55 protein-coding genes and 1 tRNA gene (2 of these 56 running past the window's edge) are annotated in these 54,563 nt (G+C 71.5%); 35 read left to right on the top strand and 21 right to left on the bottom strand.

The genetic code is table 11. The features are described 5' to 3' along the window. From ACZ7CD_RS28545 to ACZ7CD_RS28565, 5 genes are all read right to left on the bottom strand, one after another. Positions 1 to 1,134, bottom strand: partial view of a M28 family peptidase gene (locus ACZ7CD_RS28545; RefSeq protein ID WP_470380087.1) — the 5' portion only. 195 nt of this gene lie to the left of the window's left edge; the window shows 1,134 of its 1,329 coding nt (coding positions 1-1,134); its start codon is at positions 1,132 to 1,134; the stop codon falls past the left edge of the window. A gap of 78 nt (positions 1,135 to 1,212) precedes the next feature. After that, positions 1,213 to 2,199 carry a YbaB/EbfC family nucleoid-associated protein gene (locus ACZ7CD_RS28550; protein WP_360387720.1) on the bottom strand — a complete coding sequence of 329 codons (987 nt, stop codon included), beginning with the start codon at positions 2,197 to 2,199 and terminating at the stop codon, positions 1,213 to 1,215. A 164-nt stretch (positions 2,200 to 2,363) separates the two neighbouring features. Beyond that, positions 2,364 to 3,677: a PepSY-associated TM helix domain-containing protein gene (locus ACZ7CD_RS28555; RefSeq protein ID WP_470380088.1), complete on the bottom strand. Its 1,314-nt coding sequence runs from the start codon at positions 3,675 to 3,677 to the stop codon at positions 2,364 to 2,366. A 73-nt stretch (positions 3,678 to 3,750) separates the two neighbouring features. Next, positions 3,751 to 4,275: a hypothetical protein gene (locus ACZ7CD_RS28560; RefSeq protein WP_470380089.1), complete on the bottom strand. Its 525-nt coding sequence runs from the start codon at positions 4,273 to 4,275 to the stop codon at positions 3,751 to 3,753. A gap of 209 nt (positions 4,276 to 4,484) precedes the next feature. Beyond that, positions 4,485 to 7,337: a helix-turn-helix transcriptional regulator gene (locus tag ACZ7CD_RS28565; RefSeq protein ID WP_470380090.1), complete on the bottom strand. Its 2,853-nt coding sequence runs from the start codon at positions 7,335 to 7,337 to the stop codon at positions 4,485 to 4,487. 405 nt (positions 7,338 to 7,742) lie between these two features. Here ACZ7CD_RS28565 and ACZ7CD_RS28570 point away from each other — a divergent pair, with 405 nt between their 5' ends. Continuing rightward, positions 7,743 to 8,138 carry a GNAT family N-acetyltransferase gene (locus ACZ7CD_RS28570; RefSeq protein ID WP_360387731.1) on the top strand — a complete coding sequence of 132 codons (396 nt, stop codon included), beginning with the start codon at positions 7,743 to 7,745 and terminating at the stop codon, positions 8,136 to 8,138. Between the two features lie 12 nt (positions 8,139 to 8,150). Here ACZ7CD_RS28570 and ACZ7CD_RS28575 read toward each other — a convergent pair whose 3' ends face one another. Next, a complete protein-coding gene (locus ACZ7CD_RS28575) occupies positions 8,151 to 8,459 on the bottom strand; it encodes a hypothetical protein (RefSeq protein ID WP_360387734.1) in 309 nt (102 codons plus the stop codon). 68 nt (positions 8,460 to 8,527) lie between these two features. On the opposite strand from ACZ7CD_RS28575, the gene ACZ7CD_RS28580 reads away from it, so the two are divergent. Then, entirely contained in the window at positions 8,528 to 8,914 is a 387-nt protein-coding gene (locus ACZ7CD_RS28580) for a nuclear transport factor 2 family protein (protein WP_360387736.1), read from the top strand. Continuing rightward, positions 8,911 to 9,753: a hypothetical protein gene (locus tag ACZ7CD_RS28585; RefSeq protein ID WP_470380091.1), complete on the top strand. Its 843-nt coding sequence runs from the start codon at positions 8,911 to 8,913 to the stop codon at positions 9,751 to 9,753. The genes ACZ7CD_RS28580 and ACZ7CD_RS28585 overlap by 4 nt, the downstream gene beginning before the upstream one ends. A gap of 382 nt (positions 9,754 to 10,135) precedes the next feature. On the opposite strand, the gene ACZ7CD_RS28590 is transcribed toward ACZ7CD_RS28585, so the two are convergent. After that, positions 10,136 to 10,615 carry a nucleotidyltransferase domain-containing protein gene (locus tag ACZ7CD_RS28590; RefSeq protein WP_470380092.1) on the bottom strand — a complete coding sequence of 160 codons (480 nt, stop codon included), beginning with the start codon at positions 10,613 to 10,615 and terminating at the stop codon, positions 10,136 to 10,138. A gap of 186 nt (positions 10,616 to 10,801) precedes the next feature. On the opposite strand from ACZ7CD_RS28590, the gene add reads away from it, so the two are divergent. The 5 genes from add (at position 10,802) to ACZ7CD_RS28615 (ending at position 15,064) form a co-directional block, all read left to right on the top strand. Next, positions 10,802 to 11,806, top strand: a complete 1,005-nt coding sequence (add, locus tag ACZ7CD_RS28595; protein ID WP_470373421.1) for an adenosine deaminase — start codon at positions 10,802 to 10,804, stop codon at positions 11,804 to 11,806. Between the two features lie 129 nt (positions 11,807 to 11,935). Continuing rightward, positions 11,936 to 12,835 carry a helix-turn-helix transcriptional regulator gene (locus ACZ7CD_RS28600; RefSeq protein ID WP_470380093.1) on the top strand — a complete coding sequence of 300 codons (900 nt, stop codon included), beginning with the start codon at positions 11,936 to 11,938 and terminating at the stop codon, positions 12,833 to 12,835. 87 nt (positions 12,836 to 12,922) lie between these two features. Continuing rightward, positions 12,923 to 13,297, top strand: a complete 375-nt coding sequence (locus ACZ7CD_RS28605) for an STAS domain-containing protein (protein ID WP_360387743.1) — start codon at positions 12,923 to 12,925, stop codon at positions 13,295 to 13,297. 11 nt (positions 13,298 to 13,308) lie between these two features. Then, the gene (locus tag ACZ7CD_RS28610) at positions 13,309 to 14,559 is read left to right on the top strand and encodes a prolyl oligopeptidase family serine peptidase (protein WP_470373423.1); all 1,251 of its coding nucleotides are present in this window, start codon (positions 13,309 to 13,311) and stop codon (positions 14,557 to 14,559) included. A 7-nt stretch (positions 14,560 to 14,566) separates the two neighbouring features. After that, positions 14,567 to 15,064, top strand: coding sequence for an O-acetyl-ADP-ribose deacetylase (locus ACZ7CD_RS28615; RefSeq protein WP_360387747.1), 498 nt, complete (start codon positions 14,567 to 14,569; stop codon positions 15,062 to 15,064). Between the two features lie 21 nt (positions 15,065 to 15,085). Here ACZ7CD_RS28615 and ACZ7CD_RS28620 read toward each other — a convergent pair whose 3' ends face one another. Continuing rightward, positions 15,086 to 16,066: a LacI family DNA-binding transcriptional regulator gene (locus ACZ7CD_RS28620; protein WP_360387750.1), complete on the bottom strand. Its 981-nt coding sequence runs from the start codon at positions 16,064 to 16,066 to the stop codon at positions 15,086 to 15,088. A 128-nt stretch (positions 16,067 to 16,194) separates the two neighbouring features. Here ACZ7CD_RS28620 and ACZ7CD_RS28625 point away from each other — a divergent pair, with 128 nt between their 5' ends. The 6 genes from ACZ7CD_RS28625 to ACZ7CD_RS28650 are packed head-to-tail and all read left to right on the top strand — an operon-like array spanning position 16,195 to position 24,394. Further along, positions 16,195 to 17,241 carry an ABC transporter substrate-binding protein gene (locus ACZ7CD_RS28625; protein WP_360387752.1) on the top strand — a complete coding sequence of 349 codons (1,047 nt, stop codon included), beginning with the start codon at positions 16,195 to 16,197 and terminating at the stop codon, positions 17,239 to 17,241. After that, positions 17,231 to 18,733 carry a sugar ABC transporter ATP-binding protein gene (locus ACZ7CD_RS28630; protein WP_470380094.1) on the top strand — a complete coding sequence of 501 codons (1,503 nt, stop codon included), beginning with the start codon at positions 17,231 to 17,233 and terminating at the stop codon, positions 18,731 to 18,733. The genes ACZ7CD_RS28625 and ACZ7CD_RS28630 overlap by 11 nt, the downstream gene beginning before the upstream one ends. Next, the gene (locus ACZ7CD_RS28635; RefSeq protein WP_360387758.1) at positions 18,714 to 19,646 is read left to right on the top strand and encodes an ABC transporter permease; all 933 of its coding nucleotides are present in this window, start codon (positions 18,714 to 18,716) and stop codon (positions 19,644 to 19,646) included. Before ACZ7CD_RS28630 ends, ACZ7CD_RS28635 begins: the two co-directional genes overlap by 20 nt. Next, entirely contained in the window at positions 19,643 to 20,593 is a 951-nt protein-coding gene (locus ACZ7CD_RS28640; RefSeq protein WP_360387761.1) for an ABC transporter permease, read from the top strand. Before ACZ7CD_RS28635 ends, ACZ7CD_RS28640 begins: the two co-directional genes overlap by 4 nt. Positions 20,594 to 20,600: 7 nt before the next feature. Then, entirely contained in the window at positions 20,601 to 23,312 is a 2,712-nt protein-coding gene (locus ACZ7CD_RS28645) for an AbfB domain-containing protein (RefSeq protein ID WP_470380095.1), read from the top strand. Between the two features lie 8 nt (positions 23,313 to 23,320). Continuing rightward, a complete protein-coding gene (locus tag ACZ7CD_RS28650; RefSeq protein WP_470380096.1) occupies positions 23,321 to 24,394 on the top strand; it encodes a S1 family peptidase in 1,074 nt (357 codons plus the stop codon). A gap of 18 nt (positions 24,395 to 24,412) precedes the next feature. Here the strand turns inward: ACZ7CD_RS28650 and ACZ7CD_RS28655 are convergent, their stop codons facing one another. Further along, positions 24,413 to 25,444 (bottom strand): FAD-dependent oxidoreductase, encoded by a 1,032-nt coding sequence (locus ACZ7CD_RS28655; protein ID WP_470373427.1) that lies wholly within the window; start codon positions 25,442 to 25,444, stop codon positions 24,413 to 24,415. 128 nt (positions 25,445 to 25,572) lie between these two features. Here ACZ7CD_RS28655 and ACZ7CD_RS28660 point away from each other — a divergent pair, with 128 nt between their 5' ends. Next, entirely contained in the window at positions 25,573 to 25,938 is a 366-nt protein-coding gene (locus ACZ7CD_RS28660) for a hypothetical protein (protein ID WP_360387772.1), read from the top strand. An 11-nt stretch (positions 25,939 to 25,949) separates the two neighbouring features. Here the strand turns inward: ACZ7CD_RS28660 and ACZ7CD_RS28665 are convergent, their stop codons facing one another. Then, positions 25,950 to 26,333: a RidA family protein gene (locus ACZ7CD_RS28665; protein ID WP_360387775.1), complete on the bottom strand. Its 384-nt coding sequence runs from the start codon at positions 26,331 to 26,333 to the stop codon at positions 25,950 to 25,952. Positions 26,334 to 26,429: 96 nt separating this feature from the next. Here ACZ7CD_RS28665 and ACZ7CD_RS28670 point away from each other — a divergent pair, with 96 nt between their 5' ends. Together ACZ7CD_RS28670 and ACZ7CD_RS28675 are read left to right on the top strand one after the other, a co-directional pair. Continuing rightward, on the top strand, positions 26,430 to 26,804 hold the full coding sequence (locus ACZ7CD_RS28670) for a winged helix-turn-helix transcriptional regulator (protein ID WP_360387778.1): 375 nt from the start codon (positions 26,430 to 26,432) through the stop codon (positions 26,802 to 26,804). A 201-nt stretch (positions 26,805 to 27,005) separates the two neighbouring features. Beyond that, positions 27,006 to 29,867, top strand: coding sequence for a helix-turn-helix transcriptional regulator (locus ACZ7CD_RS28675; protein WP_470380097.1), 2,862 nt, complete (start codon positions 27,006 to 27,008; stop codon positions 29,865 to 29,867). Positions 29,868 to 29,942: 75 nt separating this feature from the next. On the opposite strand, the gene ACZ7CD_RS28680 is transcribed toward ACZ7CD_RS28675, so the two are convergent. Next, positions 29,943 to 31,778: a S8 family serine peptidase gene (locus ACZ7CD_RS28680; protein ID WP_470380098.1), complete on the bottom strand. Its 1,836-nt coding sequence runs from the start codon at positions 31,776 to 31,778 to the stop codon at positions 29,943 to 29,945. Positions 31,779 to 32,093: 315 nt separating this feature from the next. On the opposite strand from ACZ7CD_RS28680, the gene ACZ7CD_RS28685 reads away from it, so the two are divergent. Further along, positions 32,094 to 32,483, top strand: a complete 390-nt coding sequence (locus ACZ7CD_RS28685) for a VOC family protein (RefSeq protein ID WP_470380099.1) — start codon at positions 32,094 to 32,096, stop codon at positions 32,481 to 32,483. A gap of 10 nt (positions 32,484 to 32,493) precedes the next feature. On the opposite strand, the gene ACZ7CD_RS28690 is transcribed toward ACZ7CD_RS28685, so the two are convergent. Continuing rightward, the gene (locus tag ACZ7CD_RS28690) at positions 32,494 to 33,045 is read right to left on the bottom strand and encodes a TetR/AcrR family transcriptional regulator (RefSeq protein ID WP_470380100.1); all 552 of its coding nucleotides are present in this window, start codon (positions 33,043 to 33,045) and stop codon (positions 32,494 to 32,496) included. 45 nt (positions 33,046 to 33,090) lie between these two features. Here ACZ7CD_RS28690 and ACZ7CD_RS28695 point away from each other — a divergent pair, with 45 nt between their 5' ends. Together ACZ7CD_RS28695 and ACZ7CD_RS28700 are read left to right on the top strand one after the other, a co-directional pair. Beyond that, a complete protein-coding gene (locus tag ACZ7CD_RS28695; protein WP_458433153.1) occupies positions 33,091 to 34,233 on the top strand; it encodes an MFS transporter in 1,143 nt (380 codons plus the stop codon). Between the two features lie 6 nt (positions 34,234 to 34,239). Next, positions 34,240 to 34,866 (top strand): DUF2238 domain-containing protein, encoded by a 627-nt coding sequence (locus tag ACZ7CD_RS28700; protein ID WP_360387793.1) that lies wholly within the window; start codon positions 34,240 to 34,242, stop codon positions 34,864 to 34,866. Here ACZ7CD_RS28700 and ACZ7CD_RS28705 read toward each other — a convergent pair. Next, positions 34,863 to 35,150 carry a muconolactone Delta-isomerase gene (locus ACZ7CD_RS28705; RefSeq protein WP_360387795.1) on the bottom strand — a complete coding sequence of 96 codons (288 nt, stop codon included), beginning with the start codon at positions 35,148 to 35,150 and terminating at the stop codon, positions 34,863 to 34,865. The genes ACZ7CD_RS28700 and ACZ7CD_RS28705 overlap by 4 nt on opposite strands. A gap of 157 nt (positions 35,151 to 35,307) precedes the next feature. Here ACZ7CD_RS28705 and ACZ7CD_RS28710 point away from each other — a divergent pair, with 157 nt between their 5' ends. Continuing rightward, a complete protein-coding gene (locus ACZ7CD_RS28710; protein ID WP_470368463.1) occupies positions 35,308 to 35,736 on the top strand; it encodes a hypothetical protein in 429 nt (142 codons plus the stop codon). Positions 35,737 to 35,909: 173 nt separating this feature from the next. On the opposite strand, the gene ACZ7CD_RS28715 is transcribed toward ACZ7CD_RS28710, so the two are convergent. Further along, positions 35,910 to 36,413: a DinB family protein gene (locus ACZ7CD_RS28715; protein WP_360387800.1), complete on the bottom strand. Its 504-nt coding sequence runs from the start codon at positions 36,411 to 36,413 to the stop codon at positions 35,910 to 35,912. Positions 36,414 to 36,499: 86 nt separating this feature from the next. Between ACZ7CD_RS28715 and ACZ7CD_RS28720 the strand changes: the two genes are divergently transcribed. Both ACZ7CD_RS28720 and ACZ7CD_RS28725 read left to right on the top strand, forming a co-directional pair. After that, entirely contained in the window at positions 36,500 to 37,363 is an 864-nt protein-coding gene (locus ACZ7CD_RS28720; RefSeq protein ID WP_470380101.1) for an RNA polymerase sigma-70 factor, read from the top strand. Positions 37,364 to 37,454: 91 nt separating this feature from the next. Next, a complete protein-coding gene (locus ACZ7CD_RS28725) occupies positions 37,455 to 38,201 on the top strand; it encodes an SDR family oxidoreductase (RefSeq protein WP_360387805.1) in 747 nt (248 codons plus the stop codon). 61 nt (positions 38,202 to 38,262) lie between these two features. On the opposite strand, the gene ACZ7CD_RS28730 is transcribed toward ACZ7CD_RS28725, so the two are convergent. Continuing rightward, positions 38,263 to 38,778: an SGNH/GDSL hydrolase family protein gene (locus ACZ7CD_RS28730; RefSeq protein WP_360387807.1), complete on the bottom strand. Its 516-nt coding sequence runs from the start codon at positions 38,776 to 38,778 to the stop codon at positions 38,263 to 38,265. A 249-nt stretch (positions 38,779 to 39,027) separates the two neighbouring features. On the opposite strand from ACZ7CD_RS28730, the gene ACZ7CD_RS28735 reads away from it, so the two are divergent. Then, the gene (locus ACZ7CD_RS28735) at positions 39,028 to 39,792 is read left to right on the top strand and encodes an AfsR/SARP family transcriptional regulator (RefSeq protein ID WP_360387810.1); all 765 of its coding nucleotides are present in this window, start codon (positions 39,028 to 39,030) and stop codon (positions 39,790 to 39,792) included. A 4-nt stretch (positions 39,793 to 39,796) separates the two neighbouring features. On the opposite strand, the gene ACZ7CD_RS28740 is transcribed toward ACZ7CD_RS28735, so the two are convergent. Continuing rightward, on the bottom strand, positions 39,797 to 40,795 hold the full coding sequence (locus ACZ7CD_RS28740) for a bifunctional lysylphosphatidylglycerol flippase/synthetase MprF (RefSeq protein WP_470380102.1): 999 nt from the start codon (positions 40,793 to 40,795) through the stop codon (positions 39,797 to 39,799). A 152-nt stretch (positions 40,796 to 40,947) separates the two neighbouring features. Here ACZ7CD_RS28740 and ACZ7CD_RS28745 point away from each other — a divergent pair, with 152 nt between their 5' ends. The 11 genes from ACZ7CD_RS28745 to ACZ7CD_RS28795 are packed head-to-tail and all read left to right on the top strand — an operon-like array spanning position 40,948 to position 50,832. Continuing rightward, complete coding sequence (locus ACZ7CD_RS28745; RefSeq protein ID WP_360387816.1) at positions 40,948 to 42,561, top strand: aldehyde dehydrogenase family protein; 1,614 nt, start codon at positions 40,948 to 40,950, stop codon at positions 42,559 to 42,561. An 11-nt stretch (positions 42,562 to 42,572) separates the two neighbouring features. After that, a complete protein-coding gene (locus tag ACZ7CD_RS28750) occupies positions 42,573 to 43,715 on the top strand; it encodes an acyl-CoA dehydrogenase family protein (RefSeq protein WP_360387818.1) in 1,143 nt (380 codons plus the stop codon). After that, a complete protein-coding gene (locus ACZ7CD_RS28755; protein ID WP_360387820.1) occupies positions 43,712 to 44,992 on the top strand; it encodes an aspartate aminotransferase family protein in 1,281 nt (426 codons plus the stop codon). The genes ACZ7CD_RS28750 and ACZ7CD_RS28755 overlap by 4 nt, the downstream gene beginning before the upstream one ends. After that, positions 44,985 to 45,464: a type II toxin-antitoxin system RatA family toxin gene (locus ACZ7CD_RS28760; RefSeq protein WP_470368458.1), complete on the top strand. Its 480-nt coding sequence runs from the start codon at positions 44,985 to 44,987 to the stop codon at positions 45,462 to 45,464. The genes ACZ7CD_RS28755 and ACZ7CD_RS28760 overlap by 8 nt, the downstream gene beginning before the upstream one ends. Then, the gene (locus ACZ7CD_RS28765; RefSeq protein ID WP_360387826.1) at positions 45,464 to 45,940 is read left to right on the top strand and encodes a hypothetical protein; all 477 of its coding nucleotides are present in this window, start codon (positions 45,464 to 45,466) and stop codon (positions 45,938 to 45,940) included. Before ACZ7CD_RS28760 ends, ACZ7CD_RS28765 begins: the two co-directional genes overlap by 1 nt. A gap of 11 nt (positions 45,941 to 45,951) precedes the next feature. Beyond that, positions 45,952 to 46,395 carry a flavin reductase family protein gene (locus ACZ7CD_RS28770; RefSeq protein ID WP_360387828.1) on the top strand — a complete coding sequence of 148 codons (444 nt, stop codon included), beginning with the start codon at positions 45,952 to 45,954 and terminating at the stop codon, positions 46,393 to 46,395. 2 nt (positions 46,396 to 46,397) lie between these two features. After that, a complete protein-coding gene (locus ACZ7CD_RS28775; RefSeq protein WP_360387831.1) occupies positions 46,398 to 47,363 on the top strand; it encodes a VlmB-like protein in 966 nt (321 codons plus the stop codon). After that, positions 47,360 to 48,391, top strand: a complete 1,032-nt coding sequence (locus tag ACZ7CD_RS28780; RefSeq protein WP_470368457.1) for a fatty acid desaturase family protein — start codon at positions 47,360 to 47,362, stop codon at positions 48,389 to 48,391. Before ACZ7CD_RS28775 ends, ACZ7CD_RS28780 begins: the two co-directional genes overlap by 4 nt. Beyond that, complete coding sequence (locus ACZ7CD_RS28785) at positions 48,388 to 49,347, top strand: beta-ketoacyl-ACP synthase III (protein ID WP_360387837.1); 960 nt, start codon at positions 48,388 to 48,390, stop codon at positions 49,345 to 49,347. Before ACZ7CD_RS28780 ends, ACZ7CD_RS28785 begins: the two co-directional genes overlap by 4 nt. 16 nt (positions 49,348 to 49,363) lie before the next feature. Further along, positions 49,364 to 49,603 (top strand): acyl carrier protein, encoded by a 240-nt coding sequence (locus ACZ7CD_RS28790; RefSeq protein WP_360387840.1) that lies wholly within the window; start codon positions 49,364 to 49,366, stop codon positions 49,601 to 49,603. Beyond that, positions 49,600 to 50,832: a beta-ketoacyl-[acyl-carrier-protein] synthase family protein gene (locus ACZ7CD_RS28795; RefSeq protein ID WP_360387842.1), complete on the top strand. Its 1,233-nt coding sequence runs from the start codon at positions 49,600 to 49,602 to the stop codon at positions 50,830 to 50,832. Before ACZ7CD_RS28790 ends, ACZ7CD_RS28795 begins: the two co-directional genes overlap by 4 nt. Before the next feature lie 58 nt (positions 50,833 to 50,890). On the opposite strand, the gene ACZ7CD_RS28800 is transcribed toward ACZ7CD_RS28795, so the two are convergent. The 5 genes from ACZ7CD_RS28800 to ACZ7CD_RS28820 form a co-directional block, all read right to left on the bottom strand. After that, entirely contained in the window at positions 50,891 to 51,949 is a 1,059-nt protein-coding gene (locus tag ACZ7CD_RS28800; RefSeq protein WP_458433147.1) for a Zn-dependent alcohol dehydrogenase, read from the bottom strand. Next, the gene (locus ACZ7CD_RS28805; protein WP_360387847.1) at positions 51,949 to 53,019 is read right to left on the bottom strand and encodes a ferritin-like domain-containing protein; all 1,071 of its coding nucleotides are present in this window, start codon (positions 53,017 to 53,019) and stop codon (positions 51,949 to 51,951) included. Before ACZ7CD_RS28805 ends, ACZ7CD_RS28800 begins: the two co-directional genes overlap by 1 nt. Then, positions 53,019 to 53,909 (bottom strand): diacylglycerol/lipid kinase family protein, encoded by an 891-nt coding sequence (locus ACZ7CD_RS28810; RefSeq protein ID WP_360387850.1) that lies wholly within the window; start codon positions 53,907 to 53,909, stop codon positions 53,019 to 53,021. The genes ACZ7CD_RS28805 and ACZ7CD_RS28810 overlap by 1 nt, the downstream gene beginning before the upstream one ends. Before the next feature lie 22 nt (positions 53,910 to 53,931). Continuing rightward, positions 53,932 to 54,020: transfer RNA gene (locus ACZ7CD_RS28815), tRNA-OTHER, on the bottom strand. Between the two features lie 46 nt (positions 54,021 to 54,066). Beyond that, on the bottom strand, positions 54,067 to 54,563 hold the end of the coding sequence (locus ACZ7CD_RS28820; RefSeq protein ID WP_360387852.1) for an MFS transporter. The gene runs 892 nt beyond the window's last position; 497 of the gene's 1,389 nt are visible here — the last part of the coding sequence; its start codon lies beyond the right edge, outside the window; it ends in the stop codon at positions 54,067 to 54,069.

Here is a 54,563-nt window from a genome sequence, read left to right on the forward strand (position 1 = left end):
GCTGGACCCGCGGGCCACCGGGCCGTGCACGCGCGGGTCGTAGCCGAGTCGCTGGGCGGCGGCGCGGACCTCGCGCGTGGTGTTGTTGTCGGCGCCGTCGACGGACAGCAGCCAGTACGCCGTGGCCGGGTCGTGGCTGGTGGCGACCATGTCGTTCTGGAACACGCCCGAGATGCGGGCGATCTCCTCCGGTGTGAGCTGCGAGACGTAGTGGCGGGAGCCGAGCAGGCCCTGTTCCTCCGAGCCCCACAACGCGAAGCGCAGCGTCCTGCTCGTCGGCAGGTGGCGCAGCACCCGCGCGAGCTCCAGGCACAGCACCGTGCCGCTGCCGTCGTCGTTGGCGCCCGGCGAGCCCGGAACGCTGTCGTAGTGCGCGGTGACCATCACGACCCCGTTGTCGCGCCACGGGAACGTGGCCGGGCGTTCGGCGATCACGTTGTAGGACGTCAGGTTCGCGTGGTGGGTCGTGGTGATCGTCAGCTCGGCCGTGCTGCCGCGCAGGCGTTCGGTGTGCACCTGGGCGAGACCGACCACCGGCACGGCGACGTTCTGGGTGAGGGTGGGGGAGAACGCGCTCAGCTTGCTCGCGGTCGTCGAGACGCGGCCGAGCAGGACGGCGACCGCGCCCTTCTCGATCGCGGCCAGCGTCGGCGCGGAACCGGTGGGGGCGTTGACGAACAGCGCGATCTTGCCGGTCAGGTCGGGCAACGCGCTGCCGTCGCCGACGTCGGCGACCGGTGCCGTGACCGTGACGCCGAGCGCGCCGAACCGGGACGCGCCCGCCTGCCAGCGCGCGCGGTCCACCACGACGTCGGCGAGGTACTTGTCCGGCACGGTGAACGGCTGCGTGGTCACCTCGTACCGCAGCTGCCTGAGCACCTTCACGAGGTAGTCGCGCGCCTGGTGCTCGGAGGCGGTGCCGCCGATGCGCGGGCCGATCCGGTCGCTCAGCACCCGCAGGTGCTCGAGCGCCTTGCGGGCCTTGACCTGTGCCACCACGGGGAAGTCGCCGAGGTGGAGGTCGGGCAGGTGCGAGGCGCCCGGCCGCTGCCGCGTCGCGGCCCACGCGCTCGCCGGGTTGGCCGCCACGACCGCAACACCGGCCGCCGCTGCGAGGAAGTCACGTCTGCGCATGGTGCGTCGCCCCCATCTCCCGTTGTCGACGTGAACGTACGGAGACGCCGGCGTGGAGGACAACCGACTTCCGGTGGGTCACGCGGCGTGGTCGAGCACGAGGTCCTGCACCCGTTTGCGGGCATCCGCGCGTGCCTTGCCGATGCACGCCATCAGCAACGCCGACAACACGTCGGGGTCCTGGTCGCGTGCGGCCGGGTCGAGCGCGATGCCGGTGGTGACACCGTTCGCGTCCACGGTGACGCTGACGGGTCCGGTCGACGCGCGTCCGACGACCGCGCCGAGGTCGCGCAACAGCTCGTGGTACCGCTCGCGTTCCTGCTGCGCGGCCGCCTCGGTCTGCTCCCGCCACCACGCCATCCGCCGCAGCAGCAGGTCCCGCGCGCCCACCGGGTCCGGCACCGGGACCGTCCACGTCCCGGACGCCGTCCGCAGCACGAGCGCGTCGTCCCGCGCGGTGACCTCGTCGATCCGGGCGAACGCCACTCCGGCGTCGACTCCCGCTGCCCGCCAGTCGACCCGGTCGGTGCCGATCACGACCCGCGTCCCGCCACCGGCCAGCACGAGCGGGAACGCCGTCGCACCGAGCTCCACGACCGGTGTCGCGAGCAACGACCGCTTCGCCAGCCGCGCCAGCCACCCGGCCGAGCCCGCCCCGAGCACGCCCGCCGCGCACAGCGCCTTCACCGCGACCGCCGCACCCGGGCTGAGCCGCAACGCGATCCCCGACCCCGGCAGCACGCCGAGCACCACCTGCGCCCCGGTCATCAGCGTGGTCGCGGGCAACCACGAGTGCGGGTCGCTCAACCCGTTGCGCCGCAACCACGACAGCAACGCCCAGGCGCACGCGGCCGCCGCCACCGCCGGGATCGCCGACCACCACGGCATGATCCGCTGCCCGGCCGACGTCATCCCGGCCAGCACGACGCACACGACACCGATCGCGGCGGGCAGCACACCCGCGGAGAACAGCAGCAACGTCCGGGTCCGCCGCCAGCGCCCGGCCAGCGCGCGCACGACCTGCGGGTCGTTGCTCAGGGGGACGGCGTGCGGGATCAGAGTCATCGTGCGCACCCCTCGTCAGCTCTCCGCCGCCACCTGCTGTGACGTGCGGGCCGACCAGGCTTCCCGGCGCACCTGGGGACAAATATGCCGCAAATGTCCAGATCAAGCAAGCCTTGTCCACTGTGGATGGTGTGGTGCCGGTGCGCACCACACCGTCCCGAGGGTCAGCTCGCCGCGGTCTTCTCCTCGCCCCGCAACCCGAGCAGCGCGTCCACCACGAGGAACGCCACGAGGCTGATCCCGAGCAACGGCGCGAACCACCCGACCACGACCGCGCCCACGCCGAGCGCCACGAGCGCCACCGGCGGCGCCTTGCGCCACTGCCCGCGCGGCGTCGGGCGGCCGAACCCGCGGGTCGGCCTGCGCTTCCACCACATCCGGTAGCCCATGACGACCAGCGCGACGAGCCCGCCGCCGAGCAGCAGCAGGAGCAGCTGGTTGGGCCAGCCGAACAGCACGCCCATGTGCGCGTCGATGCCCCACCGCGTCATCTTCGCCATGAACGGGAAGTCGGCGAACCGCACCGAGCTCACGACCGAGCCGTCCCGCACGGCCACCGCGTCGCCGTGGCTCGCGAGGCCCTTCTCGATCTCGGTGACCTTCCACACGCCCTCCGCGGGCAGCCCGATCTCGACCTGGCCCGCGTCGATGCCCCACCCGCGCGCGGTGGCCAGGACGGCGTCGACGTCCGCGGGGTCGGCGGCCAGCGCCTCGGTGTGCTCGCCGTGACCGGAGTGCTCACCACCGCCGGGGACCTGCAGCGCCGGGGTGGACCAGCCGAACGCCTCGCGCAGCGTGCCGATGTTCTCGCCGGCGTAGGCCGACCAGGTGAGACCGGTCGCGGACAGGAACAGCGCGCCCGCCAGCACCCACACGCCGAGCAGGCCGTGCTTGCGGATGCGCTTGCTGCCGCGGGCCCGCGTGAGCCACAGGACGAGACCGCCCAGCGCGATCACCCACAGCCAGGAGGCGGCCAGCTCGCTGTAGAGGCGGCCGGGCTCGCCGAGCGCCAGGTTGCGGTGCAGCTGGTCGAGCGTGGTGCGCAACGGCAGCACGCCGCTGGACCCGTAGACGACGAGGTCGCCGGTCACCTTCCCGGTGCCGGGGTCGACGAAGACGGCGCGGCGCTCGGACTCGCCCAGGCCCTCCTCGGCGAACAGCACGCGGGTCGTGTCACCGGGTTCGGCGGCCGGGCGTACCGCGACGAGGTCACCGGCGGGCGTGGTCGCCATCGCCGCGCTGACCTGTTCGGACAACGGGAGCTGTTGCGCGGACGCGGGAACGCGCAGCTGGTCCGAGTAGACCCACGACTCCAGCTGCGGGGTCAGCGCGTAGAGGACACCGGTCAGCGCGGCGACGAGGATGAACGGGCCGACGAGCACGCCGGCGTAGAAGTGCAGGCGCAGGAACAGTCCGCGCCAGGCGAACGAGGTCCTGGTCGCGGGCGCGGTGGCCGGCGGTGTTTCCGTGGTGGACATGGCAGAGCTCCAAGTGGGCGTGAACAGGCACCGGCCGGCGCACGAGCGCGCCGGCCTCGGGGATGAGGGGGAGTCAGGCCTGTTCAGCCGGGGGACCGCGCCACGACAGCACGTCCAGGACCACCGGGGCGGCCGGGACGTGCCGGTACACGGGCACGGAGAGGGGAGCCGTCGCCACGAACGGCGTCAGCTTGCGGGGCAGCAGCGAGGCGAGCGTGCGCGCCAGCCCGAGGACCGTGCGCTCGGCGACCGCCAGCGCGCCGACGACGACCGCCGTGGCCACGACGTGGGCCGCGGTCATGCGTTCGGCGCTGACGTACCCGGCGCTGACGTGGTCGTGCCGGGACGAGGCGAGCTCCAGCACGAGGTGCATCGCGAGCTGCCCGCCGCCGACGAGCGCCAGCAGCCGCGCCGGTGTGAGCTCGCGCCGTGCCAGCCCGCCCACCGCCCACGTCAGCAACGCGACAAGGGAGAAGACCAGCCCGGCATCGGGCAGGTGGCCATCGGCGCTGGAGTGCGCGAGGACGGCCAAGGCGCCCGTGGTCACGCCGACAGCTCCGCAGCGCGCACGGCGCAGAGGAGCGGAAGGCAGGGCCATGCAGGCAGAATAGTGGCCGGAACGCGGGGGGAGGACCTCCGATCGGCCCCAGGTGAGAACGTGCACACGGTCCGGTCCACAGTGAACCGGACCGCCTGCGCGTCCGTATCCCCATCAGGGCAACCGCGGTGTCGAAGCCCCGTTCGACGCGGGCCACCCGGCTGTGGCCGGCGTGGGATTCGACGCTTCGACACCCCCCGCAGGCGCCTCTAGGGCGCGATGCGGGCGAGGTCCACGCGCGACTGGATGGAGAGCTTGCGGTAGATCTGCCGCAGGTGGAACCCGACGGTGTGCGGCGACACGAACATCTCGCTCGCCACCTGCCGGTTGGTCAGCCCCTGCGCCACCAGCCGGGCCACCTTCGCCTCGGTGCTGGTGAGGCTGTCCCAGCCCGTCTCCGGCCGCGCCTCGTGGTTCCAGTGCCGCCGCCGCACGCCCAGCCTGCGCAGCTTGCGCCGCACGCGGGCCGAGTCCCACTCCGCTCCCAGCTCGTCGTAGGCGGCCATCGCCCGGTTCAGCCCGGCGATGGCGCGGTCGCGGTCCTGCTCGCGCAGCAACGTCCCGGTGTCCTCGATGACCGACGCCGCCGCCCACGGGTCGCCGTAACCGTCCTCCAGACCCGCCAAGGCGCTGACATCGTTGTCGTACAACGCTCTTCCGTGCCGTGCGGCCGCGAGGACCGTGTCGAAGCCGGGGTTCTCGGCCGCGATCCGCTCGGCGGCGGTCACGACGTTCCCGGCCAGCTGCCGTTCACCGGCGGACAGCGCCGTGCGGACCGCCCACGCCGTCATCGACGGGTCCTCCAGCAGGATCTGGCGGCACTGCTCGGTGTCCGTGATCGCCCCGCGCAGCTCGTCCATGGCGGCATGTGCGCCACGGCGTGCGGAGGTGACCACGGCGGCGAGCACGCGGATGAGCGCCGTCCACGGTTGCGCGCGCTCGGCCGGTGCGCGTTCCTCCAGCCGCCGCAGGCTGTCCGACGCCATGGCCAGATCACCGCGGCGCAGCGCCGAGATCACCAGCACCGCGCGCAGCTGCGGTTGGTACAACGGCATCTCCGCGCGTTCGGAGGCCGCCAGCCCGGCGCGCGCGTCCGCTTCCGCCGCCGCCAGCTCGCCCTTGGCGAGCAGGATCGTGGCGCGCAGGGCGAGCGGGACCGGGCTGAGCACGCCGTTGTGCTCGGCGTCGATGGCCGCGCGGGCGGTCTCGGCGGCGGCGAGCGCCTCGTCGAGCTTGCGGACCCTGGTGAGCAGCCACGCCCTGGTCCACAGCGGATCGCTCTGCCACGCGCGGGTGAGCGGGCCGCGCAGCCGCACCGCCTCGTCGACGGCGCTGATCGCCTCGTCGAGCCGGCCCTCCCGCCAGTGCGACATCGCCCGCACGTTGAGAGCGGCGGCCCGGACGTCGTCGCTGTGCGGCTCCGGCAAGTCGAGCACCCGGTCCGCGACGAGCGTGACCTTGCTCTGGTCGTTGTGCGACAACGCGTTGAGGAGCAGCAGCTCCGGGCACGGCTCGGTGGCGGGGTCGCGCAGGTCCGTGCCCGGCCGGGTGACCGACACGGCCTGGTTCGACAGGTCGTAGGCGGCCGTGGTGTCGCCGCGCAGCAGCAACGCCGTGGCGAGCCAGGTCCGCAACGGCCGGGTGAACTCGGGACCGCCGTGCAGGTGCTCGCCCAGCTGCTCGCGGGCCAGGTCCACGGCTTCGCTCAGGCACCCGAGCCGGACCAGCGCGGCCGTGGCGGTGGTGGCCAGCGCCGCGTGGTCGGCGCTGCCGGGGGTCGCGATCCGCAGCCCGCGGGTCGCGAGGGCCGACGCCGCCTGCGGCGAGGAGGCGAGCATCCGGTGCGCCGCCTCGCGGATCGTGGCGATCGCCGCGGTGTCGCCGGGCACCGTGCAGTGCACCAGGTGCACCGCGGCCGCCTCGGCCCTGGCGCGCGGGCGGGCCAGCAGCATCGTGGCGGCCTGGTGGTGCAGCATCGAGCGCAGCAGCTCGGGCACGGTGCCGAGGACCGCGCGCCACACCGGCTCACGGTGGAACACGAACTCGTCGGCCTCGCTGCCGATCAGCCCCGCGGCCAGCGCCTCCTGCAACGGCCCCAGCAGCTGTGCGGGGCGTTCGCCGAGCATCTCGGCCAGGTCCTGCGGCGTGAACCTGCTGCCCAGTACGGCGGCGACCTGCAGCACCTCCTGCGCACGGGTGGAGAGTTCCCACAGCCGCGCCTGCGCCAGCCGCACGAACGGCCGCGGCAGCGGTGCGTCCGGCTCGGCCTCGACCGCCGCGGAGACCCCCGTCGCCCACGGCCCGCCCACGAGCCGCGCCACGTGGTCGCCGGCCACCACGCAGCCCTCGCGGCGCAGGTCGAGCACCAGGTCGACGACCGCCTGCGGGGTGCCGCCGACGCTCTCGCACAACGCCACCAGGTCGTCGCTCGGCGTCGCGTCGAGCAGGTCGCCCGCGATGCCCGCGACCGCCGCACCGCTCAGCGGCGGCAACGGCCCGAGCCACTCGGTGCGGTGCCTGCGCGCCAGCACCCGCAACGCGACCCCGTTGGGGGACTCGGCGTGGTCGGTGTGCACGGCGAAGAGCCACAGCACCGGCGCCTTGTCCAGTTTGGACATCACGGCCCCCAGTGCCTGCAGCAGCGTGGAGTCGGTCCACTGCGCGTCGTCCACGGCCACCAGCACCGGTCCGCGCCGCAGGTGACCGGCGAGCTGGGCCTCGAACCGCCCGGCGAGCACGCCGACCCGGTCTTCCTCCGCCCGCCCGCCGCGCGCGTTGACCAGGGTGACGGCCCTGCCGTGACCGGTCTGCTCCGCCGCACCGTTGACGACCGCGAAGCCGCGCCTGGCCGCGGCCGACATCAGCTCCAGCAGCAGCCGTGTCTTGCCGGTTCCCGCGCCGGACTCCAGCACGACGACGTGCGCCCGCTGCTGCTCGGCGCTCTCGCGCATCAGCAGCTCGACGCGGCCGACCTCCGCCGTCCGGCCGTGCAGGGCCCACTGGGGGCCTGCGCTGTCCGGCGCCACCCCGTCCGCGAGCTCTTCGAGAATCCGACGCTCCACACTCTTCCTCCCCGACTGCGCAGATCACCTCAGGTGCGGCGTGTGCAAATAGAGGATAGGGACGACAAATGTCAGTCGGCTAGCACGTGTCTCAGTACGCCAACGGCTCATCATTCCGCCAGACGGGTGGTTGTCGTCCCTTTTCTGCATCATATCTGCAGCTCAGGACTGTGTAAAGAAAAATGTCAAAGAACCGAAACTGCCGCTTGAGACCATAACGACCTAAAGGGATCAGTAATCCGGAATTCGGGCTGCAACCGTTTTCTGGCACGTCGGGGCAGGTATGCCAATCAAGACGGAACGGGCAGAAACCGGACCTGTTCCGAAGGTTTTCGCGTGGAATTCGCGCACGAGCCACCGGCATCGGGTGAACGTTTCTGATCGGCGCGGTGGCAGGCTGCTGTCGTGATCACGTACAGCACCGACGTCGAAGATCTGACCGAAGCCGACCTGACGGGGTTCTTCGCCGGCTGGCCGAAGCCGCCGAGCCCCGCGCAGCACCTCGCGGTGCTGCGCGGCAGCTACCGTGCCGTCGTCGCACGCGTGGACCGGCAGGTCGCCGGCTTCGTGAACCTGATCAGCGACGGCGTGCTGACCGGGTTCGTCCCGTGGCTGGAGGTGCTGCCGCAGCACCAGGGCCGGGGGATCGGTGCCGAGCTGGTGCGCCGGGTCGTGGCCGAGGGCGCGCACCTGTACTCGATCGACCTCGTCTGCGACGAGGAGCTGCGGCCGTACTACGAACGCCTCGGCATGACCGCGGTCACCGGCATGATCCTGCGCAACCGCGACGCCTGCGGGTGAGCCCCGCGCCGCTCAGATCCCGTCCAGGTCCAGCACCTGCTGGTGCGGCCCGCCGGTGAACGAGCTCGCGAGCAGCCCCGCCGACCGGCACCGCCCGCACGAGACCGGCGAGGTGGTCGGCTTGAACCGGGTGAAGTCCCAGCTGCCGGTCCCGACGTGACAACCGGGACCGGGCACCTCCAGCCCGAGCCACCCCTGCAACCGCACCGCGTGCACCACGCCGGATCCGTCGAGATAACCGTTGAGCCGTCCCGCGAACCGGTCGCGCGCCTGCGCCGCGGGCTCTGCCAATGCCTCCTGCAACGCGGACATCCCGTTCATGCGTTCGATTCAACCTCACTCGCCCGTGCGCGCACGTGAACCACGCCGTCCGGGGTACGGTGCCGTTCATGAAGGCTTTCCGAGCGGCCGTCGAGGCCCGCGACACCGACGCCATGGCGGCCTGCCTGGCCGACGACGTGGTGTTCACGAGCCCCGTCGCGTTCTCCCCGTACCCCGGCAAGCCGCTGACCGCGGCGATCCTGCGCGGCGTCCTGCGGGTCTTCGAGAACTTCCGCTACGAACGCGAGATCGTCGACGGCGAGAACTCCGCGCTGGTGTTCCGCGCCGAAGTCGACGGCAGGGAGATCCAGGGCTGCGACTTCCTGCACCTCAACGCCGACGGCCTGATCGACGAGTTCACCGTCATGGTCCGCCCGCTGTCCGCGGCCCAGGCGCTGTCCGCGGCCATGGCGGCGCAGTTCGAGCAGATCAAAGCGGAGGCCATGTCCGCGTGAGTCAGGGGCGTGACGACGACCGCAACTTGAGCGTGGGCGACGTCGACGGCAACGTCGTGCAGGGCAACAGGATCGACCAGGTCACGGTGCACGGGCGCGACCGCCGGACGGTGGTCCTGCTCGCTCTTACCCTGGTGGTGGTGCTCGTGGCGGCGGCCGTGATCGTGTGGTTGGTGAGCAAGTCCGGCCAGCAGAAGCCGGGCGGGCAGAAGCCGGTCGGGCAGGAGGCGGTCGAGCAGAAGGCGACCGGCACCCCGCTGGCCGCCAAGGCCGACTACCGCCCGTACATGTGCGGCGCGGGCCACGTCGTGCCCGACCAGGGGCAGAGGTCGATCCAGTTCAGCACGGCACCGTCCGGTGCCGTCGCCGCGTCCGGTGCTCGGCTCGACGCAACCCTGCAGGGCCTGTCGTCGGTCGCGGTGGTGCTGCAGTCGATGCGGGCGGAGGTGATCAGCCGCAAGCCGGCGGTACCTGGGCTCTTCCTCCCTGCTCGCTGCGCCAGCGCGGTACCACCGAGGTTCTTCGCCGTCGACCTGTCCATTGACCCGCCCGTTGCCAGGCCGGTCGAGGGATCGCACAACGGCCAGTCGATCGGCGTGCAGGACTTTCCCTTCAAAGTCGATTCCGTCGACGTCGAGAAGCTGGTCGTGCGGATGGAGTCGCGGAACGAGGACGTCGAGTGGGTGCTGTGGGTGCAGTGGACCTCCGGCACCGACAGCGGCGAGCTCCGCATCGACGACGGCGGCAAGCCGTTCCGCACAACCGCTACCAGCGCCGCCCGACGGTGGTGTGTCGACGAGGCGGTCGAGCCGATGATGTGGAGGCCGGCGTGCGACTGATTCCGACGGTCTGATGTGGACCTCTCGGTGGTCGGCGGCGCCGACCGCTGCACCGAGTGCTCGTAGACGCTGACATGCCGGGCGCTGGCGGCGAGGAATGGCTCGGCGTAGCGGCCCAGCCCGGCACCCCGCACTCGATGACGAACACTCCGACGGGGTCAGGTGGTGTGCCGCGTTCTCGAAGCAGCGCACCTGGTCATCCCGGGTGAGCAGGTGCGTGACCGTGTTGTCACGTCGACCCGGTCGCCGCCGGGTTCTCCGGCAGGCGCGCGGCCGTGTCGGGAAGAACTCGATGCCATCGACGGCGGCTCCGTTCCCCTGCACGGCACTGCGATGCGGTTGGCTCCCCTCACCCGCCCGGCGCTGAACCGGGTTCCCGGTCTCAGCCGACGTCGCCGAACGCCACCCTGAGCAGTTCCAGGTCGTGCAGGTCCCGTTCACGCGGCTCGTAACCCCTGTGGAAGTGCACCTGCTGCGCCGCGGACAGGCACGGCACCACCCGCCCGCCGATCGAGCCGGTGACGAAGCAGCCCGCCGGGTAGCGGAACGGCTCGCCCGGTGTCAGCGAGGCCTGCGTGGCACTGCCGTCGGCGTTGAACCGCAACGGGTGCAGGTCGATCTCCCGGCCGGCCGCGTCCCGCACGACGAACCGCACCGGGCGCCATGACAGCGTCTCGGCGAACCCGGCCGCCGTCAGCGCGGCGAGCAGGGCCGGTTCCTGCTCCTCGCGGTGCATCAGGTCGAGGTCGCCGTGCGGCCGCGTCCGCCGGCCGACCAGCGCGTCGATCCCCCAGCCGCCGCCGATCCACACGTCAAGGCCGCGCAGCACGTCCAAGACCTCGTGCACGTCCTCGATCTCCACGCGGGCCAGCGTGCCAGCCGGCGTCGTCGCGAGGCCACCGGATTCCCGCGTGATCCGCTGGCGTGGAGCGCGTGCCGGACTTCAAGCTGCCGCTCTACGGCGCTGACACCGAACGCGGCGACCTCGCTCCCTGAGTCGCACGCGTTCTCCCGACACCCTTCTCACCTCACACCGGGGAGCTTCGCCATGCGCTCGTTCGTCCACGCCCTGCCCAAAGTGGAGCTGCACGTCCACCTCGTCGGGTCGGCCGACCTCGACACCGTCCTCGCGCTCGCCCGGCGCCACCCGGCCGCCGGCGTGCCCACCGAGCGCGCCGAACTGGAGCGCTTCTACGCGTTCCGCGACTTCGACCACTTCCTGAAGGTCTACTGGGCCGTCCAGTCGATGCTGACCGACCGCCACGACGTCCACACCCTCGTCGTCGGCCTGGCCCGGTCGCTCGCGGCGCAGAACGCCCCGTACGCCGAGGTCACCGTCACGCCCCACAACCACCTGGTGGACGGCATGCCGCTGGACGAGCTGCTCACCGGGCTCGACTCCGGCCGGGCCGAGGCCGCCGCGCTCGGCGTGGAACTGGCCTGGTGCTTCGACGTCCCCGGCGAGAAGGGCCTCGTCGCGGCCAGGGAGACGCTGGCCGTGGCGCTCGGGGAACGGCCGGAGGGGCTCGTGTCGTTCGGCCTCGGCGGTCCCGAGGCCGGTGTCGGCCGCGCCCAGTTCGTGCCGTTCTTCGCCGCCGCGGTGGAAGCCGGGCCGCACAGCGTCCCGCACGCCGGCGAGACCACCTGCCCGGAGACGGTCTGGTCGGCCGTGCGCGACCTGAGGGCCGAGCGGATCGGGCACGGCACGAGCTGCGTCGAGGTCCCGGCCCTCGTCGAGCACCTGGTGCGCAGGGGCATTCCGCTGGAGGTGTGCCCGACCTCCACCGTGCGCACGCGGCAGGTCGCGTCGATCGACCGGCACCCCGTGCGGCGGATGCTCGACGCCGGGCTCGTGGTCACGCTCAACACCGACGACCCGCCGTTCTTCGGTGCCACGCTGGAGGGCGAGCACCTGGCCGTGGCGTCCACAGTGGACCTCAATCGCGCGGAGGTCGCGCGGCTGGCCGAGAACGCCGTGCTGGCCTCGTTCCTGCCGAACAGCCGGAAGTCCGTGCTGCTGAACGAGATCGCAGCCGTCCTCGCCGCCGCCTGAGCGCGGCCGCTGTCGCGCACCGCGTCGCCCGCTGGTCCGTTCAGTCGCCGGGCGTTGCGTTCGAAGCACCAGCACCGGCATCCGGGCGGGTCATGGACACGACCGGCGCGGGCGAGGATTGTTCAGCGCGTGGAACAGGTCGTCGAGCTGACAGATCTGGACGAGATGCAGGCGGCCCTCAGTGTCGCCTACGGCAAGATGCGCATCCACGGCGGCGATGGGCGGTCGTGGCTGCGGTTGCGCTCCCGCCGGTTCGGGCCGGTCCGGTTCGACGTCATCGACAGCTCCATCGGCTTCGAGGCCACCAGCGGGCCGCAGAGCGCCTACATCTTCGGGTACCTCGACGGTGGGCGGGCGCGGTACCGCACGAGCGGTGACTACCAGAACGTGCTGCCGGGGCACCTGCTGCTGACCGGGCAGCCCGAGTTCCCGTACTCCGTCGTGGCCGAGGACCCGAAGGCCACGCTCGTGGTCGTGGACCGGGCCGTGGTCGACCGGTTCGCCGGTGGCGTGCGGTTCACCAGCTGCACGGCGGTGTCGGCGCGGGCCGCGGCGGCGTGGCGGTCGACGTGCGTGCACCTGCGCGACGAGGTGCTGCCGGCGTTCGAGGACGAACCGCTCGTCGTGGAGAACGCGACACGCCTGCTCATCGCGACCACCCTCGCGACGTTCCCGAACGTCTCCCTCGTGGACTACGGGCCGGGCCAGCCCCGTCCGCACGCGCTGAAACGCGCCATCGCGTACATCGAGTCCGAGGCGGAGAAGGACATCACCGCCGCCGACATCGCACGTGCGGCCCGCGTGTCGCTCCGGGCGATCCAGCTCGCCTTCCGGCGGCACCTCGACACCACGCCCACGGCGTACGTCCGGCGGGTGCGGCTCGCGCAGGCCCACCTCGACCTGCAGCGGCGGCAGGGCACGGTCACCGAGATCGCCGCCAGGTGGGGGTATGCACGGCCGAGTGTCTTCGCGGCGCACTACCGGTCCGCGTACGGGGTGTCGCCGTCGCAGACGCTGAGGTCGGGCTGACGTCCTTCGTTTTGGCAGTCGGCGCCTTCGCTTCCGCTGCTAGCGCCGCACCCGCCGCTGCGGTGCAGTGGTGCGGGAGGAGGACCGATGTCCGCAGAAGCCTGTGAACCGAGCCCGTTCGCGATCAGCACCAGCCGCACGGGCGCGCACTTCGTCGCGACCTGCCGGGGCGAGGTCGACGTGACCACCTGTGACGAGTTCTTCGCCGCGGTGCTGCCCGGGATCGCCGACGGCGCCGTGGAGAGCGTGACGATCGACCTGGCCGAGGTGACGTTCCTGTCCGCCAGCGGGCTGCGCATCCTGCTCCTGCTGTTGTGCGCGGCGAACCACAACGGCAAGGACCTCACCCTGCGCCGCGCCCAGCCGCGGGTGCGGCGGGTGCTCGACCTGTTCGGCTTCACCACTTTCAAAGCCGGGCTTGTGTGGGAGGCAACCATGTCGCCGAGGACCGGCCGCAGCTAGTTTGACCAGCTATGTTGCTGCCCCTGGCGCTCGTCGCGTCGCTGCTCGTACCGGCCCCGGCGCTGCACGTCCCCGGCGCCGAACACCAGCAACTGGTCAGGCTGGCCGACCTCAGCACGGCGGGGGGCATCACCGACCCCGCCGACTGGGCAGGTCTGACCAGCGCCGCGCTGCCGGCTCCCACCCCCGTCGCCGGCATCCAGGTCGACGGCTACTTCCCGGACAGCTCGCGCACCAACACCAACCACGGCTGGAACCACGACTCGCAGTTCGTGGTGAGGCTGCCCGACCGCTGGAACGGCGGCCTGGTCGTCGCCGGCTCACCCGGTGTGCGGGAGCAGTACGCCAACGACAGGGCCATCTCCGACTGGGTCCTCGCCCGCGGCTACGCCTTCGCCGCCACCGACAAGGGCAACACCGGCGCGCAGTTCTACCGCGACGGCATGGCCGAGTGGAACCACCGCCTCACCCAGCTCACCATCGCCGCCAAGTCCGTCGTCGCGCAGCGGTACGGCCGCCCCGCCAGGCGCACCATCGCCACCGGCATCTCCAACGGCGGCTACCTCGTGCGCTGGCAGCTGGAGAACCGCCCGCACCTCTACGACGGCGGCGTCGACTGGGAGGGCACGCTGTGGACGGTCAAGGGGCCGAACCCGCTGACGTTCCTGCCGCCGGTGCTGAGGGCCTATCCCGCCTACCTGGCCGGTGACCCGCAGGCCCACGCCGCCATCGTCGCCGCGGGCTTCCCCGCGGGCACGGAGTTCCTGTGGGACTACCACCACCGCTACTACTGGGACCTGACCCAGCGCATCTACCGCGAGGAGTTCGACCCGTCCTTCGACGGCGCTCTCGAAGCGGGCACCCCGTTCTGCGCGTCCGGCACCCCGGCCTGCGACGCCGACTACGACTACGCCGCACGCCGGCGCATCGCCGGCCCCGCCATCGCCCCGGTCGCCCTGACCGGCAAGATCCACCGCCCGCTGATCACGGTCCACGGCACCCACGACGTGCTGCTGCCCATCTCCCAGGACTCCGACGTCTACGCCGCGATGACCCCGGACCGCCTGCACCGCTACTTCCGCGTCGAGCAGGGCACCCACGTCGACGGCCTGGTGGACGCCTACCCCGACCGCCTGCGCCCGCTGGCCCCGTGCCACCGCTCGGCGTTCGTGGCGCTGGAACGCTGGCTCGACGGCGTCACGCCACCCGCTTCGGCGACCCTCCCGCGCCCGGCCGACGTCTCGACGTGCCCGCTGTCATGATCTGAGGATGAGCACCGTCGAGTTCGTCCAGGGCGACATCACCGAACAGCACGTCGACGTGGTCGTGAACGCCGCCAACTCCTCCCTGCTCGGCGGCGGGGGAGTGGACGGCGCGATCCACCGCCGAGGTGGTCCGGAGATCCTCGCCGAGTGCCGCGCACTGCGCGCCGGCCACTACGGCGGCGGCCTCAAGACCGGTCAGGCGGTGGCCACCACGGCGGGGCGCCTGCCCGCGCGCTGGGTCGTCCACACGGTCGGCCCGGTGTGGTCGGCCACCGAGGACCGCTCCGAGCTGCTCGCCGACTGCCACCGCAACTCGCTGCGGGTCGCGGCGGAGCTCGGGGCGGTGTCGGTCGCGTTCCCGGCGATCTCGACGGGCATCTACGGCTGGCCGGTGGAGTCGGCGGCGGAGATCGCGCTGGCGGCGGTCAGGGACGCGCCGGTGGAGCTGGTGCGGTTCGTGCTGTTCGACCGGAAGACCTACGAGGCCTACGCGCGGCCGTAGCGAGCACCGGCACGGCGGGCCTCACGACGCCGTGCTCTCCCGCACCCGCAACGAGAACGGCGTCTGCACGTTCTCGACCGCCACGGCGTCCGCACCCACCCGCCGGTGCAGCAGGTCCACCGCGGCACGGGCGATAGCGCCCTTGTCCGGCGCGACCGACGTCAGCGAGGGCGAGCTGTAAGCGCTCTCCTCGTTGTTGTCGAACCCGACCACGGCCAGGTCCTGCGGCACCCGCACGAACCGCTCCGCGGCGGCCCGCATGGCGCCGGCGGCCAGCAGGTCGTTGAAGCAGAACACCGCGTCCGGCGGGTTCTCCAGGTCCAGCAACGAGTTCATCGCCGCCGCGCCGTCCGCGCGGTGGTAGTTCAACGCCGGCACGACCAGGGCCGGGTCGAACTCGATGCCCTCCACCTCCAGCGCGGTCCGGTAGCCCTCCAGGCGCAGCGCCGCCGTGCCGCGCTGCGGGTGGGCGCCGATCGCGGCGATGCGGGTGCGGCCCAGCGAGATCAGGTGCCGCACGGCGGTGGAGGCGGCGAGCACGTTGTCGATGCCCACGCGGGAGATCGGCACGTCCACCTCGTGCTCGCCGAGCAGCACCGTCGGGACCTCCAGCTGGAAGTCGCTGACCGCCTCCGGGCTCACGATCGCCGCGTCGACCAGGTGCGGGCCCAGTGCCTCCAGCGCCGCGCGTTCGCCGGCCAGCGTGCCGAAGGTCTGCTCGATCAGCACGTTCCACTCGTGCTCCTGGGCGGCGGCGATCACCAGGCCGGCGAGCTCGGCGAAGTAGGGGATGGAGAGCTCCGGCAGCACCAGGCCGATGAAGCCGGTGCGGCCGCGGCGCAGGTTGCGGGCGCCGAGGTTGGGGCGGTAGCCGGTGGCGGCCAGCGCCTCCTCCACCCGGCGGCGGTTGTCGGGTTTGACGAACGAGTAGCCGTTGACCACGTTCGAGACGGTCTTCACCGACACGCCTGCCAGGCGCGCGACGTCCTTGAGCGTGGCCAACTCAGCCTCCTGAAGAGGTACCGGGAAAGGTACCGGGAAGTCCGCGGTCTTTACATCGTTGGAACAACGATGCAAATCTAGCCCCTGAGAGCGCGACCACGCACCCGCACCGCGTAGGAGAGCCAACGATGTCCCTCAGTCGCACCCTGCCGATCGCCCTCGCCGCCGTGGCGCTCCTCGCGAGCTGCACGGCCAGGGAGGGCCAGCAGACGACGACCAGCGGTGGGCCGGCCGCGAGCGCCGCCGCGAACCAGAGCGGCGGCCCCGGCTGCGGCCGGGACAGGACCGGGTACCCGCAGGTCGAGCTCAAGGGCGCGGTCGTCGGCTTCTCGCAGTCGGAGAAGGAGGCGAACCCGTTCCGCACCGCCGAGACCCAGTCGATCAAGGACGAGGCGGCCGAGCGCGGGGTCGAGCTGCTCACCACGAACGCGCAGAGCGACCTCAACAAGCAGATCAGCGACATCAAGTCGTTGCTGGACCGCGGCGCGAAGCTGCTGATCGTGGCACCGCTGAACTCCGACGGCCTGCAGCCCGCGTTCGACGCGGCGAAGGCCAAGAAGGTGCCGGTGGTGACGATCGACCGCAAGGTGACGTCGCAACCCTGCACCGACTACCTCACGTTCATCGGCTCCGACTTCGTCGAGCAGGGCAAGCGGGCGGCCCAGGCGATGCTCAAGGCGACCGGCGGCAACGGCAAGGTCGCGATCCTGCTCGGCGCGTCGGGCAACAACGTCACGGTCGACCGCACCAAGGGCTTCAAGGACGGCATCGCCGGCACCGGGCTGACCGTCGTCGCCGAGCAGACCGGTGAGTTCGACCGCTCCAAGGGCCAGGCCGTGATGGAGCAGCTGATCCAGAGCAACCCGGACATCACCGCCGTCTACGCGGAGAACGACGAGATGGGCGTCGGTGCCGTGACCGCGCTCAAGGCCGCGGGCAAGCAGCCGGGCAAGGACGTGAAGATCGTGTCGGTCGACGGCACGCGCACCGCCGTGCAGCTCATCGCGGACGGCAGCTACACCGCCGTGGTCGAGTCCAACCCGCGCTTCGGCCCGCTCGCGTTCGACACGCTGGAGAAGTTCGCGGCCGGCCAGGAGATCCCGCAGAACATCGTGATCTCCGACGACGAGTACGACGCCACCAACGCCGCGCAGAAGCTCGCCAATGCCTACTGAACCCGTCATCGATGTCGCGGGCGTCACGAAGGCGTTCGCGGGCGTCAAGGCGCTCGACGGCGTCGACTTCACCCTCCACCGGGGCTCGATCCACGCCCTGGTGGGGGAGAACGGCGCCGGCAAGTCGACGCTCATCAAGGTGCTGACCGGCATCCACCAGCCCGACGGCGGCGAGGTCCGGCGTGCCGGTCGCATCTCCACGATCTACCAGGAGGTCAACCTCATCCCGCTGATGAGCGTGGCCGGCAACCTGTTCCTCGGCCGCGAGCCGCGCACGCGGTTGGGCCTGATCGACCGCGCGACGGCCATCGCCGACGCGCGGCGGATCTTGAGCGGTTACGGGATCACCGCCGACGTGGCGCAGCCGCTGGGTTCGCTGTCGGTCGGTGAGCAGCAGATGGTCGCACTGGCCCGCGCGGTCGAGGCCGACGCGGACGTCGTGATCATGGACGAGCCCACGTCGTCGCTCGAGCCGCGCGAGGTGGAGACGCTGTTCGCGGTCGTGGAACGGCTGCACGAGCGCGGCATCGCGATCGTCTACGTCAGCCACCGCATGGACGAGCTGTACCGGCTCTGCGACACCGTCACGGTGCTGCGCGACGGCCGGAAGGTCCACAGCGGACCACTGGCCGACCTGCCCAGGATCGAGCTGGTGTCGCTCATGCTCGGCCGATCGGTCAGCGACATCAGGGCGGGTGGGACGACGGCGTTCGGCGAGGACCACCACGCCGGGAAGGAGCCCGTCCTGGAGGCGAGCGACCTGACCAGCAGGCCCAGGCTCAACGGGGTGAACGTGACCATCAGGCCGGGGGAGGTGGTGGGACTGGCCGGGTTGCTCGGCTCCGGCCGCACGGAGACCGCGAAGGCGATCATCGGCGCCATCCCCACCCAGCACGGCACCGTGCTCGTCGGCGGGAAGCCCGTGCCGCGCGGCAACGTCAAGGCCGCGATGCGCGCCGGCATCAGCATGCTCGCCGAGGACCGCAAGGCCGAGGGGATCATCCCGCACCTGTCCGTGCGGGAGAACATCGTGCTGGCCGCGCTGCCGGGACTCAGCCGGTTCGGACTGGTCAGCCGGGCGAAGCAGGACCGGATCGTGGACCTGTTCATCACGCGGCTGCGCATCAAGGTCTCCAGCCCGGAGCAGCGGGTCGCCGAGCTGTCCGGCGGCAACCAGCAGAAGGTGCTGCTGGCCCGCTGGCTCTGCGCGGAACCGAGAGTGTTGCTGCTCGACGAGCCCACCCGCGGCATCGACGTCGGCGCCAAGGCCGAGGTGCAGGCGCTGATCGACGAGCTGGCGAAGGAGGGACTCGCGGTGCTGCTGATCAGCTCCGAGCTGGACGAGCTGCTCGACGGCGCCGACCGGCTCGTCGTGCTGCGCGACGGCCACGTCGCGGGCGAGCTGACCGGCGGTGAGCTGACCCGCGAGCACGTCCTCGCGGCCATCGCGGCGGAACCGGCGGAGGTGACCGATGACGCTGACCGCCACTAGGACGCGCTGGCTCCAGGACAACGGTGTCCACGTCGCCGTCGCCGCCCTGCTGCTGTTCAACGTGCTGTTCACGGCGAACTTCCTGACCGCGGGCAACTTCCGCACCCAGCTGGTCCAGGCCGCGCCGGTGCTGGTCGTCGCGCTGGGCATGGCACTGGTGATCGGCACCGAGGGCGTCGACCTGTCCGTCGGCGCCGTCATGGCACTGGCCGCCGCGCTCATCCCGCTGTACCTGGGGTACGGCCCGGTGCCCGCCGTCCTGATCGCGCTCGCGGTCGGCCTGGCGGCGGGCGGGTTCAACGGCTTCCTGGTCGCACGGGTGGGCATCCAGCCCATCGTGGCGACGCTCGCGCTGCTGGTCGCCGGGCGCGGTCTCGCCCTGGTGATCGCCAACGGTCAGCTGGTCCAGCTGCACGACCCGGCGTTCCTGGCGCTGGGCACCGACGACGTGTTCGGCCTGCCGATCAGCGTGCTCGTCGCCGTCGTCCTCGCGGTCCTCGTGGCGGGACTGGTCAACCGCACCACGTTCGGGCGCCAGCTCGTCGCGGTCGGCGGCAACCGCAGGGCCGCGCACCTGGCGGGGCTGCCGGTCAGCCGGGTGCTGGTCGGGGTCTACGCGATCACCGGCGTGCTCGCCGCCGTCGCGGGCGTGCTCGCCACGTCCCGGCTCGCCGCGAGCGACCCCGCCGACATCGGCCTGCTGATGGAGCTGTCCGCGATCACCGCCGTCGTCGTCGGCGGAACCCCGTTGACCGGCGGGAAGGTCCGCGTCCTCGGCACGGTCATGGGCGTGGTGCTGATGCAGCTCGTGCGGGCCACCCTGATCAAGCACGACCTGCCCGACTCCATCGCGCAGATGATCCAGGCCGCGATCATCGTGGCCGCCGTCTACGTCGCGAGGGAGCGCCGATGACGACCACCCTCGCCTCCGCCCGCACGAAGGTCCTGCAACGCCAGGGCGCGGCCGTCGCGCTCGTGCTGATGGTCGTCGTGGCGTGGCTGGTGTTCCCGCGCTTCGGCAGCCTCGACAACGTCCGCGACCTCGCGTTGCAGGGCTCGTTCCTGGCGGTGATCGCGATCGGCATGACGTTCGTGATCATCACCGGCGGCATCGACCTGTCCGTCGGCTCGCTCTACGCGCTGGGCGGCGTGCTCGCGGCGTACGGCTCGCAGTGGGGCTTCTTCGGCGCCCTGCTGCTGCCGTTGCTGGTCTGCGGGCTCATCGGCGTGGTCAACGGCCTGCTCATCGCCCGCACGAGCATGGCGCCGTTCATCGTCACGCTGGCCTCGCTGCTGTTCGCCCGCGGCCTGCTGCTGGTGATCACCGACGAGGGGGCGACGACCTACCGGATCGCACCGGACTCGGCGTTCGTCGAGCTGGGCCGCGGCACGGTGTTCGGCTTCGGACACCCGGTGTTCATCGCGCTCGTGCTGGCCGCGCTCGGCGGTCTGCTGCTCAACCGCACCAACTTCGGCCAGAACGTGTTCGCCACCGGCGGCGCGGAGTCCTCGGCGATCTTGATGGGCGTCCCCGTCGCGCGCACCAAGGTCCTCGTCTACACCATGAGCGGCGTGCTGTCGGGACTGGCCGGCGCGCTCACCGCCGCCTACCTGCAGTCCGGTGTCACGGTCATCGGCGTCGGCACCGAGCTGGACGCGATCTCCGTGGTCGTCATCGGCGGCACGCTGCTGACCGGCGGCGCGGGCACCGTGCTCGGCACCATGATCGGTGTCGGCCTGCGCACGGTGATCCAGAACGTCATCAACCAGATCGGCACGCTCGACAGCAACTTCCAGTCCGTCGTCAGCGGCGTCTTCCTGCTCATCGTCGTCGTCCTGCAACGAACACTCCGGAGATAGGAGAGCCATGACCAGACGCGTCCTGGGCGTATTGGTCGGATTCCTCGTCGCAGCAACAACCGTCACACCGACGGCCGCGCAGGCCGCCGAGTGGCAACCGAAACCCGCACCCCTCACGACACCGTGGACCAGCCATGTGTCACCGGCCAACGCCCTGCCCGAGTACCCGCGACCGCAGCTGGTCCGGCAGGAGTGGCAGAACCTCAACGGGGTCTGGGAGTTCACGGGTGCTCCCGACCTCAGCTCACCGCCCTTCGGCAGGCCGCTGGCCGAAGGGGTCCTCGTGCCGTACCCGGTCGAGTCCGCCCTGTCGGGCGTCAAACGGCACGAGGACACCATGTTCTACCGCCGGACCTTCGCCATTCCGTCCACCTGGGACGGTCGCAGGGTGAAGCTCAACTTCGGCGCGGTCACCTGGGAGACCAGGGTCTGGGTCAACGGCACCCAGGTCGGCACGCACACCGGTGGCTTCGACGCGTTCTCGTTCGACATCACGCCCGCCCTGCGCGCGGGCAGCAACGAGGTCGTCGTCGGCGTGCACTCGCCGGTCGACGGCAGCCGCTACCCGATCGGCAAGCAGCGCCGCACCCCGGACGGCATCTTCTACACCGCCGCGTCCGGGATCTGGCAGACCGTCTGGCTGGAACCCGTGCGGGCGCAGCACATCACCCGCCTCGACACCACACCGGACGTGCCCGGCGGCGCGCTCGACCTGGTCGTGCAGGGCACCGCGGGCCAGACCGTGACCGCCCAGGTGCTCAGCGGCGGCCAGGTCGTGGGCACGGCGACCGGGCAGACCGGTGCGCGCCTGCGGGTCCCGGTGCCGAACGCGCGGCTGTGGTCGCCGGACGACCCGTTCCTCTACGACCTGCGGGTGACGTCGAGCAGCGGTGACGCGGTCACCGGCTACTTCGGCATGCGCTCGCTCGGCAAGGCGCTGGTCGGCGGTGTCATGCGGCCGTTGCTCAACGGGAAGTTCGTGTTCCAGCTCGGCACGCTCGACCAGGGCTACTGGCCCGACGGCATCTACACCGCCCCGACCGACGCGGCCCTGCGGTGGGACCTCGAACGCCAGAAGGCACTGGGGTTCAACATGGTCCGCAAGCACATCAAGGTCGAGCCGGCCCGCTGGTTCTACCACGCCGACCGGCTGGGCCTGCTGGTGTGGCAGGACATGCCGTCGCTCGACGCCGTCGACGAGGTCCCGAACGGCCACACCGCGTTCGAGTCCGAGCTGCGCCGGGTGATCGACCAGCTCAAGGGCATCACGTCGATCGTGCAGTGGGTGCCGTTCAACGAGGGCTGGGGCGAGTACGACGCCGGCCGCATCACCGACCTGGTGCGGTCGATCGACGGCACCAGGCTCGTCAACCACAACTCCGGCGCCAACTGCTGCGTCTCCGACCCGGACCCCGGCAACGGCGACGTCATCGACGACCACCACTACCAGATCACCACGGCCACCAGGACACCCGACGCGCGCCGGGTGGCGGTGCTCGGCGAGTTCGGCGGTCTCGGCCGCCGGATCACCGGTCACGAGTGGCAGCCCGGCCGCGGGTTCGCCTACGGCGCCCTGTACCCGGACGAGACGTCGCTGACCACGCGGTACGTGGAGATCACCAAGCAGGTCGCCCGCATGGTGCACACGCGCGGCCTGTCCGGCTCGGTCTACACCGAACCGTACGACGTGGAGAACGAGGTCAACGGCTTCTACACCTACGACCGCCAGGTGCTGAAGATGACCGAGGCACGGGTGCGCGAGATCAACCTGCGCGTCCTGGCGATCGCGAACGGCACGGCGGTCGGCCCGGACGACGTGGTCTCGTTGCGGGTCACCACCTCCGGCCACACCGACCGCTACCTGCGCCACCGCGACGGCCTGGCGCGCACCGACGTGCCGTCCTCCGACCTGGACCGCCTGGACGCCACGTTCTTCGCGCGGCCCGGTCTCGCGGACGCCTCGTGCCTGTCGTTCGAGTCGCGCAACTTCCCCGGCCGGTACCTGCGGCACAGCGGCGCGCGGATCGGCACGGCGGCGAACCCGGCCGCGGGCGACGCGACGTTCTGCGCCCGCGCGGGTTCCGGCGGCACCGCGCTGGAGTCGTACAACCAGCGCGGTGCGTTCATCCGGCACTACGGCGAGAACGTCTACCTGGCGCGTTCCGGCGGCCCGAACCCGTGGGACACCGCGAGCTCGTTCGCCGCGGACACCACGTGGGCGGTGGCGGGTGCGCTGTGGCGCAGCGGCGCGGACTTGCCGCTGGGCCAGGCCCGGTCGTTCCGGGTGACCACGCCCGGCTTCACCGACCGCTACCTGCGGCACCGGGACGGCCTGGCCCGCACGGACGTCGTCGCCGGCGGCAGCGACGCGGTGCTCAAGGCGGACGCGACGTTCGTGGTCCGGCGCGGTCTCGCCGACCCGTCGTGCTACTCGCTGGAGGCCCGCAACTTCCCCAACCAGTTCCTGAGGCACGCCGACTTCCGCGTCCAGCTCGGCACGAACGACAACACCGACCTGTTCCGCCGCGACGCGACGTTCTGCGCCCAGCCGGGGCGGGGCGGCGTGCGACTGGAGTCGTTCAACGAGCTCGGCACCAACATCAGGCACTACGCAGAGGAGGTTTGGGTCGCATCGAGCGGCGGCGCACACGTCTACGACAACCCTGCAGGTTATGCCGAGGACGTCAGCTGGGCCGCCACCTCACCCTGGGCACCCTAGGAGGAAAAGTGTTGCTGCGCGTTGTTTCCGTATCAGCTCTCGTACTCAGCACCATCGTCGTCCCCGCCGCCGTGGCCTCCGCCGAGGTCGTCGACGCCATGAGCCGCGACTTCGGCATCAGCAAGGCCGAGGCGGTGACGCGGATCGGCCAGGAGAAGACCGCGCTGCGCATCGACCCGTCCGCGCAGGCGGCGGCCGGTGACGCCTACGGCGGCAGCTGGTTCGCCGACGGCAAGCTGAACGTCGCCGTCACCGACCCGGCGAAGGCCGACGCCGTGCGGGCCACCGGTGCGACACCGGTGCTGCGGGCGAAGTCGCTCGCGTCGCTGACCGCGGTGAAGAACGACATCGACCGGATGTCGAAGTCCGGCAAGATCCCGCCCGGCATCGCGTCGTGGAGGGTCGACGTGCCGAGCGGCACGGTCGTCGTCGAGGCCGAGCCCGCTGCGGACGTCTCCGCACTGCCGAAGGACGTCGTGGTCCAGCGCGACGGCGTCCGGCAGCCGCAGACGTTCGCCGCCGGAACCGTCGGCGGTGACCCGTTCTACACCGGCAACGTCCGGTGCTCGATCGGGTTCTCCGTGCACGGCGGCTACGTGACGGCCGGGCACTGCAACGTCGGCGCCTGGAACGTCCACGGCTGGGACCGCTCCTGGCAGGGCGAGTTCGTCGGCTCGTCGTTCCCCACCGACGACCACGGCTGGGTGCGCACCGGCGGCGGCTGGTGGAACGTGCCGGTCGTGCTCGGCTGGGGCCAGGTGAGCGACGCCCTGGTGCGCGGTTCGTGGGAGGCCCCGCCCGGCACGTCCGTGTGCCGCTCTGGCTCGACCACGCACTGGCACTGCGGTGTGGTGCAGGGCCGCAACGAGACCGTGAACTACCAGCAGGGCGCGGTCTACGAGATGGTCGGCACGTCGGTGTGCGCGGAGCCGGGCGACTCCGGCGGCTCGTTCATCACCGGTGACCAGGCCCAGGGCGTGACGTCCGGCGGCTACGGCAACTGCGCGAGCGGCGGTCGCACGTGGTTCCAGCCGGTCAGCGAGATCCTGCGGGTCTACGGCCTGACGCTGCTCACGGCCTGACGGCAGGGGCGGTGGCGGTCAGGTGAACATGATCCTGGCCGCCACCGCCCGTCCCAGCCACGTCCGCAGCCCGCTGAACGCGGCCTCCGCCACACCGGGCGCCCGCACCAGCGACAACCCCCGCCGCATGGCCCCGCGCGCCACGTACCGGCGCCGCAGCCCCGCCCCGTCATAGTGCTCCAGCACGTACCGGTTGCCGCTGCGCAGGTAGTCGGCCGTGACCGACGCCGCCAGCTCCGACATCCGCATGCACGGGTCGAGCCCGCCCGCGGTCAACGGCGACACCGCCCCCGCCGCGTCCCCGACCAGCAACCCCTCGGTGCTGACGATCCGGCGCAGCACCCCGCCCACCGGGATCGGCCCGCCGCGCCGCCGGACCGGGCCGGTGGGTGTGGGGGTGGGAAAGCCGTCCTTGAACCTGCGCAGCAGCCGGGGCAGCGGCGCGGTGAACCGGTCGGCGCGGCCGGCGAGCCCGACGTGGGCGTGCTCGCCGTCGTCGATCACCCAGGCCAGGTAGCCGGGCGCGAGCCGCGGGTCGAGCACGCAGTGGAACGTCGGCGTCCCGCCGGGAGCGACCGGGTAGACCTCCTCGACACCGGTGATCATCGTGCGGTTGACGTCGAGCCCGAGCTGCCGCGCGACCGTCGACCGCGCCCCGTCCGCACCGATCGTGAACCGCGCCTTCACGGCCTTCGCCGGGTAGCCGGCGTTGAGGGTGACCTGCGCACCGGCCCGCCGGGCGTCCTCGACCGCCTGCGCGTACACGCCCTCCATGTGCCCGACGCGGAACTCGTCACGACCGCTGACGAGCTCCACCGGCCTGGTCAGGCTCGGCGGGTACAGCACCACCCTGCGCACCGCCGGCCCCAGGTGCGGCAGGTCGAAGTCCTCCAGCGTGCGCCGCACGAAGATGCCGGTGGTGCGGATGCCGGTGCCGAGGTCGCCGCGCCGTTCGCACACGGCCACGTCCAACCCGGCCTCGGCGAGCAGGCGGGCGGTGCGCAGACCGGCCAGTCCCGCGCCCACGACGAGCACGTCCACGGTGTCCATGCCCGACGGTAGAACGCGCCCGGCGCGCGGTTGCCCGTTGTGCGCGGCCCTTTCACCGAACCTGCACAGGTCCTGCACATCCCGCACGGGTATTCCCTCAGCGCCGCCAAGAGGTGAGAATCGTTCGCGTGGGGGATGCGCGCGGGCGGACCGTCGAGAGCAGGGCAGGCGTCACCGCGTTCCTGGCCGGTGTGTGGTTGATCGCGGCGCCACCGGTCCTGCACTTCGACGCGGCGGTGAACGCCTTCGAGCCCTACTGGGTGTCCATGGGCCTCGCGGTGCTGGTCATGCTGCTCGGCATGGTCCGCGCGATGGCGCCGCTGGACGTGCCGCTGCTGCGCCAGATCACGATCGCACTGGCCCTCGCCCTGGTAGTGGCGGCGCTGCTGCGCGACTCCGACTGGAACTCCGTCGTGTGGCTCAACCAGCTGGTGGTGAGCGGGGTCATCGCCCTGACCGCCGCGGTGGCGCTGGCGGTCACCCTCCGCCGGTGACCACCGGTGGATCAGTCGATGACCGCCGTGGCCTCGATCTCGACCAGGTGCTCCGGCACGTCCAGCGCCTGGACGCCGATGAGCGTGGCCGGCGGCCGGGGCGTGCTGCCCGCCTCCGCAGCCGCCCTCGCGATGCCTTCGAGCAGCTGCGGCATCTTGTCCGGCGTCCAGTCCACGACGTACACGGTGACCTTGACGAGGTCGTCGAACGTCGCGCCGACGCTCCGCAGCGCCGTGTGGACGTTGAGGTAGGCCTGCGCGACCTGCTCGGCCAGGTCGGGCCCGGCGTCCCAGGCGACCTGCCCGGCGACGTGCACCGTCCTCCCGCTCGCCACCGCCACCTGGTGGTAGACGTCGATCTGCGGCAGGCCGTCGGGGTTGACCAGGGTGATCATGTTCAGGTTCTCGCTCTCTTGTGGTTACTGGGAAACCATAGGAGAGTGAACGCTGACCTGGAAGAACGCACTTTATCGTGACTGGGGAACCTAAAGGTGAGCAAGCAGTTCACGCTGCCGCAGGACGCGGACCTGGCCCGCGCTGACTCGCTGGCGCGCGAGATCTTCTCCGACGTCGCCAACAAGTGGGCGCTGCTGATCATCGAGGCGATCGGTGACGAGACCCGGCGGTTCACGGAGCTGCGCGCCCTGGTCGACGGGATCAGCCACAAGATGCTCACGCAGAACCTGCGGCTGCTGGAGCGCAACGGGCTGGTGTCGCGGTTCGTGCACCCGACCGTGCCGCCGCGGGTCGACTACGCGCTGACGGAACCGGGCCGGGAGCTGCGCCAGACCGTCGACGCCATGTGCGCGTGGACGACGAAGCACCTGCGGGAGATCGAAGCGGCCCGCCGTTCGTTCGACGCCTGAGCGCAGGCGTCAACCGCGACCGCGGGCGCGGTGAGCAGGCGCCGCCCAGTTCACTCCTCGCTGCAGGAGAGGTCCGCCGCCGGTTCGAAGTCGTCCCTTACGTCTTCTTCGCACGTCACGTACCCTGTTGGCCCATTCGAAGGCAGCGAGCCCGTCTTCGCCGCCGAGAGGAGGGACGGGGTCCTGGTCCGGTCTCTGGTCGTGCGGGACAGCTCGGTGTTCGTCGGCCGCCGCGACGAGCTCGAGGTGATGGACCGCGCGCTGCGCAACCTGCCCGCGCTGGTGCAGGTGGAGGGGGAAGCGGGGATCGGCAAGAGCCGGCTCGTGCGTGAGCTGCTCGCGTCGGAGGAGGCCGCTGGGCGCACCGTCCTGACGGGACACTGCCAGCAGTTGCGCGAGCCGTTCATCCTGGGGCCGGTGCTGGAGGCGCTCGGCCGGTGCCGCGCGCGGATCGAGCGGTGCGGGCCGCTGAGCCCGGTGACGGCGGCCCTGCGGGAGGCGCTGCCCGAACTGGCCGACGTGCTGCCGGAGCCGGTGACAGTGAACGGCAGCCACTCGTTCGACCGGCACCTGCTGTTCCGGGCGATCCGCGCGGTGCTGGTGGCGCTGGGGGACACCGTGCTGGTGGTCGAAGACCTGCACTGGGCCGACGACGGGACGCTGCAGCTGCTCCGGTTCCTGATGGCCGACCCGCCCGCGGGGTTGGCGGTGGTGGTGACCTACCGGCGTGAGGACCTGCCCACCGCGATGCCGCTGGGCACGGCGTACCGGCCTGGGCCGGGCGTGACGACGGAACTGGTGAGGCCTGCCCCGCTGACCGTGGACGAGGTGGCCGCGCTCGCCGCGGCCGCGCTGGAGACGGACGAGGTGAGCGATGAGTTCACCGCGGAGCTGCACGGGCACACCGCGGGGCTGCCGCTCGTCGTCGAGGAGGTCCTGCGCTCGTTGCGCGGCGGCTCGGACGAGGTGGTGGCGAACAGCGCGGCCGTGCGGCGGCTGACGAGCGGTGGCGAGGTTCCGGCGCTGTTGCTGGAGTCCGCGGCGGAGCGGCTGGGTGCGTTGCCCGCGGAGGCCGGGCAGTTCGTGCGCGCGGCGGCCGTCCTGGCCGTGCCGGCGACGGTCCACCTCATCGGCGAGGTCGCCGGACTGGACGGGAGCGCGGTACGTGCCGCCGCCACCGAGGCGCTGGCGAGCACGTTGCTGCACGACGGCGGCGCCGGGGTCCTGGAGTTCCGGCACACGCTGGCCCGGCAGGCCGTCTACCGCGCGGTGGGGGTGCTGGAGCGGTACGAGCTGCACGAGCGCGCGGTGGTGGTGCTCGCCGGGCTCGACCGGCCGCCGTTGGTGCAGTTGGCCGAGCACTGCAGGAGGGTGGGGCGGCGCGAGGACTGGCTGCGCTACGGCGAGGCCGCCGCCGACCAGGCGCTCGTGCTGTCCGACGCGTCCGCGGCGATCCCGCTGCTGCGGCGCCTGCTGGCCGAGCCGTGGCTGTCCGGTGCCGAGGTGGACCGGCTGGGGACGAAGCTCGGTGAGGTCTCGGCGCTCGGGCTCGACTCGTACGGCCCGGCGGAGGCGCTGGAGAAGCTGCTGGTCGACCCGAGGTTGTCCGAGGGTGCGCGCGGCGAGGTGCGCATGCTGCTGGCGATGCTCTTCGTCAAGCAGGAGGAAGGTGTCGCGAAGGCGCGCGCGCAGATGGAGATCGCCGTCGGTGAGCTCGCCGGCCGGCCGGACCTCGCGGCCAGGGCGATGAGCATGCTGTCCCAGCCGTTCATCGGGGACACCCCGCTCACCGAGCTCAGGCCGTGGCTGCGCAAGGCCGACGAGGCGATCGACCGCAGCGCCGACCCCGCGATGCGGATGTCGTTGCTGGCCAACGTGATCGGCTCGCTGGTCGTCATCGGCGACGCCGGGGTCCGCGACCGGTTGACGGCGGTGCCGGAGACGGGCCGGACGATGGCCGAACACCGCCAGGTCGCCCGGGTCCACTGCAACCTGGCCGACGCGATGACCACGATCGGCATGTTCGGCGACGCCCGCCGATACCTGCGGACGGGAATCCGGGCGGCGGAGGAGACCGGCAGCCTGTACGTGCTGAGCGGAGCGCGGAGCACCGCGCTGGTCCTCGACTGGTTCACGGGAGCCTGGGACGGTCTGGCGGCCAGGGCGCGGGCCCTGCTGGCCGAGTACCACGAGCTCGCCGCGATCACCGACGAGCTGAACATGGTGCTCGGCCTGCACGCGCTGGCCCGCGGCGAACGGGCGGCGGCCGTCGCCCACTTCACCGGCACCCACGTCCGCACTCCGCGCAACGCGTTCGCACCGGTCGCGCTCGGCTGCGCCGCCGGTCTGGTCCGGATCGCGCTGCGTGACGGTGACGTGGAGCGTGCGGGGATCGAGGCGGACGCGGGCATGGCGCTGCTGCGCCGCAAGGGCGTGTGGGCGTGGGCGGGAGAGGTCGCACCCTCTGCCGTGGACGCCTACCTGGCGGCGGACCGGGTCGCCGACGCCGAGGCCGTCGTGCGGGACTTGACGGACGGGGTGAGCGGGATGGACGCGCCGCTCGCCGTGGCCGCGTTGCACAGTTGTCACGGCGCGCTCGCCGACCACGGCGGTCGGTCGTCGATCGAGCACCACACCGCCGCGGCGCGCGCGTACGAGGAGATGGGTGCGTCGTACTTGGCCGTCGGGGCACGGGAGCGTGCCGACACCTCCCTGCTCGCCGGCGACCCGGCGGCAGCGGTGCGGGCGTTCACCCGGACCATCGACGACTACGAGGCACTGGGCGCCACCTACGACTCCGCCCGCTGCCGGCACCTGCTGCGGGAGTTCGGGGTCAGGGCGACCCGTTCGCGTGCCGGTCGCCGGGGTTATGGCTCTGACCTGTCACCTCGCGAGCGCGAGGTGGCCCGGCTGGTGGCCGCGGGCAGCAGCAACAACGAGATAGCGGACGTCCTCTTCCTGTCGCCGCGCACGGTCGAGCAACACGTCGCCAAGGTGTTGCGCAAACTGGGGGTGACCCGGCAGTCCTTGCGGAACAACGACCACCTCATCGGCCGGGGCTGAGACGAAGCCAGGGGGGTGCCCGGCGGTGGTGACCGCCGGGCACCCCTGTTCCTGCGCGGGGACCGTTCGCTCAGGTCAGAGCGTCAGGGTCCACCGGTTGAGCGTTCCGGTGTCGCCGGGACCGCCGTCGTAGACGTTCAGCAGCCAGCGGCCCGCACGGGACTCGCTGGACAGGTTCGCCGTGTAGGTGCGCACCAGGTTGTCCGTGTCGCCACCGGTCTGGTTGTGCAGCTGGTAGGTGGTGCCGTCCGGTGCGGTCAGGTACACCCGCAGGTCACCGATGTAGGTGTGGGTGATGTCCACCGCGACCGTCGAGGTGGCCGACGCCGCACCGGAGCAGGTGATCGTGATGGCGCTCTGCGTGGTGTAGTAGTTGAGGATCTGGCCGCTGTTCGAGTTGGTCACGGCCGGGCAGGTACCGCCGCCGGTGGTGCCGACGACGATGCGGAACGACGCCGAACCGGTCTTGCCCGCGCTGTCGCGAGCGGTCACGGTGACGTTCGCCGTGCCGGCGGTGGTCGGCGTGCCGGTGATCGAACCGGACGTCGAGCTGATCGACAGGCCGGCGGGCAGACCGGTGGCCGACCAGGTGTACGGGGAGGACCCGCCGCTCGCGCTGTTGTTCAGCTGGAACGACTGGCCGACCGTCGCGGTCTTGTCACCGGGGTTCGCCACGGTGACCCCACCGGGCTGGGTGCCGTTGAGGTAGCCGGAGTACAGCAGCACGTTCGGCGAGCCCGTGTTGATGCCGCTGAGCTTGCCGGTGGAACCGTTGTTCACCAGCGCATCGCGCACCTGCGCCGGGGTGGCCGACGGGTTCTGCGCGAGGTGCAGTGCTGCGACGCCCGCCACGTGCGGCGACGCCATCGACGTGCCGGACATGGTGGAGGAGCCGGTGTTGCTGTTGTACGCCGCGGACACGATGTCCGTTCCCGGGGCGAAGATGTCCAGGCAGGTGCCGTAGTTGCTGTCCGAACGGCGGGCGTCGGAACGGTTGCTGTTGCCGACGGTGATCGGCGCCCGCAGGTGCTGCGGGCTGTACTGGCAGGCGTCGTCGTTGGAGTTGCCCGCCGCCATGACCCACTGCACGCCGCTGTTGACGACACCGGTGACGGCGTTCTCGAGCGCGGGGTTGCTGGGGCACCGCTGACGGCAGCCGATGCTGTAGTTGACGACGCCGGGCCCGGACCCGTTGCGCACCACCCAGTTCGCGGCGGCGATGAGGTCGTCGTCGTAGGCGCTCCCACCGCAGTCGAGCACCTTCAGCGGCACGATCGTGGCCTTCTTGGCCACGCCGTACCGCGTTCCGGCGGCCGTGCCGGCGACGTGCGTGCCGTGACCGTTGCAGTCCTGCGGCGTGGAGTCGTTGTCGACGAAGTCGTAACCCGCCGCGATCCGGCCGGTGAAGTCCTGGTGGTTCGCGTTGATGCCGGAGTCGAGGACGTACACGCGCACGCCCTCCCCGCCGTTGGCGGGGTAGGTGAACTTGCTGTCCAGCGGCAGGTCGCGCTGGTCGATGCGGTCGTCACCCCAGTTCGGCGGGCTCTGCTGGGTGTCGAGCACCTGCATGCGCACGACCTGCTGCACCCGCTCGACGGCCGGGTCCGCCGCCGTGCGCGCGGCCTGCTCCGGCGACATCGACACGGAGAAGCCACCGACCACCGCGTCGAAGACGTGCCGGGTGCGACCGCCGTGCCGTTGGACCACCGACGAGGCAGCCGAGGCCGTGCCCTGCGCGGTCGCGGTGCCCTTGAGCACCACGATGTACCTGCCGGGCACCGCATCGGCGGACCCGGCGTTGAGGACGGGGGCCGAAGGCGCCGACGACGCCGGCGTCGCGAGCACGAGAGCCGACCCGGCCGCGGCGATCGCACAGCCGATCACACCCGCTGAGGTTTTCCATCTCGCCATGAGCTGTCATGTCCTTCATTCGCAGGGGAGAACGCGGAGACAACCCGCGCTCTCACCACGCTACGAACGACATCCGTCCCGGCCACCACGTAATTTCGCGTCGGTGGAGGGCATCGGGAAAGACCGGTACGCCGATCCGGGAAACCCGTACCGCAACGACGCGAACCCCTATCGCAACCACCGCCGCCCCCTGCTGTTCCCGGCGGAGCGGTCACCTGACCCGGCACAGGGCCGGCAACGCCCGCTCAGTGGCGGCAGGTCCGCGCGACCTCGGCGAGGAGCTCCTTGAACGCCGCGAACCGGCAGACTGGGGTGATGCGCATCGACCGGCTCGACCACCTCGTCCTCACCGTCACCGACCTGCGGGCCACGCTCGACTTCTACGTGACCGTGCTCGGCATGCGGGAGATGACCTTCGGCGAGGACCGCAAGGCGCTCGCCTTCGGCCACAGCAAGATCAACCTGCACGAGGCAGGCCACGAGTTCGAACCCAAGGCCCGCCACGTCGTGCCCGGCAGCGCCGACCTGTGCTTCGTCACCGAGGACCCGCTCGACGAGGTGCTCGCGACCCTCGCCGCCCACGGCGTTCCCGTCGAGGAGGGGCCGGGGGAGCGCGACGGGGCGCTCGGGCAGATGCGCAGCGTCTACGTGCGCGACCCGGACGGCAACCTCGTGGAGATCTGCAACTACACCGACCCGAACTAGAACGAAAGTTCTAACGACAGAGAATCGCCGTCTCCGCCAGCTTCCTGGCCCGCGGGATGACCTCCTCCGGATCGGCCCCGAGCTGCATCCGCACGAGAACGCCCTCGTAGACGATCGCCACGTCCGCGACGACCTCGTCCACCGCCGGGAGACCCGCCGCCAGCTCGGCCAGGCGGCGCACCAGGTGGTTCTTGTGCGCGAAGGCCACCTCGACCGCCGGATGTCCGGCCGGCAACTGCACCAGCCCGGCGACGTGCGCGCAGCCCTGGTCGGCGCCCTGGTCGCGGCACCACAGCAGCAGGGCGTCGAACACCGACAGCACCCGGTCCAGCGGTGTCGCGGCGTCGGCGGCCACCCGTTCCCAGGTCGCGCGCCACAGGTGGTCCCGGCGGCGCAGGTAGGCCTCGACCAGGCCGTCCTTGCCGCCGAAGTTCTTGTACACCGAGCCGAGCGCGACCCCGGCACGGTCCACCACGGCGTCCACGCCGGTGTTCGCGATGCCGTCGCCGTAGAACAGCTCGGAGGCGGCGACGAGGATGCGTTCTCGCGCTGAAGGGGCCACGCCGTTAGTCTAGGAGTAGAACCGGCGTTCTACCAGGGGAGGATCGTGGACAGGCGGCAGGTGGGGTTGATCTGTGCGGGCACGGCACTCGTCGGGGTGTGCTACGGGTTCGCCAGGTTCGCCTACGGCCTGTTCGCGCCCGCGTTCCAGCAGCAGTTCGCGCTGGGCTCCACGCTGCTCGGCGTCATCGGCGCGGGCAGCTACGCCGGCTACGGGATCGCGGTCGTCGCCGGGTTCCTGCTGACCAACCGGCACGGTCCGCGGCCGGTGGCGGTGGGCGCGGGGGTGTTCGCCGCCGCCGGCACCGCGCTCGTCGCCGTCTCGGCGAACGGCGTGCTGCTCGCGGCCGGTGTCCTGGTCGCCGGGGTGAGCACCGGTCTGGCGTCGCCGCCGCTGGCCGAGGCGATCGCCCGCACGGTCGACGCGGCGCGCCAGGACCGCGCGCAGTCGGTGGTGAACGCGGGCACCGGCGTGGGCGTGCTGCTGTCCGGACCGGTCGCGCTGGTCCTGCTGGACGACTGGCGGCTCGCCTGGGCGGCGTTCGCCGTGGTGTCGGTCGCCGTCACGGCGTGGGTTGTGGCGACGGTGCCGCACGGACGCGGTGCGACGGGCCGGGAGACGGGGTCGCTGCTGCCGCCCGGTGCCGCGCCGCTGCTCACCGCCGCGTTCCTGCTGGGCCTGGCCAGTTCGGCGGTGTGGACGTTCGGCCGCGACGTCGTGCGCACCGGGCCGACCGCCGCCGCGCTGATGTGGTCGCTGATCGGACTGGCCGGGCTGCTCGGCGCGGTCAGCGGTCACCTGACCGGCGTCCTGGGCCTGCGCACCGCCTGGACCGCCGTGCTCGTCCTGCTCTCCGCGGCCACCGCCGCACTCGCGCTGTGGCCGGGCGACGTCGCCGTGTCGTTCACCGCCGCCGGCCTGTTCGGTGCCTCCTACATCGCGCTCAGCGGACTGCTGCTGGTCTGGAGCACGCGCGTGCACGGCGACCGGCCGGCCACCGGCGTCGGCACGTCGTTCCTGCTGATCGCCGTCGGGCAGGCCGTCGGCGCCCTGCTCGCCGGCGTGGCGGTGGACCACTTCGGCCACCTCACCGCGTTCCTCGGCGCCGCCGCTGCGGGACTGCTCGGCGCGGCGGTCCGGCCGGGTGCCGGGATCGGTGCCGCGCGGGCCGCCGCACCACTACGGTGATCCGGCATGGAGTCCACTGTGCACGGGCCGGGCCGGATCGAGGGGCGGGTGCTGGTCGGCGTGGTGGTCGCCGCGCTGGTGGTGACCGGTGTGCTGGCGAGGTCACCCGGCACGTGGGCGCTGGAGGTCGTGTGGGTGGTCGTCGGCCTGCCGCTGGTGGTGTTGCTGCGCAAGCGCTTTCCGCTGACCCGGTTGCTGTGCTGGTTGCTGGTGCTGCACGCGCTGGTGCTCTGCTACGGCGGGCAGTACACCTACGCGGAGACACCGCTCGGCGAGTGGGCACAGGAATGGCTTGGCACGCAACGCAACAACTACGACCGGTTCGCCCACGTGGTCCAGGGGTTCGTGCCCGCGGTCGCGGTGCGGGAGGTCCTGCTGCGCCGTACGCCGTTGCGGCCGGGCGGCTGGGTGGCGTTCCTCAGCACGTGCGTGTGCCTGGCGATCAGCGCGTGCTTCGAGTTCGTCGAGTGGCTGAGCGCGGTGGTCCTGGGAGCCGGTGCCGACGACTTCCTCGGCACGCAGGGCGACCAGTGGGACACGCAGTGGGACATGTTCCTGTGCCTGTGCGGAGCGGTGGTCTCCCTGCTGGTGTGGCGGCGGCTGCACGACCGCCAGCTCGGCCTGCGGCCCTAGCCCTGGGCCGCGAGGTCGGACGGGTGCTGCGCCAGCGGCGTCACCTCGACGTCCATGAACTCCCACAGCGGCAACGACGACAGCACGGCGTGCAGCTCGTCGTTGGTCGGCACGTCGAAGATCCCGATGACGTCGCTGCGCCCCACGACCCGCCACAGGTGCGGCCAGACCCCCAGGCGTTGCAGCTCCAGCGCCCGCTCCTTCTCCGCCGTGACCAGTTCCGCCCGTCGCGCGGAATCCAGGTCGTGGGGGAGCGAGACGTCCATTCGCACGTGGAAGAGCACGAGCTCACCTCCGCAGGTCGGCGGCCCTCGCGGGTCGAGGTGCCGCCGTCACGGGGAATACCCGCCCCGGGCCCGTTCGATGCGAGCCGCGACGACCACAACTCCAGCCCCGGGACCCGTGTGGTTATGCTCCGCCGGACATCTTTTGGGGGAGCACGTGGGCGTTCTGAACGACTACTTCCGCGCACCCGGCGCCGAGCAGGCGGCGCTCGTGGTGGACGGCGGACCGTTGAACCACCTGGACACCGTCGCCGGCCTCGAACCCGACGTGGTGCTGGGTCAGCTGATCGGGTTCGTGCGCGACGTCGAGTGGCACCCCGGCCTGTCCGCCACCACGCTGGTCAGCGACGAGGACAGCGAGTTCGAGGCGTGGGTCTGCGAGTTCGCCGACGACGTCAGGGACACCCTGGCCGACATCCCCGCCGCCGACGTGCCCGCGCTGGCGCGGCGCTGGGCGGGCATCGAGGAGCTCGCGACGCACACCGGTGAGCCGCTCGACCTGGCCCCGCACCTGCACGAGCTGATCGCACTGGCCGCGCGCTCACGCGCCGCCGGGGAGCACCTCTACGTCTGGCGATCCCTCTAGCCGGTACCACCGCCACCCCCGTTGCTGCCCAGGCATCTGCAAGTACCACCAACATGTTCGCCGTCTGACGAAGGAGACTCCGGACCCACGGACGGTCGGCGGCGCTGTTGGTAGTGGAAAAGTGCCTGTTGATGTTGAGTTGGTGGTACTTGCAGATGCCGGAAGAGCAGGGGTCAGGTGCCGGTCGAGCCGTCGAGGGCCTCGCGCAGGAAGTCGGCGTGGCCGTTGTGCCGTGCGTACTCGTGGCACAGGTGGTGCATGACCAGCCGCAACGACACGTGCTGCTCCCACTTGGGCTGGTAGCCGGTGATGTCGAGCGACTCGGCGGCGCGTTCGATCCTGCGGGCGTGCGCGACCTCGGCCTCCCACGCCGCGAACGCCTCCGCGCGCGTCGAGCCGCTCGCGTCGTAGGCGACCTGGTAGTCGTTGTCGGCGGACCACACGTTGGTGACGTCCTCGCCGTTGATCACGCGCCGGAACCACGTGCGCTCGACCTCGGCCATGTGCCGCACCAGCCCCAGCAGGGTGAGCGTGGACGGTGGCATCGACCGGCGGCGCAGCTGCTCGTCCGACAGCCCCGCGCACTTGAGCGCGAGGGTGGCGCGGTGGAAGTCGAGGAACGCGCGCAGGGTGTCGCGCTCGTTCCCGGTCAGCGGCGGCTCAGGTCGGTCGGTCACGCCCTCCATTGTGGAGATCCGCCACCGCGGCGACCGCCGCCGGGGGCCGGCGCTACGGTGGGTGCGGAGACGGAACGGAGTGGCGGATGACGCAGCTCGAGCAGGCGGAGTCGGCGTTCGCGGCCGCGCGGCCCAGGCTCTTCGGCATCGCGTACCGGATGACCGGCAGCGTGGCCGACGCCGAGGACCTGGTGCAGGAGGTGTGGCTGCGCTGGCAGGCCGCCGACCGCGCCGCGGTGCTGAACCCCGAGGCTTACCTGGCCACGGCCATCACCCGCCTCGCGATCAACGAGAGCCGGACCGCCCGCGCCCGCCGCGAGACCTACGCCGGCCCGTGGCTGCCCGAACCGGTCGACACGGCCGCCGACCCGCAGCTGGGCGCCGAACGGGGTGCCGTGCTGGAGCTCGCCGTGCTGATGCTGCTGGAGAAGCTCACCCCCACCGAACGTGCCGCCTACGTGCTGCGCGAGGCGTTCGACTACCCGTACCGCGAGATCGCCGAGGTCGTTCAGACCAGTGAGGTCGCCGCACGCCAGCTGGTCAGCCGCGCCCGCAAGCACCTCGCCGACTCACGCCGCACCCCGGCCACCCCCGCCAGGCAACGCGAGCTGCTGGAGGCCTTCGTCGCCGCCGCCCAGGCAGGTGACCTCGCGGGCCTGGAGAAGCTGTTCGCCGCGGACGTGGTGAGCTGGTCCGACTCCAACGGCAAGGTCCGCGCCGCCGGCCGCCCGCTGTACGGCGCCACCGCGCTGGCGAAGATCTTCGCGGCCTGGGCACCGACGTTCTGGACGGCCGAGGACGTCTCGTACGTGGAGGCGAACGGGCAGGCGGCGATCCGGCTGGAACGCGACGGCACGGTGTTCGGCGTGATCACGGTAGCGGTGTCGGAGGAGGGCATCGACCAGGTGATGTGGCTGGTCAACCCGGAGAAGCTGGGCGCGTTCGCCTAGGAGGCGTTCGCAGCGCGTCACAACCGCGCGGGCTGTCTTGTCCTAGCTCGTGAACGCCCGCACACCAGCGGGCACACGAAAGGGATGGACCATGAGGATCGTTGTCATCGGCGGCACCGGCTTGATCGGCAGCCAGGTCGTGAAGCGGCTGGGGGAGCACGGCCACGAGGCGGTGGCGGCGTCCCCGAGCAGCGGCGTCGACACCGTCACCGGCGCAGGCGTCGAGGAGGTGGTGAAGGGCGCCGACGTGCTCGTGGACGTGTCGAACTCGCCGTCGTTCGCCGACGAGGACGTCCTGCGCTTCTTCACCACGGCCACGACGAACCTGGTCAACGCCGCACGGCAGGCCGGGGTCGGTCACTACGTCGCGCTGTCGATCGTCGGCGCCGACGAGCTGCCGGACTCGGGCTACCTGCGGGCGAAGGTGGCGCAGGAGGAGCTCATCAGGGCGTCGGGCCTGACGTACTCGGTCATCCGCGCCACGCAGTTCTTCGAGTTCGCCGGCGCCATCGCGAACAGCGCCACCGCGGACGGCGTGGTGCGGCTCCCGCACGGCGGTGTCCAGCCGGTCGCCGCGGCGGACGTGGCGGCGGTCGTGGCCAGGACGGCGGCGACCGAGCCGGTGAACGGCGTGCTGGAGATCGGCGGACCCGAGGAGTTCACGATGGACGGGTGGATCCGCACGGTGCTCACGCGGCGCGAGGACGAGCGCGAGGTCGTGTCGGACCCGCGGGCGCAGTACTTCGGCACGGCGCTGACCGGAAGGCAGCTCGTCCCGAACGCCGGCGCGCAGCTGCAGGCGACGAGCATCGAGGACTGGTTCGCCGCAGGGAACTGACCCGATCCACAACAGACGGTCGTCCGTCCGAAAAGGCCGGACGACCGTCTGCTGAGGACTGTCACGACGAGACGCGTTGCCGGCGAGACCAGACCTTCGCGTTGAGGGTGCGCACGACCTCGCCCAGCACCGAGGTCTGCGCCGTCGACTCCAGGTGCAGGTACAACGCCCCGTGCCGCATGGACACCGCGGCGAACCGGTCGCGCAGCGGGGAACGGGTCGACGTGGGCGGCACGATCGTCAGCACGTCCGCACCGGCGTCGCGCAACGGCCCGATCACGCGGCCCAGCTCCACTTCCGCGTCGTACGGGTTCGCGGCGTCGTCCTGTCCTCCGCACAGCACCAGCGCGAGGTCGCAGCGGAAGTCCAGTGCGCGGGTGAGGTGCCGGGCGCGGGTGTCCGAAATGGACGCCCTGGTGCGGCAGAGGTCGAGGAACGCGAGGCTCGTGTGGGTGTCGCGCAGGTGCCTGGCGAGTCCCTTGCGCGAGGACGGGCCGATGCCACCGGGGTCGCCGAGTGCCACCAGCCGACGCCACGGTGCGTCGGGCGTCACCCCCGCCAGCCGTGTCTCAGTCATTTTTCCCCCTGACCCCGAATACGTGTGCGACGCAAGCCGAACAATACCGGTTTTCGAGGGTACAGGGCTCTTGCATCCTGCCTATCGGATTGCAGCTCTGGATCACGCTGTGACGTTTGACGACGACGTTGCGTGAGGTTAGTCTGCTGACAAGGCTGCGGGGGGTCGCGTTGGGGGGCGCACGCTGGCGTGCGCGCTTTCCTGCGAAATCAACCTCCGAACGTCCGCACACGGTAGTCGGGGGTATTCGTGAAGATCAGCATTCTCGGACCGCTCGAGTTATCCGAGGACGGCGTGAAGTTCAGGGTGCCGGGCGAGAAGCTGCGGGCACTGGTGGCGGCGCTCGCTCTCTGCGCAGGTCGGCCCGCTACCAAGGAGCAGCTGATCGACGAGTTGTGGCCGGACTCCCCGCCGCGGAATGCAGCGAACTCCCTGCAGGGGCATGTCGCGCGGTTGCGCAAGATTCTCGGCGAGGAGACCGGGCGCGAGTCCCTGCGCGATATCGTGCAGACTTCGGATGCCGGTTACGCGTTGGCGCTGGCACCCCAAGATATCGACGGGCTGAAGTTTTGTGAAATGGTGAACCAGGTCGGCCTGCGACCGGACATGGATTCGTTGAACGTCATCGCGGTCCTTACCGAGGCCTTGTCCCTGTGGCGCGGTCCGGCACTCATCGACACCGGCCACGGCCGCATCTCCCGGCTCGCGTACGCCCGATTGGCGGAGACGAAGCTGAATGCCTATGAGCGGTTGTTCGACGCGCAGCTCGCCCTGGGCGAGAACCGTGCGTTGATCACCGAGCTGGAACAGCTGCACCAGCAGCACCCGTTGCGCGAGCGGTTCTGCGGGCAGCTGATGACCGCTCTCTACCAGGCCGGACGCCAGGCGGAGGCGCTGGACCTCTACCACCAGCTGCGCCAGCGCCTGGCCGTCGACCTCGGACTCGAACCCAGCCAGGCGCTGCGCGACAAGTTCCACGGAATCCTCCAGCAAGACCCCGCCCTGCTGCGCTGAACGGTCACACCGACCTGGTGATCCGGAGTATCTGCCAGACCGCGCCGAGCGACGCCTTGCCGTGGAACGCCAGGTACTCCGGCACAACGAGTTGCGGTCCCCACTTCTCCTTGTACGCCAACTGGCTCGCGGCGGGGTAGACGGCGTCACCGTGCGTGGCGAGCAACCGCATCAGCCGGTCGGTGAACGGACTCGCCGTAGACGTGCGGAGATCCGGTGACAGACCGGTGAACGGCGTGAAGCCGAAGTGCAGCCACGCGGCGCCCTCCTCGCGGAACCGTTCGATCGCGACGGAGTTCACGAGCTCCATCACCCCCGGTGGAACCGTCGGAACCCGCCGGCTGAGGTCGTGCAGCCACCCGCTCCTGCTGCCGAACGCCGGTGAGTACGACACGTAGGCGATCGGTTCGCCGCCGATCGTCGCGAGGAAGAGCCTGCGGTCCTCCTGCACCGCGCCGCCGCACTCGCCGACGAGGAACTCGATCTCCTTGACGTGCCGCCCCTTCGACCGCAGCCACTGGCCGTCGATGGTCTTCAGGTCGTCCCGGTGCTGCTCGTACGGCACCTCCGCGACCTCGACCCCGCTGCGCCGCGCCTTCGCGATCTTGTTGCGCAGCTTCATGAACTTCGTGCCGCGCAGGGAGAAACCGGACAATTCCAGGGAGTAGGAAGCACCGACCTGGTTGATCGTGCACCCCGCACGAACGTACGTTTCGACATCGGCCGGCTGCAGCTGGATGGACACGACCTTTCGCTTGTGCGCACGCGCGTGTGCGAGGAACGCCCGCAGCAGCGGCTCCTGGTCCTCCGGTGCCGCCAGCACCCCACCGAACTGCACGAGGTACCGACCGGCCGTGCGGTAGGCGATGACACCCGTGTGACCTGCGGCGGTGAAGTACTCGTTGCCCGAGTTCAGCGCCAGGAACGCGCTCGGGTTCTCACCGAACTCGCGCACCGCGTGCCGGGCCAGGTCGAAGCGGACGGTGTCGTCCACGGTGCTCATGCGGATCTCCTTCGGTGGCCGGGAGGGGCCCAGCATCGCCGACGAGCCGGAGACCGTGCTGAAAGCGCGGTGTCAGCGCTGTCTCCGGGGGTTCTCAGCGGCGGCTGGAAGAGTCACCGGCACATCGACAGAACAGGGGGCCACGTCGAGCCATGCGCACATATCTGTCCTATGTCGACGGCCGGAACGTCTCCAGCGCCGGTTGGGTGTACGTCGTCGACGCCGCGAGCCTGCTCGACGACGTCTTCGCCAGCCTGACGCTGAAGCGCAGGCTGGAAGACGGCGCGCACCTCCCCGACGCGTTGCCCGCCTCGATCGTCGGGCAGGTGGCGAAGGCCGACCGCGAGACCGTGAACCGGGCCGTCGAGGCCGCGGCCCGCGCGCAACCGGTGTGGGCGGCGTTCCCGTTGGACACCAGGCTGGAGGAGCTGGGCAAGCTCATCCACGCCCGGCTCGTCGAGAAGGCCGGTGAGATCACCGAGGTCCTCGTGCAGGAGGGCCACCCGCTGGCGCTCGCGCGCTGGCAGGTGTCCGGGATGCTGGAGTGCTACGGGCCGGAGTCGCTGGCCTTCTACCGGTCCCAGATGCGCCAGGAGTTCCAGCACGGTGAGCGGCGCATCCTGGTGCGCCGCCAGCCCGACGGCGTGGTGTGCCTGAACCCGCCGCAGAACGCGCCGCTGTCGAGCGCGCTGCTCGGCGTCACGTCGCTGATGGCCGGCAACTCGCTGGTCGTCCGCGCCCCGCGCAGCGCACCACTGGGCGTCATGTACGTGCTGCACGAGGTCGTGGTGCCGGCGCTGGAGGAGATCGGCGCACCGCCCGGCACGCTGAACGTGGTGTGCGGCGACCCGGCGCCGATGCTCAACGTCTGGGTGGACAGCCCCCTCGTCGACGACATCATGTACTTCGGCAGCAGCGAGAACGGCATCCGCTTCCAGGATCGCTGCGTCTCCGCCGGCAAGAAGCCGATCCTCGAGCTGGGCGGCAACGACGCCGTCGTGGTCTGGAAGGACGCGGACCTGGAGCTGGCGGCGGAGGCGCTGTCGGAGAGCTTCTTCGGCTCCGGCCAGCTCTGCATGATCCCCAACCACGTGCTCGTCCACCCGGACGTCGCCGACGAGCTGGTCCGGCTGCTGGTCCGCACCGCGCTGCACATCCGCCCCGGCCCGGCCTCCGAGGAGGACGTGCTGCTCACCCCGGTGCTGCGCAACGACAAGTTCTTCGCCGTGCTCGCCGACGCGCTCGACAAGGGCGCCGAGCTCGTGTGCGGCGGGTACGCGATGCAGACCGACGAGACCAGGGACCCCAACGGCGTCTTCCTGGAACCGACGGTGGTGCTCGTGCGCGGACTGGAGGGCGCCCGCGAGGTCGACGCGGTGCGCGAGGAGACGTTCTTCCCGCTGCTGCCGCTGGTCGTGGCCGAGCCCGCGAGCGACGAGGTGCTGCTCGACCGGTTCGTCGACTTCGTCAACAGCAACCGGTACGGGCTGCGGAACTCGGTGTGGGCCAACGACCCCGAGGTCGTCGAACGGTTCGTCGACCGGATCAACGGCGGTGGCCTGCTCAAGGTCAACGACTCGCACATCGGCTTCCTGCCCTACCTCCCGACCCACGGCGGCACCGGGCTCACCGGCGGCGTGTTCGGCGAGGCCAACTACCCGATCCTGCGCACCTCCCACCTGCAGGGTGTCAGCATCGCCACCGGCATCCGTCCGAGGGACGCGATCTTCGGCGCGTGGCAGGCGGCACTGGGCACGGCGAACTGAAGGGACCACCCATGCGTGCACTGGACGCCGCTCGCGAGACGTGCGAGGCGTTCCTCCCCGGCCTGCAGGACCAGCTCGCCGCGCTGGAGCTCGATGAGCTGGAAGGACCGGAGTCCTCCGCCATCGCGCTCTTCCGCGCGGCCGGCGGGCCGGGGCTGGTGATCCCGCGGGCGTACGCGGGTGCCGGCGCGGACCCGTTGCAGGCCATGGCCGTCACCCGCGCCCTGGCCTCCCGCGCGCCCTCGCTGGCGGTCGCCACGACCATGCACCACTTCTCCGTGGCGACGCTGTTCACCCTGGCGGAGAGCGTGAAGTCGAGCGGGATGGAGTGGGCGCTGCTGGAAGGCGTTGCCACGCAACGCCTGCTGGTGGCCTCCGGGTTCGCCGAGGGCAAGCCGGGGCAGGGCATCCTCACGCCGACGATGTCCGCGGTCAAGGCCGAGGGCGGGTACCTCATCAACGGCTCGAAGAAGCCGTGCAGCCTGTCCCGGTCGTTCGACCTGCTGACCGCCAGCGTGTCGGTGACCGGCGACGACGGTCAGCAGGAGATGGCGGTGCTGCTGCTGCCCCGCCAGAGCGAGGGCATCACGGTGCACCCGTTCTGGTCGAGCTGGGCGCTCGCCGGTGCGGAGAGCGACGAGATCCGGCTCACCGACGTGTTCGCCGACGAGCAGCTGCTGATGCGCACCGACGCGGCCCGCGACGAGCTGGACGACCTGCAGACCATCGGCTTCATCTGGTTCGAGCTGCTGATCTCCTCGTCCTACCTCGGCATGGCGAGCGCGCTGGTGGAACGCGTGTTCGCCGCGGCCAAGGGCAGCGAGTCCGACCGGGCGGCGGTGGTGCTGCGGCTGGAGTCCGCGACGCTGCTGCTGGAGGGCATGGCCAGGATGATCATGGCCGGTGAGGTGGACGACGTCGCACTGGGCAAGACGCTCGTCGCCAGGTACGCCGCGCAGGACGCGCTGACCGACACCGTGAACCGCGCGGTCGAGCTGCTGGGCGGCATGGCGTTCATCTCCTCGCCCGAGGTCGCCTACCTGGCAGCGGTCACGCACGCGCTCGCGTTCCACCCGCCCTCGCGCGGCAGCTTCACCGTTCCGTTCCTCGCACACGTCGGCGGGCAGCCGCTGCGACTGGGAAGTGGGTCATGAGCGTGCTGGACACCGCCACGCCCGACCGCGAGGCACTCGGCCGGCTGTACCGGTCCAGGCTCAGCAAGGGCCGCGCGACGCTCGGCGAGATGTTCGGCGGGCACGTCGAGGTGGGCTCGCAGGGCGCCTGGGTCACCACGCAGGAGGGCCGCCGGTTCCTCAACTGCGGCGGCTACGGCGTGTTCCTGATGGGCGCGCGGCACCCGACGGTGCTGCGGCACGTGCTCGCGCAGCTCAGCAGGCACCCGGTGTCGACGCGGATCTTCCTCGAACCGCAGGCGGCGCTCGCGGCCGACGCCCTGGTGTCCGTCTCACCGCCGGGACTGGAACGCGTGCACTTCTCCGGTGCCGGCGCCGAGGCCGTCGAGACCGCCATCAAGATCGCCCGCACGAACGGCAAGCGGCGGCTGGTCGCGATGGGGTCCGGCTACCACGGCAAGACCATGGGCGCGCTGAGCCTCACCGGCAAGGACGTGTTCCAGCAACCGTTCCTGCCGCTGCTGCCCGGCACCTCGCACGTCCCGTACGGCGACGCCGAGGCCCTCGACGCGCTGCTCGCGACGATGCCGGGCGAGGCCTGCGTGTTCGTCGAACCGGTGCAGGGCGAGGCGGGGGTGGTGCTGCCACCGCCGGGTTACCTGCGGGCGGTCGCGGACTCCTGCCGCGCGCACGGCGCGATGCTCGTGGTCGACGAGATCCAGACCGGTCTCGGCCGGCTCGGCTCGTGGTGGGGCGTCGACACCGAGGGCGTCACGCCGGACCTGCTGCTCGTCGGCAAGGGGCTCAGCGGCGGTGTCGTCCCGGTCGCCGCCGTCGTCGCCACCGCACGGGCGTTCCGCGCGCTCGACCGCGACCCGTTCCTGCACACCTCGACGTTCTCCGGTGTGCCGCTGGCGATGGCGGCGGCCCGCGGCGCGATCGAGGCGATCCAGGAGGACAACCTCGTCGAACGGTCCCGCGTGCTCGGCGAGGAGATCCTCGGGCAGGTGCGCAGGATCGTGCACGCCCACTTCGGCGACCTGGTGCGCGAGGTGCGCGGCCGCGGCCTGCTGATGGGCGTCGAGTTCACCGAACCCGGTCTCGCCGGCGACCTGCTGATCGAGCTCGTCGAGCACGGCGTGATCGCCAACCACTCGCTCAACTCCCACCTCGTCCTGCGCCTGACGCCGCCCGCGGTGCTGACCCGCGACGAGCTCGACTTCCTCTACGAGGCGCTGGACCGCGCGTGCGCGGTGCAGGCCGCCCGATACCCGGAAGGGGTGCAGACCCATGCGTGACGCGCAGGTGACGATCCTCGTCGCCGACGTCGGCCCGGCGACCACGTTCGAGCGGATCTCCGACTTCGCCGCGTACCCGGACCTGATCGACGTCGTGCGCTCGGTCAGCGTCCGGTCCGTCGGCCCCGGCGAGGACCACAGCGACTGGGAGGTCTTCTTCCGCAACGGCATCCTGCGCTGGACCGAGGTCGACCGGTTCGACGCGGACGCGCTGACGATCACGTTCGAGCAGCTCGAAGGCGACTTCGCCGAGTTCGCGGGCACCTGGGTGGTGACACCGCACGGCACCGGCAGCGCCGTCGCGTTCACGGCCGGGTTCGACTTCGGCATCCCGAGCCTCGCCGGACTGCTCGACCCGATCGCCGAGCGGGTGCTGAAGGAGACCATCGTCCGCGCGGTGGCCGGCCTGTTCGACCGGGTGGACGTGGTGGGCGACGACGCCGCCCTCGCACTCGCGGCGGGGGTGCGGTGATGGACGCCAAGAACACGTTCACCACCCGCACCACGTACAACCTGCTGCGCGCGGAGTACGGGCTCGGTCTCGTCGTCGCCGTCGTGCTGTTCTTCTGGCACATCGGCGAGGTGCGCTGGCTGCCCGCGATCGGGTTGTTCCTCTACATCGACCTGATCGGCTACCTGCCGGGGGCGGTCGCCTACCACCGCAGCGCCGACAAGAAGATCCCCAAGGTCTACTACGTCCTCTACAACACCATGCACAGCCTGGTGACGCAGGGACTCGTCGCCATCGCGTGGATCGTCCTCATCGGACCGGAGTGGGCGTTGCTCGCCCTGCCGATCCACCTCTTCGGCGACCGCGCGCTGTTCGGCAACCTGCTCAAGCCGTTCGTGCTGTCGTTCGAACCGGTCGCCCACCCGGCGTGGCTGCGGTTCCGCGCCGAGCTCGACGCCGCCGACCGCGGGGTGACCGAGCTGGTGGGCACGCGGTGAGCGTCGGCACGGTGCCCAGGTTCAGCCGGCACTTCACCAACGGTGTCGCGGTGCTCAGCTGTGGCACCGGGCCGTCCGTCCACGGCGTCACGGTCAGCACGCTCGCCCTCGCCTCGGTCGACCCGCCGATGGTGTCGTTCGCGCTGCGCTCGGGCAGCCGCGGCCTCGCCGCCCTGCTGGCGGCCGGGCGGTTCGCCGTCAACCGGCTCGCGGAGGGGCAGGCCGACCTCGCCCGCTACTTCGCCAGCGCGACCAGGGGACGCGGGCAGCCGGAGGTGTGGCGGGAGGGCACCGAGGTGCCGCTGCTCGCCGACGCCGCGGGCTGGCTGGAGTGCACGGTCGACCGGGTGGTGCCCACCGGTGACCACGTCCTCGTGCTGGGCCGCGTGCTGCGCGCCGAGCTCGGTGCGGGTGCCCCGCTCTCGAACACCTTTCGAACCGACCCGAGGAGCTGACGGTGTCCGACCGCACGACGATTCCCGCCGAGGCCGACTGGGAGAACGCTCCCTCGCTCGTCGACGGCGCGATGAGCCTCGACCTCACGGCCGAGACCTGCGACCTGAAGTACTGGTTCGGCAACGTGCCGCAGGGAACGTTGCGCGGTCACGTGCTCGGGCACGCGCCGGACGTGGTGCCGCTCGACGTCACCGCGCAACCCGGCCCGCTCAACGACGCGCTCACCCAGGAGCTCGCGTTCCGCTCCATCGCGGAGGAGAAGGCCACGCGGGCGATCTCCTACCTGGTGGCGCTCGCACCGGACAACGCGTCCATGGAGTTCTACGCCACCCAGCTGATGGACGAGGCGCGGCACGCCATGGTGTTCCGCAACCACCTGCTGGAGCTGGGCGTCGCCGCGCAGGACCTGTGGTCCACCATCGACCGGCTCGCCGAGACCGACCGCGACCGCATCCTCGTGCCGCTGGAGGAGCTCGGCCTGCGGGTGCTGCGCGACGAGGGCGACTTCATCGGCGGCGTGGTCGTGCTGACCGTGCTGGTCGAGGGCGTGCTGGCGCCGGCGGCCGAGCTGAGCGAGCGCAAGTGGCGCGTCTTCGACCCGGCCGCCGCGGAGATCGAACGCGGCGCGGGCATCGACGAGATCCGCCACCTCACCGTCGGCAGCGCCATCGCCCGCGACTACCTGCGGCACAACCCCGAGGCCAGGGGACGCGTGCTGGAGCTGATGCAGCACGGCTACGAGCTGTGGGCGAAGCTGCCGACCGAGGACATGCTGGTGCGCCGCGAGTCCTTGTTCCAGGAGGGCATCCGCCTGCACGGGCACCTGCTCGGCGACTACGAGATCTGGCCGGGCAGGCGGCTCGCCGACACCACCGTCGAGGAACGGGTCGGCACCGCGCACGAGTGGACCGACCAGATGCAGCGCGTCCGGCTCGCCTACATGGGACTGGAGGGAGGAACGGCATGACCTCGATCAAGAGCCAGCCGCCGACCGCGCTGGCCGAGATCACCAGGATCGTCAAGCAAGCCGGGCTGATGGACTCCCGGCCCGTCTACTACACGATCAAGATCATCTCGAACCTGGTGCTGCTCGCGGCGGGCTGGGTGGCGTTCGTGCTCGTCGGCGACTCGTGGTGGCAGCTCGCGGTCGCGGTCTACCTGGCGTTCTGCTTCGCGCAGACCGACCTCATCGGCCACGACGCCGGCCACCGGCAGATCTTCCGCACCAAGACGCCGAACGAGGTGATCGGCTACGTGCACGGCAACGTGCTCACCGGCGTCAGCTTCGGCTGGTGGGTAGGGCACCACACGAAGCACCACAACTTCCCGAACCACCTCTCGCTCGACCCGGACATCCTGCGCAGGCAGGTGATCTTCGACAAGAGCCAGAGCGCCAGCCGCACCAGCGCGTTCTCCCGGTTCGTGGTGCGCCACCAGTCGTGGATGTTCTACGTGCTGATCATGATGGAGGGCGTGCGGCTGCACCTGTCCGGCTACGTCGCCGCCAGCAAGGGCGCGCTGACCAGGTACCGCAACGCGGAGCTCGTCGTCATCACGCTGCACCTGGTCGTGTATCTCGTGGCCGTGTTCCTGGTGATGTCGCCGCTGAAGGCGCTCGCGTTCATCGTGGTGCACCAGGCGCTCTTCGGCTTCTACATGGGGTTGCTGTTCGCGCCCAACCACAAGGGCCTGCCCGTGCGCGACGGCGAGTCCGAGGAGCTCGACTGGCTGACCCGCCAGGTGGTGACCTCGCGCAACATGCTGCCGAGCCGGGTCACGAACTTCTTCTACGGCGGGCTGAACTACCAGATCGAGCACCACCTGTTCCCGTCGATGCCGCGCAGCAACCTGCACCGCGCCCAGCCGCTGGTGAAGGAGTTCTGCCTGCGCCAGGGACTGCCCTACGTCGAGGTGTCGCTGGCCCGCTCGTACCTGGAGGTCTCCGACTACCTGGGCGAGGTCAGCGACGACGTCCGCGATCTGGGGAAGGTGTGACCGCCGTCCTGTGCGGCCTCGGCGCCTGGCTGCCACCCGCGGTCGTGACCAACGACGACCTGGCCGCCGAGCTGGACACCTCCGACGAGTGGATCACGACCAGGACCGGCATCCGCAGCAGGCACGTCGCCGACCCGTCCCTCGCGACGTCCGACCTGGCCGTCGAGGCCGGTGCGCGGGCGTTGAAGTCGGCGGGTGCCGCGTCCGTGGACGCCGTCGTGCTCGCCACGACGACACCCGACCAGCGGTGCCCGGCGACGGCACCGCTGGTGTCGGCGCGGCTCGGGCTCGGCACCGTGCCGGCGTTCGACGTCCAGGCCGTGTGCACGGGTTTCCTGTACGGGCTCGGCATCAGCGCGGGGCTGATCGCGTCCGGGGCCGCGGAGCGGGTCCTGCTGATCGGCGCGGAGACCTACTCGCGCATCCTCGACCCCGCCGACCGCAGCACGCGGGTCATCTTCGGTGACGGCGCGGGAGCGGTCGTGCTGCGGGCGGGCGAGCCGGACGAGCTGGGCGCGCTCGGCCCCGTGCAGCTCGGCAGCGACGGCACCGGCCACGACATGATCACCATCCCGTCCGGCGGCGCGCGCGACCCGTTCGGCACCGACCCGTACTTCCGGATGCGCGGCAGCGCGGTGTTCCGGCACGCGGTCGAACGCATGACCGAGTCGGCGCGCACCGCCCTGCGGACCGCCGGCTGGGCCGAACCGGACGTCCTGGTGGCGCACCAGGCGAACCTGCGCATCATCCACGCCGTCGCGGGCCAGCTCGGCGTGTCCCGCGACCGGTGCGCCGTGCACCTCGACCGGGTCGGCAACACCGCCGCCGCGTCGATCCCGCTCGCCCTCTCCGACGCGCGGCTCGCGCCGGGCACCCGCGTGCTGCTGACCGGTTTCGGCGGCGGACTCGCCTGGGGCGCCTGCGCGTTGCGCTGGCCGGACCTGTCCCTGACCTGAGTGGAAGGAAACGCAGATGAACGACGTCTACGACCGGCTGGTCAAGATGCTGATGGACGTGATGGGCATGGAGGAGGACGAGATCCAGCCGCACCACACGTTCAACGAGCTCGAGGTCGACTCGCTCGGCCTGGTCGAGCTCGTGCTGGTGGTGCAGAAGGAGTTCGGCGTCGAGATCGCCGACGACGAGGTCAGCCCCGACTTCACCATCGCCCAGACCGCGGAGCTGATCGTGGGCAAGGGCGTGAAGGTGTGACGCCCGGCCGGTTCGACGCCGCGATCACCGGGGTCGGGCTGGTGACGTCTGCCGGAGTCGGCGCGGCCGCCGCGTGGGAACGCATCCTGCTCGGCTCGGCGACCGCCGCCACGAAGGTGCCCGCGCTCGCGGGCACCCCGGCGGACTTCGGTTGCCAGGCCGACGGTTTCGACGCGATCGCGGCCCTCGGCAAGCGCACCGCGTGGCGGCTGGACCGCAGCACCCAGATGGCCATGGCCGCCGCGGCCGAGGCGCTGGCGGACTCCGGTCTGGACCCGGCGCGGTGGAACGGCGAGCGGGTGGCGGTGGTGCTGGGCAACGGCATCGGCGGCGCCGCGGCGTGGGAGAAGCAGCACAACGTCCTGCGCGACAACGGTCCGCTGGAGGTGTCGCCGATGCTCATCCCGATGCTGTCGATGAACATGTCCGCCGGCTACGTCGCGATCCAGTGCGGGGCGAAGGGACCCAGCCTGGTGACCGCCACGGCGTGCGCTTCCGGCACCACCGCCGTCGGTGTGGCCAGGGACCTGTTGCGCAACGACAGGTGCGACGTGGTGATCACCGGCGGCACCGAGGCGTGCCTGGTGCCGTCGATCATCTCCGGGTTCAGCCAGATGGGCGCGCTGTCGGCGCGCGGGGACGAGATGGACGTGGCGTCCCGGCCGTTCGACGTCGACCGGGACGGCTTCGTGCCGGCGGAGGGCGCGGCGGTGCTGGTGCTGGAACGGGTCGCGGACGCCCGTGCCCGCGGCGCGCGCATCCACGCGTGCGTCAGCGGGTACGGCGCCTCGGCCGACGCGCACCACCCGACCGCGCCCGACCCGGACGGCGCCGGTGCCGAACTGGCGGTGCTCGCGGCGTTGCGGGACGCGCAGATCGGTGCCGGCGAGGTCGACCACGTCAACGCGCACGGCACCTCGACGCCGTTGAACGACGTCGCCGAGGCCAGGATGATCCGCCGCGTGCTGGGGGACCGGCCGGCCGTCACGTCCATCAAGGGCGTCGTCGGCCACGCCCTGGGCGCAGCGGGGGCGATCGAGGCGGTGGCGACGGCGCTGACCGTGCGCGACCGGCTCATCCCGCCCACCGCGAACCTCGACAACATCGCGCCCGAGATCGAGGTGGACGTCGTCGCGAAGATCGCCAGGGAGGCGACGGTCGACGTGGCGGTCAGCAACTCGTTCGGGTTCGGCGGCCAGAACGCCGTGCTGGTGCTCACCCGCCCCTGACGCGACTGGTCCTGGTCGTCGGGAACGACCAGGACCAGTCGGGTGGCGCCCAGAGGGGCTACCAGACGATCAGCGAACGCCCGCCGGTGCGGGCCTCCATCCGCTCGAACGCCTCACCGACCCGTTCCAGCGGAATCCGGTCGGTCACCACGACGTCGAGGTCGATCGCGCCGGCCCGGACGTGCTCCAGCAGCTCCGGCAGGTCGCGAGCGGGATCGGTGTTGCCGTGCAGGCAGCCGACGAGCGTGCGCGCGGAGTGGAACAGCTCCAGCGCGGAGAAGGTGACCTGCTGGCTCTTCCCGCCCGCACCGACGACCGTGGTGACACCGCCGCGGCGGGTCATGTCCCACGCCTGCCGGATCGTCTCCGCGCTGCCCACGCACTCGATGGCGTGGTCGACACCGCCGTCCACGAGCGACCGGGCCGACTCGCCGGCCAGGAGGAAGTCCGTGGCACCGCAGGCGCGGGCGGCGGACTCCTTGGCCGGTGAGGCGTCGACCGCGATGATCCGCTCGGCACCGCTCAACCTGGCCGCCTGCACCGCGATGAGCCCGACACCACCGGTGCCGATCACGGCGACCGAGTCACCGGGCGCGACCCGCGCGCTGCGCCGCACCGCCCCGTACGCCGTGAGCGCCGCGCACCCCAGCAGGGCGGCGGTCTCCGGCGGCAGGTCGGACGGCACCACGACCACGGCCTCCGCGGGCACCACGGTCTGCTCGGCGAACGCGGCCACCCCGAGACCGGGGTACACCGGTTCGTCCTGCCACGTGCCCAGCGGGCGGCGTGACGCCTCGTCCCCGCGGGTGCACAGGAAGGGCTGACCGCGCAGGCACCAGCGGCACGACCGGCAGGCCGGCCGCCAGCTCAGCACCACGTGGTCGCCCACCCGCACACCGGTGACGTCCGGTCCCACCTCGGCCACCACGCCGGTGCCCTCGTGCCCCAGCACGGCGGGCAACGGGTGCGGCAGCGTCCGCTGCGCCAGCGACAGGTCCGAGTGGCAGACACCGGCGGCGGTCAGGCGGACCCGCACCTCGCCGGGACCGGGGGCGCGCAGCGAGATCTTCTCCACGCTCAGCGGGCCACCGGTGGTGACCGCGGCCAGCACGCGCATCAGTCGGCCGCCGCCATCGAGATGGTCTCGTCAATCTCGGCCTGGCGCTCCTGGAGCTCCCGGCGTTCCCGGTCGAGCTGCTCTGCCTGGTCCTCGTCGGCCGCCATGAGCTTCAGCAGGTCCTTGTTCGCCATGTCCAGCACGCCCATGTCGTCGTAGGCCTTCTGCACGGCAGGGCCCCACAGGCCGATGTCGCGCACGCACGGCACGATCCGCGCGAACAGCAACGACCGGAAGGCGCGCATGCGCGGGCCCTTGTTCATCAGCTCCATGCACTCGGCCATGTCGAACCCGAGGTTCTCCCACACCTCCTGCATGCGCAGCCGGTCGCGCATCAGGTAGCAGCCCTCGATGACGAACTCCTCGCGCTCGGCCCGTTCCTTCGCCGACAGCTCGGCGTAGTAGTCCTTCAGCGCGAGCCGGCCGAACGCCACGTGCCGCGCCTCGTCCTGCATGACGTACGCGAGGATCTGCTTGGGCAGCGGCTTGTTCGTCTTGTCCCGCAGGATGCCGAACGCGGCCAGCGCGAGCCCCTCGATCAGCACCTGCATGCCCAGGTAGGGCATGTCCCAGCGGGAGTCGTTGAGCGCGTCCTCCAGCAACGACTTGAGGTGCGGGTTGATCGGGTAGGTCAGCCCGATCTTCTCGTCGAGGAACTTGGAGAACACCTCCGCGTGCCGCGCCTCGTCCATCACCTGCGTGGCGGCGTAGAACTTGGCATCGATGTCGGGCACCGACTGCACGATCCGCGCCGAGGTGATCATCGCGCCCTGCTCACCGTGCAGGAACTGGCTGAACTCCCACGACGCCATGTGCTGGCGCATCACCTTGCGCTCCTGGTCGTTCAGCTTCTCGTACTGCCGCGACCCGTACAGCGCCAGCGTGTTCTCCGGTGTGCCGAGCACGTCGTACGGGTCGACCTCGATGTCCCAGTCGATCCGCTTGACGCTGTCCCACTGCTTGTCCTTGCCCTTCTGGTACAGGCTCAGCAGCCGTTCGCGGCCGGAGTCGTAGTCCCAGCTGAAGTAGGTGTCGCCGGCCGCGGGGAACGTCCAGTTCGTGCTGTCCATCAGGAACTCTCCACAGGTTCGGAGGGGACGACCACGGGCAGCGCGCCGGGCACGACCTCGATCGTGTACCGCGACTCGGGCGTGGTCTGCAGCTCGCCGTCGTGCTCGAACACCAGCGGCTCGCCGTCGGTGCGTTCGAGCACGAACCGGCGGCCGCGGACGTAGGTCACCTCGGGACGGTGGACGTGGCTGCCGTCGGCGGTCAGGCCGGGCAGCGCTTTCGGGTCGAGCTCACCGCTCACGACGCAGACGTCGAGCAGCCCGTCGTCGAGCAGGGAGTGGGGGAGCACCATGAACCGGCCGCCGCGGAACCGGCCGCCGCCGACGTTGGCCAGCACCACGGTGCCGTCGTGCACCAGCCGGTCGTCTACGAGCACCCGGCCCGGGTAGGGCGTGAAGGTGGCGATGGTCTCGGCGACGGCCCGCTGGTAGCGCTCACGGCCGTGGTGCTGCGTCAGCCGCGCGGCGCTCACGAGCGCCTGCGCGACCAGACCGGTGCACGCGCCGAGCAGGAAGTAGCGGTCGGTCTCCAGCACCCAGCCCACGTCGAGCCGGGCGACCCGCGACGGCGCCCGCAGCGCCTCCCGCCACGGCAGGTCGGACCAGAGCTCGCGGTAGGTGGAGTTGCCGGTGCCCGCGGGCACGATCCGCAGCGGTGGCGCCTCGCCGGCCGCCCGGACGAGCCCGGAGGCGACCTCGCGCACGGTGCCGTCACCGCCGACCGCGACGACGAGGTCGGCGCCGTCGGCGGCCGCCTTGGTGGCGAGCTCCTCCGCGTGTCCCGGGTACTCGGTGACCAGCACGTCCGCCGTGGCGAACGTGCCGGCGACCTCGTCTGCGAGGGACCGACCACCCTGTCCGGCAACGGGATTGGTGATGATCACCGGCATGCGGGGGTCCCTTCGCTGTCAGCGGAGAGAGCAGGATTCGAACCTGCGGAAGCCACGGGGGCCTCGATCGGGCGAGCCCGACCTCCGTTGGGCCACTACGGAAATCTCTCCTCGTTCGACACCGATGCTGCCAGAAGGTCCTTACATTCCACTGAGATCACCGCTTCAGCGCGGTCTCCGCGCGCGGTGCCGGCGCACCGGTGTGGATGGACAGGCCGAGGCTGATCAGACCCGCGATCGCGGCCGTCACGCAGCAGAAGAGCGCCACGTGGCCGTGCGGGACGGGATCGGACGACACCTCGACCGGCAGGATCGCGGCCAGCGCGGCGATGCCCAGCGCCCCGCCGATCTGCCGCACGGCCATGTTCAGCCCGGTCGCGCCGGCGAACTGGGTCGGCTGCACGGACAACGCCGCCGCGCTCGACACACCGGTGCTCACCGCGCCCATGCCGAGCCCGGCCACCAGGCCCACCGGCAGCCACAGCGACCACAGCTGAGGCTCTGCGGAGAGCCCGAGGTAGAGCCACACCCCGGCGGCCACGACCAGCAGGGCGCCGACCGACACCACCAGCCGCGGGTTGCGCTTGCTCAGCACCTTGCCGACGCGGGCGGCCACGATCGCGGACACCACCGCGCCGGGGCTCATCACCAGAC

Source organism: Lentzea sp. NPDC036949 (genome assembly GCF_055608075.1).

Excerpts from the sequence above, each read along its gene's own strand:
- ACZ7CD_RS28550 (WP_360387720.1), bottom strand. The coding sequence starts at position 2,199 with ATGACTCTGATCCCGCACGCCGTCCCCCTGAGCAACGACCCGCAGGTC.
- ACZ7CD_RS28555 (WP_470380088.1), bottom strand. The coding sequence starts at position 3,677 with ATGTCCACCACGGAAACACCGCCGGCCACCGCGCCCGCGACCAGGACC.
- ACZ7CD_RS28560 (WP_470380089.1), bottom strand. The coding sequence starts at position 4,275 with ATGGCCCTGCCTTCCGCTCCTCTGCGCCGTGCGCGCTGCGGAGCTGTC.
- ACZ7CD_RS28575 (WP_360387734.1), bottom strand. The coding sequence starts at position 8,459 with ATGAACGGGATGTCCGCGTTGCAGGAGGCATTGGCAGAGCCCGCGGCG.
- ACZ7CD_RS28580 (WP_360387736.1), top strand. The coding sequence starts at position 8,528 with ATGAAGGCTTTCCGAGCGGCCGTCGAGGCCCGCGACACCGACGCCATG.
- add (WP_470373421.1), top strand. The coding sequence starts at position 10,802 with ATGCGCTCGTTCGTCCACGCCCTGCCCAAAGTGGAGCTGCACGTCCAC.
- ACZ7CD_RS28605 (WP_360387743.1), top strand. The coding sequence starts at position 12,923 with ATGTCCGCAGAAGCCTGTGAACCGAGCCCGTTCGCGATCAGCACCAGC.
- ACZ7CD_RS28610 (WP_470373423.1), top strand. The coding sequence starts at position 13,309 with ATGTTGCTGCCCCTGGCGCTCGTCGCGTCGCTGCTCGTACCGGCCCCG.
- ACZ7CD_RS28615 (WP_360387747.1), top strand. The coding sequence starts at position 14,567 with ATGAGCACCGTCGAGTTCGTCCAGGGCGACATCACCGAACAGCACGTC.
- ACZ7CD_RS28625 (WP_360387752.1), top strand. The coding sequence starts at position 16,195 with ATGTCCCTCAGTCGCACCCTGCCGATCGCCCTCGCCGCCGTGGCGCTC.
- ACZ7CD_RS28630 (WP_470380094.1), top strand. The coding sequence starts at position 17,231 with ATGCCTACTGAACCCGTCATCGATGTCGCGGGCGTCACGAAGGCGTTC.
- ACZ7CD_RS28635 (WP_360387758.1), top strand. The coding sequence starts at position 18,714 with ATGACGCTGACCGCCACTAGGACGCGCTGGCTCCAGGACAACGGTGTC.
- ACZ7CD_RS28640 (WP_360387761.1), top strand. The coding sequence starts at position 19,643 with ATGACGACCACCCTCGCCTCCGCCCGCACGAAGGTCCTGCAACGCCAG.
- ACZ7CD_RS28645 (WP_470380095.1), top strand. The coding sequence starts at position 20,601 with ATGACCAGACGCGTCCTGGGCGTATTGGTCGGATTCCTCGTCGCAGCA.
- ACZ7CD_RS28655 (WP_470373427.1), bottom strand. The coding sequence starts at position 25,444 with ATGGACACCGTGGACGTGCTCGTCGTGGGCGCGGGACTGGCCGGTCTG.
- ACZ7CD_RS28665 (WP_360387775.1), bottom strand. The coding sequence starts at position 26,333 with ATGATCACCCTGGTCAACCCCGACGGCCTGCCGCAGATCGACGTCTAC.
- ACZ7CD_RS28680 (WP_470380098.1), bottom strand. The coding sequence starts at position 31,778 with ATGGCGAGATGGAAAACCTCAGCGGGTGTGATCGGCTGTGCGATCGCC.
- ACZ7CD_RS28685 (WP_470380099.1), top strand. The coding sequence starts at position 32,094 with ATGCGCATCGACCGGCTCGACCACCTCGTCCTCACCGTCACCGACCTG.
- ACZ7CD_RS28700 (WP_360387793.1), top strand. The coding sequence starts at position 34,240 with ATGGAGTCCACTGTGCACGGGCCGGGCCGGATCGAGGGGCGGGTGCTG.
- ACZ7CD_RS28720 (WP_470380101.1), top strand. The coding sequence starts at position 36,500 with ATGACGCAGCTCGAGCAGGCGGAGTCGGCGTTCGCGGCCGCGCGGCCC.
- ACZ7CD_RS28725 (WP_360387805.1), top strand. The coding sequence starts at position 37,455 with ATGAGGATCGTTGTCATCGGCGGCACCGGCTTGATCGGCAGCCAGGTC.
- ACZ7CD_RS28730 (WP_360387807.1), bottom strand. The coding sequence starts at position 38,778 with ATGACTGAGACACGGCTGGCGGGGGTGACGCCCGACGCACCGTGGCGT.
- ACZ7CD_RS28740 (WP_470380102.1), bottom strand. The coding sequence starts at position 40,795 with ATGAGCACCGTGGACGACACCGTCCGCTTCGACCTGGCCCGGCACGCG.
- ACZ7CD_RS28745 (WP_360387816.1), top strand. The coding sequence starts at position 40,948 with ATGCGCACATATCTGTCCTATGTCGACGGCCGGAACGTCTCCAGCGCC.
- ACZ7CD_RS28750 (WP_360387818.1), top strand. The coding sequence starts at position 42,573 with ATGCGTGCACTGGACGCCGCTCGCGAGACGTGCGAGGCGTTCCTCCCC.
- ACZ7CD_RS28755 (WP_360387820.1), top strand. The coding sequence starts at position 43,712 with ATGAGCGTGCTGGACACCGCCACGCCCGACCGCGAGGCACTCGGCCGG.
- ACZ7CD_RS28760 (WP_470368458.1), top strand. The coding sequence starts at position 44,985 with ATGCGTGACGCGCAGGTGACGATCCTCGTCGCCGACGTCGGCCCGGCG.
- ACZ7CD_RS28765 (WP_360387826.1), top strand. The coding sequence starts at position 45,464 with ATGGACGCCAAGAACACGTTCACCACCCGCACCACGTACAACCTGCTG.
- ACZ7CD_RS28780 (WP_470368457.1), top strand. The coding sequence starts at position 47,360 with ATGACCTCGATCAAGAGCCAGCCGCCGACCGCGCTGGCCGAGATCACC.
- ACZ7CD_RS28790 (WP_360387840.1), top strand. The coding sequence starts at position 49,364 with ATGAACGACGTCTACGACCGGCTGGTCAAGATGCTGATGGACGTGATG.
- ACZ7CD_RS28800 (WP_458433147.1), bottom strand. The coding sequence starts at position 51,949 with ATGCGCGTGCTGGCCGCGGTCACCACCGGTGGCCCGCTGAGCGTGGAG.
- ACZ7CD_RS28805 (WP_360387847.1), bottom strand. The coding sequence starts at position 53,019 with ATGGACAGCACGAACTGGACGTTCCCCGCGGCCGGCGACACCTACTTC.
- ACZ7CD_RS28810 (WP_360387850.1), bottom strand. The coding sequence starts at position 53,909 with ATGCCGGTGATCATCACCAATCCCGTTGCCGGACAGGGTGGTCGGTCC.